Source organism: Tenacibaculum litopenaei (assembly GCF_964514025.1).
GTDB classification, from domain to species: Bacteria; Bacteroidota; Bacteroidia; order Flavobacteriales; family Flavobacteriaceae; genus Polaribacter; species Polaribacter litopenaei.
In genome coordinates this window covers 115,344-173,014 of the sequence record NZ_CAZEQT010000002.1, presented here as the reverse complement: position 1 = coordinate 173,014, position 57,671 = coordinate 115,344, and the positions used below count along the sequence as shown (strand labels likewise).

Annotated in this window: 55 protein-coding genes (2 of these 55 cut by a window edge); 37 read left to right on the top strand and 18 right to left on the bottom strand. The window is 39.9% G+C overall.

Annotated elements, in window-relative coordinates; all coding sequences use genetic code 11:
* Nucleotides 1–682, top strand: the 3' portion of a protein-coding gene (locus ACKTS5_RS03530) for an outer membrane beta-barrel protein (RefSeq protein ID WP_408042459.1). It extends 2,084 nt beyond the left edge of the window; the window shows 682 of its 2,766 coding nt (coding positions 2,085–2,766); the start codon falls outside the window, past its left edge; its stop codon occupies nucleotides 680–682.
* Between the two features lie 130 nt (nucleotides 683–812).
* Nucleotides 813–3,200: a GAF domain-containing protein gene (locus tag ACKTS5_RS03525; protein ID WP_408042458.1), complete on the top strand. Its 2,388-nt coding sequence runs from the start codon at nucleotides 813–815 to the stop codon at nucleotides 3,198–3,200.
* 16 nt (nucleotides 3,201–3,216) lie between these two features.
* On the opposite strand, the gene ACKTS5_RS03520 is transcribed toward ACKTS5_RS03525, so the two are convergent.
* On the bottom strand, nucleotides 3,217–4,434 hold the full coding sequence (locus ACKTS5_RS03520) for a Pycsar system effector family protein (protein WP_408042457.1): 1,218 nt from the start codon (nucleotides 4,432–4,434) through the stop codon (nucleotides 3,217–3,219).
* 107 nt (nucleotides 4,435–4,541) lie between these two features.
* Here ACKTS5_RS03520 and msrB point away from each other — a divergent pair, with 107 nt between their 5' ends.
* From msrB to ACKTS5_RS03460, 12 genes are all read left to right on the top strand, one after another.
* Nucleotides 4,542–4,988 carry a peptide-methionine (R)-S-oxide reductase MsrB gene (msrB, locus tag ACKTS5_RS03515; RefSeq protein ID WP_408042456.1) on the top strand — a complete coding sequence of 149 codons (447 nt, stop codon included), beginning with the start codon at nucleotides 4,542–4,544 and terminating at the stop codon, nucleotides 4,986–4,988.
* A 116-nt stretch (nucleotides 4,989–5,104) separates the two neighbouring features.
* Nucleotides 5,105–6,928 (top strand): phosphatidylinositol-specific phospholipase C domain-containing protein, encoded by a 1,824-nt coding sequence (locus ACKTS5_RS03510; protein WP_408042455.1) that lies wholly within the window; start codon nucleotides 5,105–5,107, stop codon nucleotides 6,926–6,928.
* A gap of 80 nt (nucleotides 6,929–7,008) precedes the next feature.
* Nucleotides 7,009–8,574: a protein adenylyltransferase SelO gene (locus ACKTS5_RS03505; RefSeq protein WP_408042454.1), complete on the top strand. Its 1,566-nt coding sequence runs from the start codon at nucleotides 7,009–7,011 to the stop codon at nucleotides 8,572–8,574.
* A 33-nt stretch (nucleotides 8,575–8,607) separates the two neighbouring features.
* Nucleotides 8,608–9,627 carry an XdhC family protein gene (locus ACKTS5_RS03500; RefSeq protein ID WP_408042453.1) on the top strand — a complete coding sequence of 340 codons (1,020 nt, stop codon included), beginning with the start codon at nucleotides 8,608–8,610 and terminating at the stop codon, nucleotides 9,625–9,627.
* Nucleotides 9,624–10,205 (top strand): nucleotidyltransferase family protein, encoded by a 582-nt coding sequence (locus tag ACKTS5_RS03495; RefSeq protein ID WP_408042452.1) that lies wholly within the window; start codon nucleotides 9,624–9,626, stop codon nucleotides 10,203–10,205. Before ACKTS5_RS03500 ends, ACKTS5_RS03495 begins: the two co-directional genes overlap by 4 nt.
* A gap of 105 nt (nucleotides 10,206–10,310) precedes the next feature.
* A complete protein-coding gene (locus ACKTS5_RS03490) occupies nucleotides 10,311–11,090 on the top strand; it encodes an SDR family NAD(P)-dependent oxidoreductase (RefSeq protein ID WP_408042451.1) in 780 nt (259 codons plus the stop codon).
* 90 nt (nucleotides 11,091–11,180) lie between these two features.
* Nucleotides 11,181–12,089, top strand: coding sequence for a helix-turn-helix domain-containing protein (locus tag ACKTS5_RS03485; protein ID WP_408042450.1), 909 nt, complete (start codon nucleotides 11,181–11,183; stop codon nucleotides 12,087–12,089).
* Nucleotides 12,090–12,764, top strand: coding sequence for a Rossmann-fold NAD(P)-binding domain-containing protein (locus tag ACKTS5_RS03480; protein WP_408042449.1), 675 nt, complete (start codon nucleotides 12,090–12,092; stop codon nucleotides 12,762–12,764).
* 79 nt (nucleotides 12,765–12,843) lie between these two features.
* Nucleotides 12,844–13,542, top strand: coding sequence for a DUF4377 domain-containing protein (locus tag ACKTS5_RS03475; RefSeq protein WP_408042448.1), 699 nt, complete (start codon nucleotides 12,844–12,846; stop codon nucleotides 13,540–13,542).
* Entirely contained in the window at nucleotides 13,535–14,227 is a 693-nt protein-coding gene (locus ACKTS5_RS03470; protein WP_408042447.1) for an ion channel, read from the top strand. Before ACKTS5_RS03475 ends, ACKTS5_RS03470 begins: the two co-directional genes overlap by 8 nt.
* A gap of 4 nt (nucleotides 14,228–14,231) precedes the next feature.
* Nucleotides 14,232–17,885 (top strand): metallophosphoesterase, encoded by a 3,654-nt coding sequence (locus tag ACKTS5_RS03465; protein ID WP_408042446.1) that lies wholly within the window; start codon nucleotides 14,232–14,234, stop codon nucleotides 17,883–17,885.
* Nucleotides 17,886–18,151: 266 nt separating this feature from the next.
* Nucleotides 18,152–18,517: a DUF423 domain-containing protein gene (locus ACKTS5_RS03460; RefSeq protein WP_408042445.1), complete on the top strand. Its 366-nt coding sequence runs from the start codon at nucleotides 18,152–18,154 to the stop codon at nucleotides 18,515–18,517.
* Here the strand turns inward: ACKTS5_RS03460 and ACKTS5_RS03455 are convergent.
* The 8 genes from ACKTS5_RS03455 to ACKTS5_RS03420 all read right to left on the bottom strand — a co-directional run bounded on the left by ACKTS5_RS03455 (nucleotide 18,509) and on the right by ACKTS5_RS03420 (nucleotide 25,022).
* A complete protein-coding gene (locus ACKTS5_RS03455) occupies nucleotides 18,509–19,357 on the bottom strand; it encodes a hypothetical protein (protein ID WP_408042444.1) in 849 nt (282 codons plus the stop codon). The two genes, ACKTS5_RS03460 and ACKTS5_RS03455, sit on opposite strands and share 9 nt — an antisense overlap.
* A gap of 778 nt (nucleotides 19,358–20,135) precedes the next feature.
* On the bottom strand, nucleotides 20,136–20,855 hold the full coding sequence (gene bla, locus ACKTS5_RS03450; RefSeq protein WP_408042443.1) for a subclass B1 metallo-beta-lactamase: 720 nt from the start codon (nucleotides 20,853–20,855) through the stop codon (nucleotides 20,136–20,138).
* A gap of 87 nt (nucleotides 20,856–20,942) precedes the next feature.
* Nucleotides 20,943–21,638, bottom strand: coding sequence for a hypothetical protein (locus tag ACKTS5_RS03445; protein WP_408042442.1), 696 nt, complete (start codon nucleotides 21,636–21,638; stop codon nucleotides 20,943–20,945).
* 239 nt (nucleotides 21,639–21,877) lie between these two features.
* Nucleotides 21,878–22,657, bottom strand: a complete 780-nt coding sequence (locus ACKTS5_RS03440; protein ID WP_408042441.1) for a TPM domain-containing protein — start codon at nucleotides 22,655–22,657, stop codon at nucleotides 21,878–21,880.
* Between the two features lie 3 nt (nucleotides 22,658–22,660).
* Nucleotides 22,661–23,098 (bottom strand): TPM domain-containing protein, encoded by a 438-nt coding sequence (locus ACKTS5_RS03435; protein WP_408042440.1) that lies wholly within the window; start codon nucleotides 23,096–23,098, stop codon nucleotides 22,661–22,663.
* 1 nt (nucleotide 23,099) lies between these two features.
* The gene (locus ACKTS5_RS03430) at nucleotides 23,100–23,696 is read right to left on the bottom strand and encodes a LemA family protein (RefSeq protein ID WP_408042439.1); all 597 of its coding nucleotides are present in this window, start codon (nucleotides 23,694–23,696) and stop codon (nucleotides 23,100–23,102) included.
* Nucleotides 23,697–23,714: 18 nt separating this feature from the next.
* Nucleotides 23,715–24,044 (bottom strand): MerR family transcriptional regulator, encoded by a 330-nt coding sequence (locus tag ACKTS5_RS03425; protein ID WP_408042438.1) that lies wholly within the window; start codon nucleotides 24,042–24,044, stop codon nucleotides 23,715–23,717.
* Between the two features lie 9 nt (nucleotides 24,045–24,053).
* Entirely contained in the window at nucleotides 24,054–25,022 is a 969-nt protein-coding gene (locus ACKTS5_RS03420; protein ID WP_408042437.1) for a M23 family metallopeptidase, read from the bottom strand.
* 153 nt (nucleotides 25,023–25,175) lie between these two features.
* Between ACKTS5_RS03420 and alaS the strand changes: the two genes are divergently transcribed.
* From alaS to ACKTS5_RS03400, 4 genes are read left to right on the top strand one after another with little or no spacing between them, the layout of a single operon-like run.
* Entirely contained in the window at nucleotides 25,176–27,791 is a 2,616-nt protein-coding gene (gene alaS, locus ACKTS5_RS03415; protein WP_408042436.1) for an alanine--tRNA ligase, read from the top strand.
* 53 nt (nucleotides 27,792–27,844) lie between these two features.
* On the top strand, nucleotides 27,845–28,459 hold the full coding sequence (locus ACKTS5_RS03410) for a hypothetical protein (RefSeq protein WP_408042435.1): 615 nt from the start codon (nucleotides 27,845–27,847) through the stop codon (nucleotides 28,457–28,459).
* A 5-nt stretch (nucleotides 28,460–28,464) separates the two neighbouring features.
* Nucleotides 28,465–28,938 carry a hypothetical protein gene (locus ACKTS5_RS03405; RefSeq protein WP_408042434.1) on the top strand — a complete coding sequence of 158 codons (474 nt, stop codon included), beginning with the start codon at nucleotides 28,465–28,467 and terminating at the stop codon, nucleotides 28,936–28,938.
* A 12-nt stretch (nucleotides 28,939–28,950) separates the two neighbouring features.
* A complete protein-coding gene (locus tag ACKTS5_RS03400) occupies nucleotides 28,951–29,901 on the top strand; it encodes a GSCFA domain-containing protein (protein ID WP_408042433.1) in 951 nt (316 codons plus the stop codon).
* A gap of 181 nt (nucleotides 29,902–30,082) precedes the next feature.
* On the opposite strand, the gene ACKTS5_RS03395 is transcribed toward ACKTS5_RS03400, so the two are convergent.
* The gene (locus tag ACKTS5_RS03395) at nucleotides 30,083–30,391 is read right to left on the bottom strand and encodes a rhodanese-like domain-containing protein (protein ID WP_408042432.1); all 309 of its coding nucleotides are present in this window, start codon (nucleotides 30,389–30,391) and stop codon (nucleotides 30,083–30,085) included.
* Nucleotide 30,392: 1 nt separating this feature from the next.
* A complete protein-coding gene (locus tag ACKTS5_RS03390; RefSeq protein ID WP_408042431.1) occupies nucleotides 30,393–32,150 on the bottom strand; it encodes an aromatic amino acid hydroxylase in 1,758 nt (585 codons plus the stop codon).
* 120 nt (nucleotides 32,151–32,270) lie between these two features.
* On the opposite strand from ACKTS5_RS03390, the gene ACKTS5_RS03385 reads away from it, so the two are divergent.
* From ACKTS5_RS03385 to ACKTS5_RS03350, 8 genes are all read left to right on the top strand, one after another.
* The gene (locus ACKTS5_RS03385; RefSeq protein WP_408042430.1) at nucleotides 32,271–33,050 is read left to right on the top strand and encodes a M48 family metalloprotease; all 780 of its coding nucleotides are present in this window, start codon (nucleotides 32,271–32,273) and stop codon (nucleotides 33,048–33,050) included.
* A gap of 56 nt (nucleotides 33,051–33,106) precedes the next feature.
* Nucleotides 33,107–33,388 (top strand): hypothetical protein, encoded by a 282-nt coding sequence (locus ACKTS5_RS03380; RefSeq protein WP_408042429.1) that lies wholly within the window; start codon nucleotides 33,107–33,109, stop codon nucleotides 33,386–33,388.
* Nucleotides 33,389–33,404: 16 nt separating this feature from the next.
* Nucleotides 33,405–33,665: a hypothetical protein gene (locus ACKTS5_RS03375; protein WP_408042428.1), complete on the top strand. Its 261-nt coding sequence runs from the start codon at nucleotides 33,405–33,407 to the stop codon at nucleotides 33,663–33,665.
* Nucleotides 33,666–33,808: 143 nt separating this feature from the next.
* On the top strand, nucleotides 33,809–37,858 hold the full coding sequence (locus ACKTS5_RS03370; protein ID WP_408042427.1) for a GEVED domain-containing protein: 4,050 nt from the start codon (nucleotides 33,809–33,811) through the stop codon (nucleotides 37,856–37,858).
* A 127-nt stretch (nucleotides 37,859–37,985) separates the two neighbouring features.
* Nucleotides 37,986–39,503, top strand: a complete 1,518-nt coding sequence (gpmI, locus tag ACKTS5_RS03365) for a 2,3-bisphosphoglycerate-independent phosphoglycerate mutase (RefSeq protein ID WP_408042426.1) — start codon at nucleotides 37,986–37,988, stop codon at nucleotides 39,501–39,503.
* A gap of 8 nt (nucleotides 39,504–39,511) precedes the next feature.
* Nucleotides 39,512–40,042, top strand: coding sequence for a TlpA family protein disulfide reductase (locus tag ACKTS5_RS03360; RefSeq protein WP_408042425.1), 531 nt, complete (start codon nucleotides 39,512–39,514; stop codon nucleotides 40,040–40,042).
* A 29-nt stretch (nucleotides 40,043–40,071) separates the two neighbouring features.
* Nucleotides 40,072–40,890: a type I methionyl aminopeptidase gene (gene map / locus ACKTS5_RS03355; RefSeq protein ID WP_408042424.1), complete on the top strand. Its 819-nt coding sequence runs from the start codon at nucleotides 40,072–40,074 to the stop codon at nucleotides 40,888–40,890.
* A complete protein-coding gene (locus ACKTS5_RS03350) occupies nucleotides 40,891–41,670 on the top strand; it encodes a class I SAM-dependent methyltransferase (protein ID WP_408042665.1) in 780 nt (259 codons plus the stop codon).
* On the opposite strand, the gene ACKTS5_RS03345 is transcribed toward ACKTS5_RS03350, so the two are convergent.
* A complete protein-coding gene (locus tag ACKTS5_RS03345) occupies nucleotides 41,660–42,637 on the bottom strand; it encodes an FAD:protein FMN transferase (protein WP_408042423.1) in 978 nt (325 codons plus the stop codon). The genes ACKTS5_RS03350 and ACKTS5_RS03345 overlap by 11 nt on opposite strands.
* 125 nt (nucleotides 42,638–42,762) lie before the next feature.
* Here ACKTS5_RS03345 and ACKTS5_RS03340 point away from each other — a divergent pair, with 125 nt between their 5' ends.
* The 11 genes from ACKTS5_RS03340 to ACKTS5_RS03290 all read left to right on the top strand — a co-directional run bounded on the left by ACKTS5_RS03340 (nucleotide 42,763) and on the right by ACKTS5_RS03290 (nucleotide 54,091).
* On the top strand, nucleotides 42,763–43,611 hold the full coding sequence (locus tag ACKTS5_RS03340; RefSeq protein WP_408042422.1) for an OmpA/MotB family protein: 849 nt from the start codon (nucleotides 42,763–42,765) through the stop codon (nucleotides 43,609–43,611).
* Between the two features lie 167 nt (nucleotides 43,612–43,778).
* On the top strand, nucleotides 43,779–44,234 hold the full coding sequence (rplM, locus tag ACKTS5_RS03335; RefSeq protein ID WP_408042421.1) for a 50S ribosomal protein L13: 456 nt from the start codon (nucleotides 43,779–43,781) through the stop codon (nucleotides 44,232–44,234).
* Nucleotides 44,234–44,620 (top strand): 30S ribosomal protein S9, encoded by a 387-nt coding sequence (gene rpsI, locus ACKTS5_RS03330; RefSeq protein WP_408042420.1) that lies wholly within the window; start codon nucleotides 44,234–44,236, stop codon nucleotides 44,618–44,620. The genes rplM and rpsI overlap by 1 nt, the downstream gene beginning before the upstream one ends.
* Before the next feature lie 122 nt (nucleotides 44,621–44,742).
* Complete coding sequence (gene rpsB, locus ACKTS5_RS03325) at nucleotides 44,743–45,486, top strand: 30S ribosomal protein S2 (RefSeq protein ID WP_408042419.1); 744 nt, start codon at nucleotides 44,743–44,745, stop codon at nucleotides 45,484–45,486.
* Between the two features lie 91 nt (nucleotides 45,487–45,577).
* Nucleotides 45,578–46,546: a translation elongation factor Ts gene (gene tsf, locus ACKTS5_RS03320; protein WP_408042418.1), complete on the top strand. Its 969-nt coding sequence runs from the start codon at nucleotides 45,578–45,580 to the stop codon at nucleotides 46,544–46,546.
* A 106-nt stretch (nucleotides 46,547–46,652) separates the two neighbouring features.
* Nucleotides 46,653–47,363 carry a UMP kinase gene (gene pyrH / locus ACKTS5_RS03315; protein ID WP_408042417.1) on the top strand — a complete coding sequence of 237 codons (711 nt, stop codon included), beginning with the start codon at nucleotides 46,653–46,655 and terminating at the stop codon, nucleotides 47,361–47,363.
* Nucleotides 47,364–47,415: 52 nt separating this feature from the next.
* Nucleotides 47,416–47,970, top strand: a complete 555-nt coding sequence (gene frr, locus ACKTS5_RS03310) for a ribosome recycling factor (protein WP_408042416.1) — start codon at nucleotides 47,416–47,418, stop codon at nucleotides 47,968–47,970.
* Between the two features lie 95 nt (nucleotides 47,971–48,065).
* Complete coding sequence (locus ACKTS5_RS03305) at nucleotides 48,066–50,429, top strand: efflux RND transporter permease subunit (RefSeq protein WP_408042415.1); 2,364 nt, start codon at nucleotides 48,066–48,068, stop codon at nucleotides 50,427–50,429.
* Between the two features lie 76 nt (nucleotides 50,430–50,505).
* A complete protein-coding gene (gene asnS / locus ACKTS5_RS03300; RefSeq protein WP_408042414.1) occupies nucleotides 50,506–51,939 on the top strand; it encodes an asparagine--tRNA ligase in 1,434 nt (477 codons plus the stop codon).
* A gap of 84 nt (nucleotides 51,940–52,023) precedes the next feature.
* On the top strand, nucleotides 52,024–53,487 hold the full coding sequence (rpoN, locus tag ACKTS5_RS03295; protein WP_408042413.1) for an RNA polymerase factor sigma-54: 1,464 nt from the start codon (nucleotides 52,024–52,026) through the stop codon (nucleotides 53,485–53,487).
* A gap of 4 nt (nucleotides 53,488–53,491) precedes the next feature.
* Nucleotides 53,492–54,091, top strand: a complete 600-nt coding sequence (locus ACKTS5_RS03290) for a hypothetical protein (RefSeq protein ID WP_408042412.1) — start codon at nucleotides 53,492–53,494, stop codon at nucleotides 54,089–54,091.
* Here ACKTS5_RS03290 and ACKTS5_RS03285 read toward each other — a convergent pair.
* From ACKTS5_RS03285 to ACKTS5_RS03260, 6 genes are all read right to left on the bottom strand, one after another.
* Nucleotides 54,086–54,763, bottom strand: a complete 678-nt coding sequence (locus ACKTS5_RS03285; RefSeq protein WP_408042411.1) for a porin family protein — start codon at nucleotides 54,761–54,763, stop codon at nucleotides 54,086–54,088. The genes ACKTS5_RS03290 and ACKTS5_RS03285 overlap by 6 nt on opposite strands.
* Nucleotides 54,764–54,866: 103 nt before the next feature.
* On the bottom strand, nucleotides 54,867–55,337 hold the full coding sequence (locus tag ACKTS5_RS03280) for an ExbD/TolR family protein (RefSeq protein WP_408042410.1): 471 nt from the start codon (nucleotides 55,335–55,337) through the stop codon (nucleotides 54,867–54,869).
* Between the two features lie 19 nt (nucleotides 55,338–55,356).
* Entirely contained in the window at nucleotides 55,357–55,983 is a 627-nt protein-coding gene (locus ACKTS5_RS03275; RefSeq protein WP_408042409.1) for an ExbD/TolR family protein, read from the bottom strand.
* A 6-nt stretch (nucleotides 55,984–55,989) separates the two neighbouring features.
* On the bottom strand, nucleotides 55,990–56,430 hold the full coding sequence (locus ACKTS5_RS03270; protein WP_408042408.1) for a hypothetical protein: 441 nt from the start codon (nucleotides 56,428–56,430) through the stop codon (nucleotides 55,990–55,992).
* A 9-nt stretch (nucleotides 56,431–56,439) separates the two neighbouring features.
* Nucleotides 56,440–57,156: a MotA/TolQ/ExbB proton channel family protein gene (locus tag ACKTS5_RS03265; RefSeq protein WP_408042407.1), complete on the bottom strand. Its 717-nt coding sequence runs from the start codon at nucleotides 57,154–57,156 to the stop codon at nucleotides 56,440–56,442.
* A 250-nt stretch (nucleotides 57,157–57,406) separates the two neighbouring features.
* A protein-coding gene (locus tag ACKTS5_RS03260; RefSeq protein ID WP_408042406.1) for an asparaginase crosses the window boundary here: on the bottom strand, nucleotides 57,407–57,671 show its 3' end. Its footprint extends 770 nt past the window's final position; 265 of the gene's 1,035 nt are visible here — the last part of the coding sequence; its start codon lies off the right edge, out of view — the gene reads right to left on this strand; its stop codon occupies nucleotides 57,407–57,409.

Here is a 57,671-nt window from a genome sequence, read left to right as displayed (position 1 = left end):
AGTTTCAAAAAGTACCATCGACGCGAACTTAATAAGGAGAACTACTTATGAAAATGTAGATGGTTCTTACAATATTTGGGGAGGATCGTTTTACAACAAAAAATTCAAACTCGATTCGTTAAGCGCCGTTAAGTTACGTGTGGGAGTATACTTTAACAGAAATAGAAGTATTAACTTCTTTAACGATGTAAAATACCGTTCTGTTAACAATAATGTTTCACCAAATCTAGGATTTACCTATACCTACGACAAAATCATCTCTATAGAACCGAGGTATACCATCAATATCGGGAAATCGACTTTCGATCTAGCAAACTTCAACGATCAAAATTTCGTTCGTCACAACCTGGATATTAATACCCGTACTAACTTCCCTAAAAAGTTAGAATGGAGAAACAACATACGCTACAGCTACAATCCACAAGTGGTTGGCTTTAATCAGTCAGCATGGTTTTGGAACAGTACCTTGTCGTACTCTGTCTTAAAAGACCAAGGAACAATTACCTTAAAGGCCTATGACTTGCTCAATCAAAATAACAATGTTCGCCGAACGGCGACCAGCAACTATATCGAAGATGCAGAAAGCACCGTATTACAACAATACTTTATGCTCGGATTTAGCTGGAAATTTAACAGCCTCGGTAAGAAAGGAAAAATTAGAGAATTCAATTATAATTTCTAACATCCTTAACCATATCAAAGGTCGCAGTAGTACTGCGACCTTTTTTTGTACAACCAAGTTGCAAGTAATCAAGTACATTTTCGACTATATTATAGATTTCGTAAATTTGCATTAGGGAAAACACGTACATATGAAAATTAAGAGGACACCAGATATAGAAAATATAGAACTGCCTTTACAACTCAATATCAGCTTTGAAGGAGTTTTTAAGGTAATACAAAAATACGCGAGTAAAGAACAAGCAGATCACCCCTTCCACCCAGCAGCCAAAATTATGGTCGAAGAAGTGGAACAGTACCCTGAGCTCATTACAGGGTTCTCAGACTTCTCTTTACTCAACAAACACAAAAGAGTCATCGACTTTTTACTGGATGGATTGTTTCCTGAAATGCTTACCACAAACGAAATTAAAGCCGCAACCGTACCTTTTTCGTTCACTTCGTTTAAGTTTACGGAGCGCTTTCAAAGTATTTTAGACAATGCAGGTGACAATTTCGAACTCACCGTTCGAAACTTCGAGGAAGACCTTATGTACATTCACTCGTGTACACTTATCTTGGCACTGGTTTACAACTACCCAGTAGACCTAAAAAGACCTTTTTTCTTTGATATTCCAGATGTTAACTTAGGGGTAACCAAACACTATCGCGTTGCTTTTAACGGTGACTTTATGGAAATCACACCGACGCTATTAGCTCCAAAAATAACCGAAGAAGATATTAAACTGTTACTCGACAATTTTGATAACATCGATATTTGGCGAGAGAAATTTCCACCAAACTCTTATATTTTTAAAGGATTTGGTATCATGAATTTGTTTGACGTAACCGCGGACGAAACGCTGAGTGCCATTCAAACAAACTTATTAAAAATAGACGACGGAAGCATTAATAATAAACTGCGTCATAACCTACGAGAATTCTATGCTATCAAAGACCTCACCGTTGGGTATTCGGTTTTTGACATCAGCAATAAAAACATAGCTCCGAGAGTAAAACACTCCGACAGCATTTTAATAGACCAAGGATCTTGTGTCAGCTGTAAAGATTTTTTCTGTAGCCATGTAGTTCGACACATCTTTGACGAACATCAAGACGTAGTTGTTTCTGATGTAAAAGCCTACGAAGCCGACTCAGAAGACAATCCGTTTTACCAAAAATTATTGGAAAATGAGATAGGAAGTATCCTCTTAATTCCCATAGTTACCTCGAATAAAAAAGATCTTGTACTCCTGGAAATAGCCTCTCCTAGAGCCTATGAATTAAACTCGGTAAACAAGCAAAAACTAAAAGATATCATTCCTGTATTTGAGGCAGCTGCCGAACGAAATGCGGAAGAATTCACCAATATACTGGAGGCTACCATTCAAGAACACTACACTTCCATACACCCCACTGTTAAATGGAAGTTCTACGAGGCTGCCGAAAGCTATCAGAGCGCATTGTTGCGTCAAGAAGAAGACGCCAAAATAGAACAAATCGTTTTTGAAGACGTCTACCCCTTGTACGGTCAAATTGATGTAAAAGGATCTTCTATTGCCAGAAATCAAGCGATTAAAGAAGATTTAATTACCCAACTAAACCTGGCTATCAAAGTGCTAGATGAGGCGTGTAAAGCCGAACAGCTACCGATCTACCAAGAGCTTATGTTCCGTGTAAAAGAATACTTACACGAAGTAGAGAAAGGCCTAAAAGCAGGAGATGAAGTCGGAATCTTAGACTTCTTAAAGAAAGACATTTACCCTGTATTTAATCACATTAAAGAAGTGAGTTCAGCTTTAGAGAGCTTGGTTAACGACTATACAAAAAGTTTAGACCCAGTGCTCCACGTTGTTTATGACAAACGAAAATCTTACGAAAACAGCGTTACAAAACTCAACGATCGCTTGGCTAAGTTTTTAGATAAAAAACAAGAAGAAGCCCAAGCCATGTTTCCACACTATTTTGAACGTTACAAAACGGATGGAGTTGAGTACAATATGTACATCGGAGAGACACTGACCAAACAGAAAAAGTTTGACAACCTCTATTTGTACAACCTCCGTTTATGGCAGTTACAAACCATGTGTGAATTGGAAAATTTAGCCATGAATACCCGTGGCTCTCTAAGTCATGATTTAGAAATGGCTTCCCTAATTCTCGTTCACAGCAATCCTTTGGCCATTAAGTTCAGAATGGATGAAAAACAGTTTGACGTTGACGGAGCCTATAACATACGTTACGAGATTATAAAAAAGCGCATAGACAAAGCACACATCAAAAACACCGATGAACGCCTGACGGTTCCTGGAAAAATCTCCATTGTTTACTCTCAAGATAAAGACGCTTTTGAGTACAAAAAGTACATCAAGTTTTTACAAGCTAAAAACCTATTAGGAACACTTGAAGAACTCGAATTGGAAGATTTACAAGGAGTTTCTGGCTTAAAAGCACTCCGTGTAGAAGTTATTTACGAAGGGGCTTTTGACGAAGAAAAAACCATTACTATCGACCAATTAATACACGAGTTTAAACAATAAATAACAACAGAGCTAATTACACTGCTACCGCAGCGGCAGCAGTGATGCTTTGTATGTAGAACGCTACTGCAAACGAAATCACACTCACGATAATTCCTATCATAAATACCGTATAAGTCGTTCGTAACAAGCTGTACTTCCTATTCAGTACCAATCCTAAAAAGTACAAGTCCTTTGTTAAAGAACCGTACAAGTAATCGCGGTCTTTTAGCATTTCGTCCATGGCCCATTCGAATTCTGGCAAACTCATTTTATGGAAGTTTCCAAAAAAGATCAAATTTACTTTTTTCTGTGCCACATCCTCTTTGGTAAATTTTCCTTGTGTTATATTCGGTTTGGTAGCAATAATGGACAAAATAATCGATGTCACCGTGAATACTAAAAATATAATGGAAGGAACTACCAAGTAACTATTCGATGGATTGTCTAACTTCGGAATCAAGGTTGACAAGGTCATGGAAATAATAATGGCATTGACCGATAATAAGATATTGGCCTTGGTATCGGCAATATCACTTAACGTAATATGATTGCGCAAGGCCACCCTAAACATCGTTTCGATACCGCGTTCAGGTAAATCAATCTTGTTTTTCTTAAGTGCGAGTTCTTCTTTTTTATGCTTGAACTTCAACTGTTCTTGACGCATCTTTTTGGCAGCCTTTAACAATTGTGCCAGATTTTTACCCTTTTGCTTTCCCCAATTTTTAATGGCGCTTGCCGAATAAAACTGATGACCGTCCGTTAAGAAATTGATGTTGTTATTCATCCATTCTTCATCCGTGAATTCAATATTTTTGGTCAGCTCCAATTCCTTTCGAAGCAGTTCTGTAAACTCACTGTAGTTTTTACTTCCCAAATGAGAGCAATCTGCATCTTTTAAAACCTTCTCCAAAATCGTTTCAGGAGTTCGATTCATTTGCGTTACCAATATCAAGCTGGCTACCTCATCAAAAAGATCCTCTTTTTCGCAAGTTGCTAAAAACGTTTTTAAAACCTCGGTACTCGCCTCTTCATGTCGCGAAGCGTCAACAGCATACCCAGTATCGTGAAACCAAGCAGCTACCACTAACTTTTCCAACTCCTCCGGGGCTATCTTTTCCATTTCGGCGAGTTCTTTTGATTTTTCTACTACCCGTTGCGTATGGGCAATATTGTGATAAACAAATTGCTTATCCAAACCGTTGGTTAAAAAATCAATAGCGTACTGCTCTGCTTGCTCTATAAGTTGACTCATTTGTAAGTACTTTTAAAAAGGTAAAAATAACCAAAGTTTCGCATTTCTAATAATCGTAACTTTACAATACTGTATACGACTACTAACTCCTAAACCCATTTATTAGTATGCTTACTTGGAAAAACATCATTCATTTTACGGTTAACGAAAACCCAACGCCTGATATGCGTATTGAAAAAACCGCCCAAGAGTGGAAAACCATACTCGCTCCTGCTGTATATACCATAACGCGACTCAAAGGTACCGAACGTCCCTTTAGCGGTGAACACTGCTCCTCATACGCCGCTGGGCAATACAATTGTAGCTGTTGCAATACTCCGTTGTTTGACGCAACTATCAAATACGAATCTCATTCTGGCTGGCCTAGCTTTACCCAACCAATCAAAGAAAACGCCATTAAATACATCAAAGACGAAACGCATGGAATGATTCGAGTAGAAATACTCTGCAACACCTGTGATGCCCATTTAGGACATGTATTTCCCGACGGACCTGAACCCAGCGGACTTCGCTACTGCGTAAATTCACTGTCATTAAAACTGAACGAAGAATAGTTACTACAAATTATTTTTCACTAAAAAACAGGGTTTTTCCCCTAAAACATTAACTTCTGATAAGATTTTTTACCGATTCCAATTTGTAACTTTAGTTAAACTTAAATTAACTAACCATGCAAACTATACAATTCGGATTAGCCGTTCAGTACGATAGTGGCCGCTCTAATGACGTCGACACTAACGGAAAAGTAGCGGTAGAAGTCCACAATTCACAAGCTTCTGCAAGCATGTGGTACCATATCGGACAAGTAAATGAAGCGACAATTAATTGGGGGGCCAGCCATAAATACAGCGACGGTTACCACCCTTCAATTGCAATTAACAACCACCAAACCATCGTCGAAGTACACGAAACGAGTAACGCCCTGCCTTGGAACCACAAACTGTACTACAAAGTAGGACAGGTAAATGGTACTACTATTGACTGGGGCGGAGACGACGATTACGACAGTGGAGTGCAACCTTCTGTCGCGATTAATGATTTCGGTGATGTAGTAGAAGTACACAAGTCACAGACCTACAATACCCTCTGGTACCGCGTAGGAAAAATAAACGGAAAATCTATCGAGTGGTCTGCTAGCCATGAATATGACAAGGGAGTAACTCCTTCGGTAACTATCAACAACCACGGCCAAATAATCGCAGTACACAAATCACAATCACACGACAAGCTTTGGTATCGAGTGGGTACTCTCGCAGGATCAAAAATTGAATGGGGTCCTTCCCGACAATATCAAGACGGAGCAAACCCGAGTATAGCCATTACCAATGAAGGTACGCTTGTCGAGGTTCACCAATCACAAGGACTTACAGGACTGTGGCAATTGAGTGGTGAAGTTCACGGAACAGAAATCCAGTGGAGTACTTCTTTTAATTACGACTCTGGTTCAAAACCTCGTTGCGGCATCTCTTCAGACGGGCAACTTGCCATTCAAGTTCACGAAGGAAGCATGTTTGGAATGTGGTTCTCCACCTCTCGTTTAATGAACCCTTCTAAGTTTATGGAAAATCTACTTCCCATCACTAAGGAACTACCCCTGAGAAAAATGACCTTTCCCGCTACCCATGACACCGGAATGTACACGCAAGGACTGAGCACGCTTGCCAAAACTCAAGATCAAAACCTATACGGGCAACTGAGTGGTGGCGCTCGCTATTTCGATTTACGGCCCAATGAAAATCTCGACATTTACCACGGTCCGATTACTGGTCCTTCTTTACAAAGCGTTTTAGATGACATCAAGCGTTTTTACCAGGAAGGACACAGAGAACTCGCTATTTTAAAATTCTCTCATTTCGATAATTTTGACGCCGCGATTTATGAAAAAATGAAAACTTTGATCAAATCAACCCTCGGCCCTTGGTTGTATACACAAAAACCTGCCAACAAACAACGACTTGCGGATATTACTATGGGAGAATTTCTAGCCAATTCCGGAAAAATTCTAGTCGTCGTTGACGGCAATTGGGCGCTGAATCAAAAAGAAGCTGGATTCTGGGTATACCGCGATTGGCAGTCATCAACTGCTGAAAAAGGAGACCTAACCGTATTTGACATCTATTCCAATACTGTCAGTTTTGATACCATGAAGCAAGACCAACTGAAAAAGCTCGCACTCTTTAACGGTCTGTGTTGTGCCAAACAAAAAGACAATTCGTGGCAATGTCAAACATTTTCTAAAGTGCCCTGCGATTTATTTTTACTTTCTTGGACACTGACACCTCCCACGGGAGTTTGGTTTGCAGCCAAAGAAGCAAACAGACACCTCGGTGAAGTCATGGCCGGGCAAGAACCCAACGCTCAAGGATACTTTGCCAACTTACTGTACCTCGATTATTTCGAGTTTGCACGACCCGCTTTTATAAGTGAGCTACTCATAAAGCGGTACAATCACCTCATTTCAGAAGCAAAAAAGCAAATCACAACCGCTGTTTAATAAAACAACCGCCTCTCAGGGCGGTTTCTTTTTGCTAGGAAACTTCAGTACCTTTGTAGACATAACAGCAAATGCAGCCTATGGAACTTCACTTAGACGATCGCTTTCGAACGGAAGTAACAGCCGATAAAAACATGGAAAACTCGCGTAGACAAGTACTCGATGCCTGTTTTTCATACGTTAGTCCCCAAAAAACCAGTAAGCCCAAATTACTTCACGCTGCTCCAGAAATGTTAGCCGCAATCGGATTAACGGAAGAAATGGGACGTACAAAGGAATTCCGAGACATCGTTACCGGAAATGCACTTATTCCAGACAGTCATCCCTATGCCATGTGTTACGGCGGACATCAGTTCGGAAATTGGGCCGGCCAATTAGGCGATGGACGTGCCATTAACCTCGGTGAAGTAGTGCACGAGCAACAGCGATGGGCCCTGCAATTGAAAGGAGCTGGTGAAACTCCCTACTCACGTACTGCTGATGGTTTGGCGGTACTGCGATCGTCCATAAGAGAATATTTATGCAGTGAAGCCATGCATCACCTCGGAATCCCAACAACACGAGCATTGAGTTTAAGTCTCACAGGTGACAAGGTACTCAGAGATGTCCTTTACAACGGAAATCCAGCTTATGAACCAGGAGCCATCGTATGTAGAGCCGCGGCTAGTTTTATTCGTTTTGGAAATTTTGAAATCCAAACCGCTCGTGAAAACAAGGCTTTGCTTCAACAACTAGCAGATCACAGCATTCGTCATTTCTATCCTGAAATTAAGAGCAGTGGTAAAGAAAAATACCTCGAGTTCTTCCAAGCCGTAAGAGATAAAACCATCGACATGATTGTACATTGGCAACGCGTAGGCTTTGTTCATGGCGTAATGAATACCGATAACATGTCTATACTCGGATTGACCATTGATTACGGTCCTTACGGATGGTTAGAAAACTACGATCCGTCGTGGACTCCAAATACGACCGATGCCCAACACAGACGCTATCGCTTTGGCAACCAACCCTATATTGGACTTTGGAATCTTTTTAAGCTCGCCAATGCGCTGTTTCCTCTAGTCGAAGAAGTAGCTCCACTGCAAAGCATCCTCGAAGCTTATAATCCTTTATTCGACGAAGCCTACCTAGCAATGATGAAAAATAAACTAGGGATTACCCAAGTGGCACACGAAGATGCCGAACTCATCCAACGCCTTGAGGAAACGCTCACACTAGTAGAAGTTGATATGACACTCTTTTTTAGGTTACTCGCTCGCGTAGAAAAAAAGGACACTCCTACCCGTGCGCTGAACAAACTGCAAACGGCATTTTACCAATGGAACAACCTCAATCAAGAAGCCGCCAAACATTGGAATAACTGGCTAACGCGTTATCTAAAACGCCTACAAACAGAAACTCAGAATGACGCTGAACGTTCCGCTGCAATGGACCGAGTAAACCCGAAGTACGTACTGCGAAACTACATGGCTCAAATGGCTATTGAACAAGCAAGTTCAGGGTCCTATGAATTGATTGACGAACTGTTTAGACTGTTAAAAAAGCCTTATGACGAACAACCAAGCCAAGAAAAGTGGTTTGCCAAACGTCCAGAATGGGCACGCCATAAAGTAGGCTGTTCGATGCTTTCCTGTAGTTCTTAAAATTTGTATATTGAGGTCTACTAAACCGATGAAATGACGCACGAACTCAAAGCACTTTTTGAACAAGGACTAAAAAATCAACTACGTGGAATTCAAAGTGTACTCGCAACTGTAGTGGCACTAGAAGGATCTTCCTACAGAAAACCAGGAGTTCGAATGCTTATCAATAGTGACGGAAGTATCACCGGAGCCGTAAGTGGTGGCTGTGTTGAAAAAGAAATCCAACGCAGAGCCCAGTCCGTTTTTAAAGAGCAAAAAGCAAAACTCATAACCTACGACGGAAGGTATCGCCTAGGCTGTGAAGGAATCTTGTACATCCTACTAGAGCCCTTTACGCCCTCACAAGAGGCATTACAACACTTCTTAGCTAGCGTCCAACGTCGAGAAACGTTTGAAATTCACAGTTATTTCCACCGAAAAGACAATTGTACGGGAACCTTTGGATCTGAGATACACCTCGGTGATAAGCGCTATTCTTTTTACCCGTCTTTTACAAAAACATCGGATTCCTATGAACAGTTTCAGCAAGAGTTTGCTCCACTTTTTCACTTAGTAATTATCGGGGGAGAACACGACGCTGTAAAACTGTGTAAACAAGCCCTATTGCTCGGATGGGAAGTTTCTGTTTTATGTTCCATAAAAGACCCAAAATCAGTGAAAGACTTTCCGGGAGCAACTACAGTTACCCCGATAACACCCGAACTTGCTGATTTCTCAATAGTATCCAAAAACACCGCTATTGTGCTCATGAATCACAATTTCACCTACGATTTGAGGTATTTGACCCAGTTGTATGGAACCACCCCGGCATATCTTGGAATTCTTGGAGCAGCCAAGAGAAGAGAACGCTTATTCGATGAATTATTTAACCTAATCCCCGATGTTTCTGACGAGTTTTTAGATCGGATTTTCACCCCTGCAGGGCTCCACCTAGGTGCTATTACTCCGGAAGAAATAGCTTTATCCATTGTTGCTGAGATACTATCTGTTATCAGAAACACTGAAGTGTATTCTCTTAAAAAAACTACGGGTAACATCCATACATCCTCATGAAGCTCGCCATACTCATTTTAGCAGGCGGAACTTCTTCGCGAATGGGAACTCCCAAACAATTACTTCCTTATAAAAACACACATTTATTAGGACAGGTAATCGAACAAGCTTCGGCTACCCACAATAGTGAAGTATACTGTGTTCTTGGAGCTTTTAAAGAGGAAATTAAGAAGTCTATCGACCTCAGTAAGGTGAACATCATTGAAAATACCCATTTTAACCACGGATTAAGTACGAGCATCGTCGCAGGAATACAAGTCCTACAACAATTGACCTACGATGCTGTACTCATACTCCTCGCTGATCAACCACTGATCACCACCGACGATATCAACTGCCTGCGAAGTGCCGCTATAAAAAACCCGCATGTTATAATAGCCTCTGAATACGGTAAAAAGACTGGTGTTCCCGCCTTATTCCCTAAAAACTACTTTTCAGAACTCCTGCAGTTAAAAGGAGATGCTGGAGCACGTGCACTTTTAAATAACCCCAACACCCCGCTCATCAAAATTCCTTCAAACCACTTAAAAGACATCGATACTCCCGAAGAATATCAGTCATTATTAAACAATCAGTAAAATATATACAGTAAACTGTATTCTGTATACGTCCCTGTCTTTATTTCGGTATAATTTTACCCCGTAATTAACTGATATAAAGAACAAAACAACAATACTCATCATATGAAAAATGTAGCATTAATCACTGGAGCTAGCAGTGGTATTGGCAAAGAATTTGCTCAAATCCACGCCGAAAAAGGAGGTGATATTGTACTGGTAGCTAGAAGGATAGCTAAACTTCAAGAGTTAAAAGAAACCTTAGAAATCAAATACAATACGCAAGTATACATCATTGCTATTGATTTAACAGCGCAAGAAGCTCCCACAGAAATTTACCGAAAAGTAACCGAAGCGGGTATTCAAATAGACTACCTCATCAACAATGCTGGTTTTGGTGGTCACGGTAAGTTTTACGAACGCCCCTGGGAATTAGATTTAGCAATGATCCAACTAAATATCATTGCGCTCAGCGCTCTTACACGCTTGTTTTTACCAGATTTTGTTGCCAAAAACAGTGGTAAAATACTCAATGTATCCTCTACAGCTAGCCTTATGCCTGGCCCTTTACAGGCCGTGTATTTTGCTACTAAAGCCTATGTCACTTTCTTTAGTAATGCCATTGCTGAAGAACTGCACGACACTGATGTAACGGTTACAAACTTAATGCCCGGTGCTACTGAATCAGAATTCGCTCAGACCTCAGGAATGGATAAAACAGACCTCTTTCAAAAAACAGTCAGTGCTCGATCTGTAGCCGAAGCAGGATACAAAGGCATGCTTCAAGGAAAATTAGATGTCGTATCCGGGTTGACCTTCTCACAAAACATCATGATGAAGATGATTCCGCTAACACCTAAAAAGGTTCTTCTCAAGCAAATCAGAACCATGCAGGAAGTCAAATAACAACACTTTCACTAATATTGAGTATCTTTAAATAACACGCCTCCTCTCTTTCTGCAATATAAAAAATGGAGAGGAGCACAGCTAAAAAGCATGCAACATATCATACATATCAACTCACTTAGTCAAGCCAATAAAATGTTTGGAGTACCGCCTCCCAAGCATCCTTTAGTAGCTGTGATATGGGCCAAAGATTTTCCGCATATCGACGAAATCAAGGACCTAAAATTTACCACAGACCTCTACCTAATTTCATTTAAAGACGGCATTACCGGCTCTATTGCCTACGGCCGTAACACCTATGATTTTAATGAAGGCACCATGGTTTTTACTAAGCCCCAACAAGCCATGTCATTCGAAAACAAAAACATTGAAGACGACACCAATGGTTGGGTCCTTGCCTTTCATCCTGATCTACTTCGGAAAGCCCCTCTCGGAACTGCAATCCACAACTATAACTTTTTCGATTACGAAGTGCACGAAGCTCTTCATTTATCGGACGAAGAAAAACGCACCCTAATTGACCTAGCAAAGAAAATTGAAGCTGAGATAAATCAAAATATCGACAAGCACAGCCAAAAGTTAATTATTGCAACTATTGAATTGATGCTCGATTACTGCCACCGATACTACGACCGTCAATTTTATGTGCGTACGAACTTGCATCTGGACCACGTCAGTGATTTTGAGAATCTGCTCAAAAATTACTTTCAAAGTGAAGCGCCGAGTACCAATGGTCTCCCATCGGTAAAATACTGTGGTGAGCAGCTCAACATGTCCCCTAATTACCTCAGTGATGTACTCAAAAAAGAGACAGGAATGAGCGCCAAAGATCACATTTACAACTTTGTCGTTGACCTAGCGAAAAACAAATTACTAGGTTCAAGGCTAAGTGTCAGCGAAATTGCGTACGACTTGGGATTCGAATATCCTCAACACTTCAGTAAACTATTTAAAAAACAAACGGGACACAGTCCTTTAAAATACCGTCAATTAAACTAAATGCATACATGTCTACTTTTCGGTGCCACCGGAATGATCGGAAAAGAAGTATTAAATCGGGCGCTGGCATCTCCCAAAATCACTAAAGTTATCTGTATTACAAGGACGAAGTTGCAGCAATCTCACCCTAAACTCTCAGAGGTACTGCTCGAGAACTTTAACGACCTAGCCTCCTGTGCTGTGCACTTCAAACAGGCCACTAGTATTTACTACTGTATAGGAGTATACACCGGTCAAGTACCTAAACCCGTTTTTGAAACCATCACCATCCACTACACAAAATTAGTTGCCGATCTCACACGGCAATACGCTGCAAATGCAACATTTTGCTTTCTGAGCGGAATGGGAGCCGACAGTAGTGAAACCAGCAAAACTCTCTTTGCCCGCTGTAAGGGAATTGCCGAAAACTACTTGCTTAAAACCTTACCCAATATTCTCATTTTCCGCCCGGGGTATATTTATCCAGTACACCCCAGAAAAGCACCTAATCTCTTTTACTCATTGAGCAAAAAGTGCTATCCATTGATCAAGCTATTGGGACCAAAATACAGCATCACCTCCCTACAATTAGCCACTGTGTTTTTTGAATTGGGACTGCTAAAAAAGGGACAGTTACTCCTAGAAAATACAGCGATATACAAAAGTGCTCAACAAATAGAAGCTTCTCTAGTATAGACGCCTATTTATGATGAATTTTTATTAAATTTGTACAACCCTCCGCTTTGTATTAAGACCTCTCATTTAATAAGCATTCATGAAAAAAACGATCTATCTACTAACACTACTTATGTTAAACCTCACCTGTTCGAGCTCCAAGAACATTAAAGAAGAAATTATTTGGGTAAGTAGTTCAAAGCAACCATGTGAAGGGGTAATCAAAACAAATTGCTTGCGTATCAAAAGAGGGAGTGCCTTAAATAAAAAAGCCAACTGGGAATTATTTTATGACAGTATTTACGGCTTTACCTATCAACCCAGGGTACTTTACCAATTAAAAGTCCGCGTTAAAGAGCACAAAAAACATCAAGTTCCTGCCGACGGATCGTCCAAATCTTATTATTTACAAGAAGTTTTATCGAAAACACTCGAAGATACAAGCCTGTTGGAAAACTCCTGGGAGCTGACCTATATCCAAGACAAAAAAATAAGGACCGATGGAGAACAGCACAATCCACGAATTTACTTCAACCTAAAAACCAATCGTTTTCACGGCCGTGGTGCTTGCAACCGTTTCTCTGGTAAAATTGAAAAAGTTACCAACCATCGTTTTGAATTAAATCAAAATATTGTCAGAACAGAAATGTACTGTCCAGACATTCAACTCGAAGATGCTTTTTTTAAGATACTCCCTGACACCCGTTACTACGAAATTGCAGGGACTACCTTGGTGTTCAAAAACAAAGACGGCGAACAACTCGTTCAATTCACGATGATTAATCAAAACTATGAATAACTGGTATACCAAACTTTACGACCACCGCTTTGAATTGTTTCTGGGTATACAACTGTGTACCTTGTTTGGATCTTTGGTAATTCCCATCACTTTTTTCGATAGCATTGTACTGCCCATACTCTATTCCATCAGCACAGGATTAGGGGTCATAATCGTTTCTAAGAACAAAAAGATCATGTGGTTTTGTATTGGTCTTTTTTCCCTTTCTCTATTGCTATTTGGTGGGGATCAGGTAAGTCCTGACAGTTGGTCCAACGAATATCTTTTAGCGCGAATTAGCGTTTACTTTATCATTAATATTTTCGTAACGCTCAGCATAATAAAACAAGTTTGGCATGAACAAAAAGTTGATCGCAAGGTCATTTTAGGCTTGATATCAGGCTATATTGCCCTTGGGTTTCTCGGATTCTTTTTATTTATATCCATTGACCTAACTCATGAGAACGCCTTTACAGGTCTCTTAATTGACAACGGTGAAAACTTTAAATTTCACGCCGATAGTTTACTGTATTATTCCTTTATAACACTGCTCACCATCGGCTATGGCGAAATAATTCCGGCGATACCTGTTGCCCAAAAAGCCGCGATATTAGTGGGCTTAATCGGACAAATCTATTTAACGATTGTCACGGCAATTATCGTTTCTAAATACATCAATCACTCAGTATTCAAATCTGACAACTAACAACATGAAAAAAAAATACCTTCTCATTACTCTCGCCGCTTTTTTATCAGCCTGTGCTACTTACAAAGCACAGTACGCCGATAAGAAAGCTCCTACAACAGTTTCGATAACCAAAGAAATTGACCATACCTTTTTCCTTATTGGAGACGCGGGAAATGCGCAGTTAGGAGCTTCACTCACCAGCTTGGATTACTTTAAGGAAGACCTCGCAACTGCCTCTAAAAACAGTACCGCCTTATTTCTCGGTGACAATATCTACCCCGTAGGTATGCCTCCGAAAAAAAGCCCTGAAAGAGCCCTGGCCGAACACCGATTACAAATACAAATCGACGCACTCACAAATTTTAAAGGAGCTCCCATCTTTATTCCCGGTAATCACGACTGGTACGAGGGCATAAAAGGACTTAAACGTCAAGAGAAAATGGTTGAGAAAGCACTTGGTAAAAACACTTTTTTACCTGAAAACGGTTGTGGTTTGGACAAAATTGACATCAACGAAAACCTCACCTTAATCCTCATAGACAGCAAGTGGTTTATCACAGACTGGAACAACCACCCCACCATCAATGAAAACTGTGATATCAAAACAAGAGAGCGTTTTATCGACGAACTTTGGGGACTCTTCAAAAAGAATCGCTACAAAAACGTGGTGGTCGCCATGCACCACCCTTTGTACAGCAATGGTCCTCACGGAGGAAGCTTCTCTGTGAAAGACCATATGAAACCCGCTCCAGTACTAGGTACTTTTAAAAACATGCTCCGATCTCATGTGGGTATACAAACCGACAATTTTAATATAAACTATCAAAATTTCATACAGCAAATAGAGCTGATTGCAGATGATTTCAAAAACAATATCGTTTTTGTCAGTGGGCATGAACACAATTTACAATACTTAGAAAATGATGGATTTAAACAAGTAGTCAGCGGGTCTGGTTCCAAACAATCTCCAGCCTTGGCAGGATATGGAGCTCCCTTTACCTACGGTAATCACGGATATGCCAAATTACTATTTTACAAAGACGGTTCCGCTGCTATTGAATACTATGCAGCCAATACTACCGATCAAAACAAACTCTTGTATAGTCGCGAAATAATAGCTCCTAAAAAACGTCCACAAACTCCCGACTTTTCCGAATACGAAGCTCATAAAGCCTTTGTAACTACTTCAATTTACAACCCAGAAGATACGGAAGTCAGTGGTGCTCATAAATTTATGTGGGGCGATTTACACCGAGAAAAATACGGTAAGCCCGTACAGGTACCTGTATTAGAACTCGATAAAGTTCACGGAGGGCTAAAGCCAATCCGCCGTGGAGGAGGAAATCAAACAAACTCATTAAGACTGGAAAATCCAGAAGGTAAACAATACGTACTGCGTTCCATGTTCAAAGACGGAAGTCGAATTATGGGAGGTATTTTAAAAGGTACTTTTTTAATAGATGTCGTTCAAGACATTTTTACCATGTCACATCCTTACGCAGCCTTTGTGATTCCAGATATGGCTGAAGCAGTAAATATTTACCATACCAACCCTACCTTGTATTACATGCCTAAACAACCGGCTCTAGGTCAATACAACGACATTTTTGGAGGAGAATTATACCTGCTCGAAGAGCGCCCTGCTGGTAACCGTGAAGATGTAAACAGCTTCGGAAACTCTAAAAAGATCATCAGTACTTTTGATGTACTAGAAAAAATCAGAAAAAATGGAAAACACTCTGTCGATCAACAATGGGCCATCCGATCGCGTTTGTTTGACATGGTTATTGGAGATTGGGATCGACATGAAGATCAATGGCGCTGGGCTTCCTTTAAAACCGAGGCAGGAAAAACCTATTACCGCCCAATTCCTCGTGACAGAGATCAACCCTTTTCAAAATTTGACGGAGTTATCATCCCGGTATTTAAGCAGTTTACTCCGCTGGTAAAAAACATGCAGAGCTTTGATTACGATATCAGAGATATGAAGTGGTACAATAACTATCCGCGATTTTTCGATGCTGAATTTTTAAACGAGCTAACACTCAATGATTGGCTCAACGAAGCCGAGTACATTCAAACTCACCTCAGTGATGCCGTAATCGAAACGGCAATAAAAAAGCTACCTGAAGCCATTTTTGCCATTGATGGAGAAGAAACCATACAAAAAATCAAAGCCCGTAGAGATAAACTCAAAGCTATTGCAAAACGCTATTACGAAAAACAAGCCAAAATAGTTTACATCGTCGGTACTGATAAAAAGGATAACTTCGTAATAAACAGAAAAAACGACCGTCAAACCGAAGTATGGGTAGTGCGTAAAAACGATACGATATACCACCGAACTTTTGACAGAAAGGAAACTCGTGAATTACAACTCTACGGATTAAATGGTGACGATCAATTTACGATTACCGGTAAGGTAAACAACGGTATCCTCCTCCGATTAATCGGTGGGCAAGATCACGATGTGTATACCGATCGTTCTGCTGTAGCTGGTTGGTCTCGTAAGACCAAAATCTACGATTATAAATCGAAAAAAAACACGGTAACACCCTCGAGTGAAACTGCCGATTTACGTTCGGACAACTACTACCGCAATACCTACAACCATCGGGATATAGAAAACAATACAACGGTAGTACTTCCGAACCTCGGGAGCAACCCCGACGACGGATTCTTTTTTGGCGCAACGGTACTGCATACCAGACAAGGATTTAAAAAACGTCCTTTTGCCAGTGAACATGAATTATCTGCAAACTACTACTCAGGGATCAACGGTTTCGATGTCAATTACCGTGGAGAGTTTACTGAATTCATAGGGAATTGGAGCTTATTACTCGCCGCCAAGGCTACCAGTGACAACTATGCTATTAATTTCTTTGGTTGGGGAAATACCAGCACTTTTCAGCAAGACCTCGACCTCGACTATTATCGTGTAAAACACAGTGAACTCAACTTCAACTTAGGACTCCTCAGAAGATTTAGAGGTGGAAACACCCTCGAAGTACGTTCGTCTATCGAAGGAATTCGCGTACAAAACACCCGAGGCAGAAACATTTACAACTACGCACAAAGCCCCATCAATATTTTTGAAACTAACTATTTTGTAGGTGGTGAAGTCAATGCAGGACACCAACGCGTTGACGATCCGAGCTTCCCTACCAAAGGGATGAATTTTGAACTCTCTGTGGGGGCAAAAACAAAGATTGATGATATCAGCAGGCGATTCGGATACCTCAAAACCTCTCTGGCCATCTATCAAAATCTAGTTCAGAACAGATCGTTAGTATTTGCTTCGGAAGTAGGAACTCATATTAATTTTGGAAATCGATTTGAGTTTTATCAGGCGGCTACTCTTGGGGGCGACCGCAATCTTAGAGGTTTTAACAGACAGCGATTTACAGGAACCGAAAGCTTTTACCACAGTAGTGATTTACGTTTGCGATTTGGAGAAATTAAAACCTCTTTCCTTCCTCTAGAAGCCGGGGTGACTGCCGGATTCGATTACGGAAAAGTATGGAGCCCTAGAGCGATCAACAATGGACTATGGCATACCAGTTACGGAGGCTCACTTTGGATAAGTGGTATCGATATGTTTACCTTAAATCTCTCTTACTTTAAAGGAAACAGTGAAGAAGATCGACTCTCGTTTAGTGTCGGATTCTCATTTTAAACCAAAACAAAAGGCAGGAGTTTTACTTCAGCCTTTTGTTTTATCTTACCAAACCTCTAGTATTCATTTACTTTCTGTACGTACTTCTCAGGTCAAATACAGCGTTAACCCATACCTCCCACGAATGATAACATCACAAACTGGTAAATCGAGCCATGCATTCAAAAACGAGGTTGGTTGCCTACTCACAATTAACTATTGTAGCCAGAAAAATCTGTAAAAAAGAATGTATTTTTGACTACAGATAAATTAAATCATCACAAATAATGCAACTTGCCCTACTTTCCGGTGCTATTTTTGGCTTATTAGCAGTTATTCTAGGAGCCTTCGGTGCTCATGCCTTAAAAAAAACTCTCAACGACGAACAACTCAAATCCTTTGAAACTGGCGTTAAGTATCAAATGTACCACGCTATAGTACTTTTAGTCATAGGTAGTTCATCACTTACTATTCAAAAAAGTATCGCTTGGCTGTTTATTATTGGTACCTGTTTGTTCTCTTTTAGTATTTACGGACTTGTTCTCTCGGACAGCAAGGGTAAAAAAATGAAATTTTTAGGTCCTATAACTCCCTTGGGAGGCCTCCTCTTGGTGGCTGGATGGGCACTTTTAGCCTATCGTTTTTTATCGTAGTGGCAAGCTAAACTCATACAAATTTCCTCCTTGCCCATGTGCGTATTCATCGGTGATATACAAGGTTGTATTGTCTTTAAACGCGATTCCTTCCTTTTGTGAATTGTGCTCAAAGGCATAACTATGTACTGTTCCTTCAAAAAAGTGATCTCCGCTAAAGTCACTAAATACGAGGACTTCCGTATGAGTTAATAAGGCCACCTTGGTACCGTCAGGAGAAATCGCTGCGCCAGTTATCCAACAAGATAGTTTTTTATTGCAATGCTCGTAGGTTCCTAATAGCTCGGCCTCGTGAGAGCCTGCTGTTGCTGGAATTCGATATAGCTTGGTATTTCCGTAGTTTCCTTTGACTCTACTTTTTGTAAAGAGGTACAAATACCCGTCTTTATAGATGAGGGCCTCAGCATCGAAAAAACGCTTTTTCTTTTTAGGCGGAAACTTCTTCTGATCGGGATAGTGAAAACGTATGGTTTCGTAGGTACTTCCTATCAGCTCTTGGGCGGTATTTACTTTGTAAATTACCAAATTAGTGCGATCATTCCTATTGTTCCCCATATCTCCTACATATAAGGTATCACCGTCAGAACACAGATCTTCCCAATCTCTGTTGGCAAAGGGAAGTGCTATCTCACGCAATAATGCTCCGTTTGAATCTATCAAATATAAGACAGCATCATTACCACTGTCATTATGCATCCATAACTCTCCTTCATTTGGCCCCAAGGCAACGCCAGAAACTTCTTCCAAACGCTTTGGCAAATTCCCTTTCAACTTTAACTGCCCGTAATGTGAACAACTCAAACTCAATCCGAGTACGGTTAGGAACATCAGTTTTTTCATGATTCAAAATTTTACTAAAAATAAGGAAACTTCAAGTAGTAGCAAATCGCAGCGTACCTAGTAGGTTTTTCCGTGAAGAAAAAACGCACAAATCAATTGCCTAGTATTTAAAGAAGTGTTAAAGTCAATAAAGGCTGCTTTCGGATTACTGTCCTCCTGTTATAAAAACTGTGTAGTATAACAGGAGTAGTTATTAATATTAGTAATCCGCAACAGCAGCTTCCCCTACTGCTATTGCTATACCTAAGATAATCAAATATTTAAACACACCGAATAAATCCATCAAAAAAATTCACCAGATATTTTTTCATTTTTAAGCGGTACTTTTCCATATTTTTTTCTATTTTGCACCTGCTATGAAAGTACAATTGCTATACTTTCACTTTACTTATTGAATTTAGATGTGCTGAAAAGCTTCGGCTTTTACAATACGCGTTAAACTTGCGCTTACAAGTTTTTTTACTACTAGAAATAAATTAGTTTTTTTATTTTATGTAGGTTTGGTTAGCTGCCCTGAATACAACCTATTCAGGGCTTTTTTTTCACAAAAAGAAACCACGGAAAATCCGTGGTTATAGTAGTTAGTTTCCAATAAGCTTGCATTAGTCATCAAATGAGTAATGTACTTTCGTACCAAGTTCGGTTAGTTAAGGTATTTGATTCCTCTTTTGCTCATTAGAACAACTCTAAGTTACAGATAAAATCCGCTACTTTCATTTTTTTTCCCTAACCTCCTCAAAATACAGTATGAGCGCAGTATATCACGCATGAATTACGACTATTTGAACAAGGTAATGGTATAGTCCAATAGCTCTTTTCCTCCCGTAGCTCCATGTCCTGGAATTACTGTTTTCACAGTTGGGTAAGCCTCAGCTACTTTTTGTACAGTACCTGACCAAGCCGCTTCATTGGCATCTTCCAAATTACCTTTTTTCGCCCCAGCAGCCTTCACTAGGCACCCTCCAAACAACACCTCGTCACCTGGCACTGACACAACAATATTGTCTATTGTGTGTCCGGCTCCAAAATAACGACACTCCACTTCTCGTCCTCCAATAATCATCTCAAAGGTACCCGGAACGGCACGGACAGCTACATCTTTGTCCTTCAAAAGCTCTTGAGTTTTTTCATAGGCTAGCACCGGTATCCTTTTGTTTATAAAGGCTTGCGCGCCACCAATGCAATCTACGTGAAAATGAGTTGGTACCATCGCCTGAATCTTTGCTTCTTTCTCATTTTCGATCCAGTTAATCAACTCTTCAGCCACTGCTTGTTCGGAAGGGCTATCACATACCAAAGCCTTTCCTTCAGAGAGCACTAATAAACCGTTACAAGGGACTTTACCCCATTGCTCCGTATTTAAAAAGCTCGTATGGACATAACTGTGAGGCCCCACCTTTTTAATACTCAAATTATCCGATTTGTACACTGTTTCTTCATTCGTATTGCAAGCAAGAACGGCGAGCACCATCAGCAATACACACATCATTTTTCTCATAAAATTCATTTTTTATTCTAATAACTTCTCAATAGAGATTAGCAGCTATAACAGTTACCAATACCAATCCCCTACGCAGTAATTCCTTTATTTTTCAATTTTCTCATTTCCGAGATAGTATACCTTCTTTAGTACGGTTTCTGAAAACTTCCCGGACTCAGAAATACGCAAACGCGTCCAAATACTATCTATTTCACTGTTATTCGTAGTTTCATCTAAATCATCATCGTAGTCCGACACCTCCAACAAATCTAATTCTCGATCGTTTATCCACCTTCCTTGCTTACTACCAACCCAACCCCCATCTCCTCCAGTATAAGCCAATACTGCAATGTCAATAACTGAAAAAGGTTCCTTATTCAAAGTAATTGCGTACAGCGTTTGACAACAGTACTCATTAGTGTTAACTAGTGTTAGAACGTCGAATATAGGGAGGCTTTTGTAGCCTTTAAACCAAAAAAATCTAGGATAACTGCCATCTAAAACTTCCGGAAAACCAACACTGACCTTTTGTTTGTCTAAATACTTCCTAACAAATGCTGGTTCAATAGGGTTCCCCATCGTATCTACATTACTGGTGACAGCTATTACCGATATCGGAATTGCGCGTGACTTAACATAGGCAAAATCAAAATGTACGGGATTAGGAGGTAGGCTATCCAAAGCTGCCTTTTTAGGAACAACGACTAACGCAGTATCCGGTTCCTTATGTTGGGGAGGTGCCACTTTTGATTGACAACCAACAAACACTCCTAACATCAAAAAAATTCCTGTAAATTTCATAGTAGTTTTTCTTCAAAAATAAGAAAAGCCACCGATATTGGTAGCTTCTCCTTGGCAACAATAAAAGATAACGCCTACAGCGTTATAACTCTCTTTATTTATAGATTTTATATACGGTAATGCTAAAATAAAAACTGAGCTATTTTTGCTAATAACCAGTTTCGATTACGAGTTTCACATTGCATATTTACGGTGCCAACATTGCCTGAGTGTTACTAGAGCTTTAACAAAAAGTGAGCTTACCAACTTCCAGAAGCTCCACCTCCGCCGAAGCCTCCTCCACCGAAGCCTCCACTAAATCCACCGCCGCCAAAATCACTACCACCGAAGCCTCCTGAGCTTCCACGTCCCATGTTACTGAGAATAATCATATCAAAAATACTACCACCGGTATCGCGATAACGCCCTCCTCTTCCGCCACCACCTCGTGACGCCAGGAAGAAAAACACGATCACTATCAAAACAAAAACCAGCCATCCGTAGCCACCGCCTTTTTTGTTGTTTGCTGGACTTGCTTTGTATTCTCCTTTGAGTACTTTTTCAATAGCATCTACACCGCGAACAACTCCAGCATAATAACTTCCTTTTTTAAATTCTGGGACTATTTCGCGTTCAATAATACGTTTCGACATAAAATCGGTCAACAAATGCTCCACTCCATACCCTGTGGCAATGGTCATTTTTCGATCATTAACAGCGAGTAAGATAAAAACTCCGTTATCCTTATCTTTTTGTCCAATTCCCCATTTATGCGCCCAATTTGTTGCTAAGTAATTAATATTTTCACCTTGAGTAGAGGCGATACTCGCAACGGAAATTTGCGTAGAAGTAACTTGTTCATAGGAGCCTAATTTCTCGATTAGCAACTGTCTTTCTACAGAAGAAAAAACCTTTGCTTCATCGTAAACATATTTATTTTTACCCGTTGGTTTCTCTGGGATTTTAAAGGATTGTCCCATGAGCGATGTCGCTCCTAGCATCCAAAAACAACCTATTAAAATACCTATCCATTTTTTCATAGACTACCCTTTTGAGATTTCGTTCGACAATTCATCTACATCACCTTCCTGCCAAGGAAAATGGGCTTTCAATTCCTCTCCTGCTTTCAAAATACCATCGATTATTCCTTGGGTAAACTTGCCTTGCTTAAACTTAGCGAGCATGGCATTTCGCGTACTTTCCCAAAAATCTACCGGAACCACTTCGTCAATACCTCGATCTCCGTATATAACAAAAGTTTTATCAACTACTGCCACGTAAATCAAAACGCCATTGCGCTGTTCCGTAGCATACATTTTAAGGCCTTGAAATACTTCCAAGGCCCTATCGTAATGTACTTTATCAGTATGTGCTTCGAGGTGCACGCGTATTTCTCCTGAAGTATGCTTTTCAGCGGTGCGGATGGCAGCGACAATTTCCTGTTCCTCCGCTGCGCTTAAAAAATCTTCAACTTGTGACATCTTAGAACTTAAAATTTACATCTCGAGCTTTCTCCGAACCTTTATCGGCCTTATAGCGATCCATTTCTTTGAAATCTGTAAAACCAACCCAAAAACTTCCTGGAAATTTTTTAAGGTGTTTGTTAAACAAATTTACATCGTCATTGTAGCGGTCTCTCGCCACACTAATTCTATTTTCAGTACCTTCTAATTGACTTTGTAACTCTAAAAAATTACGATTGGCTTTTAGGTCAGGGTAGCGTTCTACAGACACCATCAACTTTGACAAGGCTCCTGATAGCCCTTGTTGTGCTTGTTGAAACTTAGCTAAGTTTGCTGCTGATAAATCGCCTGTATTCAAGGTAACTGCTGTTGCTTTTGCACGTGCATTAATCACGTCGGTCAGGGTAGACTTCTCAAAATCTGCTGCTCCTTGTACCGTCTTTACTAAATTCCCAATCAAGTCATTGCGTCGTTGATAGGCACTTTCAACTTTTGACCATTTTGTTTTGGCATTTTCTTCGTACTCAACAGCTGTGTTTTTAAAGCTGATAAACAGACTAAAAAAGAACAGGACGATTCCAATTAACACCGCCACAACTAACAATACTTTCTTCATTATTTTTTAATTTATTTGTTATAATTGATTTTTGATTTTCAACAGCTCTGCCTTTACTGACTCTAATCTCGTAATTATTTCTTGATTACTTACGAGCTCATGGGCATTTTTTTTGAGTTTTTGCTTTGCGCCATCCAAGGTAAAGCCACGTTCTTTTACCAGGTTGTATATCAATTTAAAATTTTCGATATCTTCTTTGGTAAACAAACGATTTCCTTTCGCATTTTTTTTGGGCTTTATCACCTTAAACTCTTTCTCCCAAAAACGAATAAGAGAAGCATTGACACCAAAGGCATCAGCTACTTCTCCTATTTTATAATATCTCTTTTCTGGTAAATTTACATGCATAGATTTTCCTTAATCATACGATTGTCCTTTTTGCTGTGAAGCTTTTTGCATAGCGAGGAACTCCTCTGGGGTCAAATCGCCGTAATAATAATAAATAGGATTTACTGGACGTCCGTTTTTATGCACCTCATAATGCAAGTGAGGAGCTGCAGACCTTCCTGTATTTCCGACGTAGCCAATTAAATCTCCACGTTTTACTTTCTGTCCTTTCTTTGCTACGATTTTACTCATATGAGCGTAAATCGTTTTATAACCATACCCGTGTTCTATGTACACTACTTTTCCAAAGGTAGAACTGCGGTGTGCTTTGACTACCTTTCCATTCCCAGATGCGAAAATAGGCGTCCCTGTAGGCGCGGTAAAGTCCATCCCATTGTGCATACGCCAACTCTTTAGGATAGGGTGCAAACGCATTCCAAATCCAGAAGCCATGCGTTTCAAATCTTCATTTTTCACAGGTTGAATGGCTGGTATGGATGCCAACATCTTTTCTTTGGCTTTTGCCAAGTTTACAATTTCATCAAGCGATTCTGACTGCACTGCTATTTGTTTCGCTAAAACATCCAACTGCTTAGTTGCATCGGTAATGATGGTACTGTTTTGAAAACCTTCTAAGTGCTTGTAGCGATTTACACCGCCAAAACCGGCTTTACGTTGCTCTTCCGCTATCGGGGCCGCCTCGAAATAGGTACGGTAAATATTGTTGTCGCGATCTTGTAACTCCGACAAGCGTTCTGAACTTTCATCCAAGCGTTTCGAAAGGAGTTCATAGTTTAATTTCAAATTTTCCAGCTCTCGTTTCTGAGCGCGTTCTCCTGGAGTTAATAGAAATTGACTAAAACCTATAAAGCCCAGAAATGCAACAAGTAAACTACCCGTAATCCAGAGAAAAGCACGTTTGTATTTTTCACTGGTTTTACTCTCAATTTTCCTATAGGAAAGCGTCTCAGGATCGTAATAATATTTTACTTTCGCCATAATGCTAAATATACTATTTTTGTGCTCTTTAAATGAGCAACTTCATTTAAGGGTTACAAATAATAACTCACAAATTTACAAAATGTTTGAAAACTTCCTTGTACTAAGGAACTTTTAGGCAAAAATTAACAAACTATAAGATACTGGAGTGGTATGAAATCTCAAGAAATTAGAGCTAAATTTTTAGATTTTTTTAAATCAAAGCAACACGAAATAGTGCCGTCAGCACCGATGGTACTTAAAAATGACCCTACCTTAATGTTCACCAATTCAGGTATGGCCCCGTTCAAAGAGTTCTTCTTAGGAAATGCCGCCCCAAAGAGTACACGTATTTCGGATTCTCAAAAGTGCTTGCGCGTTTCTGGTAAGCACAACGATTTGGAAGAAGTAGGATACGACACCTATCACCACACCATGTTTGAAATGTTAGGAAACTGGAGTTTTGGTGATTACTTTAAAAAAGAAGCGATTGCTTGGGCTTGGGAATTATTGACCGAAGTTTACAAGATAGACAAAGACATATTATACGTAACCGTTTTTGAAGGCGATGAAAAAGACGGTACCAAAATGGATCAGGAGGCTTATGATTTTTGGAAAGAAATCATCCCTGAAGATCGCATTTTAATGGGGAACAAAAAAGATAACTTCTGGGAAATGGGAGAACAAGGTCCTTGTGGTCCTTGCTCTGAAATCCACGTAGATATCCGTTCTGCAGAAGAAAAAGCTAAAGTAGATGGTAAATCATTGGTAAACGAAGACCACCCACAAGTAGTGGAAATCTGGAACTTGGTATTCATGCAGTACAACCGTAAGGCTAATGGATCACTGGTGGAATTACCTTCAAAGCACATCGATACTGGAATGGGGTTTGAGCGCCTTTGTATGGTATTACAAGGAGTGCAGTCTAACTACGATACAGATTGTTTTACACCGCTAATCCGCGAGATTGAAACCATTACCGGAGTACGCTACGGAAAAGACGAACAAGTAGACATCGCTATTCGCGTTATTGCTGACCACGTTAGAGCCGTTGGTTTTGCCATTGCAGACGGACAATTACCGAGTAACAATGGTGCTGGATATGTAATCAGACGAATTTTGCGTAGAGCTATTCGTTACGGATTTACTTTCTTAAACCAAAAAGAAGCCTTTATTTACAAACTCGCAGATACCTTGGCACACCAAATGGGAGATGCCTTTCCTGAAATCCGCAAGCAAGAATCATTGGTACACAATGTAATCAAGGAAGAAGAGCAGTCTTTTTTACGTACCCTTGACCAAGGTCTATTGCTATTAGATCGCGTTATTGAAAGTACCGAAGGAAAAGTAGTATCTGGTAAGAAAGCCTTTGAGCTTTACGATACTTTTGGTTTTCCTTTAGATTTGACCCAGCTCATCGCTCGTGAAAAGGGATACGAAATTAACGAAGAAGAGTTTGCAGCAGGTATGCAAGCGCAAAAAGATAGATCGAGAGCAGCTTCATCAAGTGAAACTGGTGATTGGATACTGGTAAAACAAGACGAAGTTGAAGAATTTGTAGGATACGATACCTTGACTGCGAACGTAAAACTTACGCGCTATCGAAAGGTGAGCTCTAAAAAGGAAGGAGATCAATATCAACTAGTATTCAATTTAACACCATTTTACCCTGAAGGTGGTGGTCAGGTAGGTGATAAAGGAGCTATAGAAGCGCCAAACGGTGATGTTATTTATATTACCAACACCAAAAAGGAAAACAATGTGATTATTCACTTCACTAAAACCTTACCTACTGATTTAACTGCGACATTTAAAGCTGTCGTAAATGATGAGTTCAGGCGTTTATCGGCGAGCAACCACTCGGCAACACACTTGTTACACCAAGCTTTGAGAGCCATTTTAGGAGATCACGTTGAGCAAAAAGGATCATTGGTAAACCCTAACTATTTGCGTTTTGATTTCTCACATTTCTCAAAAGTAACCAGTGATCAAATCGAAGAAATTGAAGAGTTTGTCAACGCGAGAATCCGCGAAAACTTACCTTTAGAGGAAAAGCGCAATATCCCAATGGACCAAGCAGTTCAAGAGGGGGCTATTGCCTTGTTTGGCGAAAAATACGGCGATAGTGTTCGCACCATTCGTTTCGGTCAATCTATGGAATTATGTGGAGGTACCCACGTTCAAAATACTGGTGATATTTGGTATTTTAAAATTAAATCAGAAGCCGCTGTAGCCGCAGGAATTCGCCGTATCGAAGCGATTACCAATATGGCGGTAGGTGATTATTTCGAAGACATCGAGCGCAATTATAATGCCGTAAAACAACTTTTAAAAAATCCAAAAGACCTCAGCAAATCGGTAACGAGCTTACAAGAAGAGAATGCTCAATTGAAGAAGCAAATTGAGCAATTACTAAAAGATAAAGCCAAGAGTTTAAAAGGAGATTTAAAAAATCAAATTAAAGAAGTTAATGGCGTTCAGTTTTTAGCTACTAAAGTAGATCTAGACCCAGGAAGCATCAAGAACCTCATGTTTGAACTCGGTGGTGAATTTGACAAGCTATTTATCTTATTCGCTACTGCGCCAAGCGCTGAAAAGGCAATGCTCACTTGTTATATTTCCAAAGACCTTGCCAACGAAAGAGGTTACGACGCTGGTAAAGTTGTTCGAGAACTAGGAAAATACATCCACGGAGGTGGTGGTGGACAAAACTTCTTTGCTACTGCAGGAGGTAAAAATCCAGGAGGAATTCCAAAAGTATTGGAAAAAGCCGTTGACTACCTCGTCTAAAAAATTAAAAAGCCTCTGAAAAATTCAGAGGTTTTTTTTATTTTGGTCACGTTATGAAAAACTCCTACAAAAAAATTCTATTCAACACGATCTTTGGTATTTTCATCCTATACCATATTGCCAAGTTCTTTTTTGATAGCGATGGCAAAGCATTCCTGTTTTCTCTTCCTAGGTACTTTTACGAGGTAGTATATGGCCTACTCCTCCTATACAACCTGTATTCGCTGTACTTAAAACCCAAACCCTCTGAAAAAAAAGAAGTAGTATTTAAATTGGAAACCGTCCGTGATCGTGATATGGCCCAAAGCAGCAAAGCTTTTAACATACTCCTACTTCCTATAATTGGTTTCGTCATCTATATTGATCCATCGTACAGAATTATCGGCTTGATATTTGTTTGTTTTTGCTTAAAAGAAATCCATCAAAGTCTACAGGTAAAAAAATCAGGAATACTCAGGGTATCCGATACCACCTTACAGTACTCAGATGGTCATAGCACGCAACATATTCCAATCGATACAGAGAGTAGTGTAAAAATTTACCCGAATATGATAGTAGTCAGTACCCCTACAAAGAAATACCAGCTTCTTTTTTTACATATCTCAGAAGAGGACAGGAGCTTATTAAAAAACTGGCTTGTTACACACCTCCCTTTTGAACAAATCTGACCGCGATGAAGTTGCTTTACAACACCAGTTACAAAACTGCCACAATAACGAGAGGAACTCAGCTCCTATGGTCATCAGAGTTAATCAGACCTTGGTTCAAACCTGCTAACTTTCGCATTAGCGATGCTGCAGAGGAAACTGTGTTTAACTTTCGCAGAAAACACAGTTTTTTTTCCTATGTTTTCGACATTTCTTTTACCGACACTAGTAATCGCATACAAGCAATTCAATACCACGACAGTAACTCAAAAATGCTTATCAACGACAAGCTAACACTCTCAGTGAAAAACAAATCGTGGTTTAGCCGAACACGCATCTTCTACGCCAATCAACGGGCCGTAGGCACCTTCCTTATAAAAGGAAATATCTTCTCTTCAAAAAAAACGATTGAAGTTAGCCTTAGCAACCCTGACCTATTAGATTATTGCTTAATTTTACTGCTCATTCAACGCAATATTAGATTACTCAAATCAGACTAAGTCACTAGCCTTATGAACCTCATCACTGAAGTACCAGTAGCACCACAAAAATTTCACCGTATCAACTACCACTCTAAAATACTTCTTTTGGGCTCTTGTTTTTCGGAAAATATCGGTAACAAACTGCAGTATTTTCAATTTTATACCCATCAAAATCCACTGGGCATCGCCTTTCATCCCAAAGCGATAGAAACACTGGTTCAGAAAGCTATCAATCGAGAACTTTACCATGAAGACGACTTGTTTTATCACCTTGAGCGCTGGCATAATTTCGATGCGCACTCCTCGTTAAGTTCAGCAGATAGTGAAAGCTTATTAGCTAATTTAAATACAGGAATCCACAACGGAAATGAACAATTACGCAACGCCAGCCACCTTATCATAACACTAGGGACAGCATGGGTTTACCGTCATATTGCTTCGGACAAACACGTTGCGAACTGCCATAAAGTACCTCAAAAAAAATTTTTAAAGGAGCTCTTAACCAGTGACGATACTTATGAATCGCTAGCAGCCATTCAGGCTTTGGTAAAAGCCTACAATCCGAATATTCAAATCATCCTAACAGTATCTCCGGTACGTCATATCAAAGATGGTATGGTCGAAAACCAACGCAGTAAAGCTCATTTACTGCATGCAGTACATCAACTTTGCGACGAATATGCCCATTGTCATTACTTTCCTTCTTATGAGATTCAAATGGACGAACTGCGTGACTATCGCTTTTATCAACGTGATATGGTACACCCTAACGAGTTGGCCATTGATTATATCTGGGAAAAATTTGCGAACGCATGGATCGATGCTACTACTGCCAGCGTCCGCGAACGCGTTGCTACCGTCAGAAAAGGAATGGCACATAGACCTTTTAATCCTAATGGGCAAGAACATCAGAAATTTCTAGCGAGTTTGGCACGTAAAAGAGAACAACTGCAAAAAGAATACCCTCACATGCAGTTCTAAAATACTAGTATCTCACGAAAATTAAACTTATAAGACACCTTTAGTTACATGATGTAACAGGCCCAAGATAGGTATGAACAAGAAATGACTTTGCTACGAACTTAGCTCAATTTCTAATCACAGCGCAAAAAAAAAGAACTATCCGCGGATAGTTCCTTCTAATATTTTGTCAGTTCACAGACTATAAATACTGATCTACATTTTGCCAAGGACCACCGTTGATGATATCTACACCATGTCCTGCTAAAAACTGAGTTGCTTGACCACTGCGTCCTCCACTTCTACATACTGCAATTACCGGCTTTTCCCAAGCCTTGATTTCCTCTACATTTTGAGGAATGGTATCTAACACGATGTGCTTTGCACCGTCAGAATGACCGTCATTCCACTCCGCTAAAGTTCTTACATCAAGTACTACAGCACCTTTTTCTAAATAGTCTTTGATTTCGTTGCTCATATTGTTCTTTCTAAATAAATTAAATAATCCCATATTATACTTGTTGGACATTACTCAACAAATGTAACCCGTTTTCCAATAAGGTTTTGTAGCTTTTGTTACTTTTCAAGTCCTCCAAGTAATTGCGAATTGGGGTTGCTATGCTAAACCCTTCGCTTTGTGCTACTTCGTAAAGTTCTAATGGAAGTAACCAATCTTCTTGATACTTGTTAACGACTTCCTCAAAAATTTGACCTATGCGCTCTTCGTCAATGGTTCCCGAACTGCGCATTACTCGCAGCTCATCGTACAAAGCATAAAGTGCCCTATCACTTTCCGAGTAGCTTATTTTATGTGTTTTTGTTTCTGACACCTTTCCTACATCACCGAACGAATTAACATCTGCCGGACCTGCATAAGCAGAAACGATATCTACCCCAACGGCCATGTCGTAAATTCCCCAGTCTGGATGAAACAACAAGGTATCTCCATGGGTCACTGTACAATTCTTAAACGAAACTAACAGTATATGACCTCTTAAATCACGAGTTCCAGTGATGACTTCTCCAGAAACTTTTACTCCTCCTTCGAACTCCAAATCGACCTTTTTACCTTCGTAGATACCGTAGGCTTCAAGATCTCTCGGACTCATATTCTCTATCGGGATATTTATTCCCTTCAATTTTCCTACAGGGCTACCATATCCTTCCGCATGATATGTAACACCGTGGCTAATCAATTCTTTATCGCGGTTTGCCAATGCCGTAGGACCGGTAGTTTGAATGTATATCGGTTTGTTATTTTCGTCGGAAATTACATTGGTAAATACCCCTGAAATTTGTATTCCTGTACTCAATTCAACGGTTCCTAAGTTGTTCGAATCTATCAATTTCTCAACTCCCTTAAGTCCTCCTGTTCGGAGTGCCATTTTATTGGCAAACTGTTCTAAAACGAGGCTTAAGTGGGCAAAATCAGGTGTTACAAATAACTGCGGTTGTGGTTTGGTAATGTCAAAGCTCACCTCTGAAGCCTCCAAAGTATAGGGTAACTTTGTTACTTCGGGTTGCATACACCACTTGCTCTCTCCTATCGACGACAGCAAACCAGCTCCGTATATTTTAGGGTCGTCTAAACTCCCGATTAAACCGTACTCTACTGTCCACCAATGCAAGTTTCTAATTTTGGCCATTTCTGACATTTCCCCTAAATTATCTTGCAACCACTCTACTTTTTCTTGCGCTTCTGCTATCGCTTTCTCGGAAGAATTTGGATCTTCTTTCAGAATCGAAAGTAAACGGATGGCTTCGTACATTTCGTAGTCTTTGGATGAGGAGATCGCTTTTGCGCCTATCTCTCCAAATCGTCTTAAATATTCTGCGTATTCCGGGTTAGCAATGATGGGGGCATGCCCGGCTGCTTCGTGAATAATATCTGGTGCTGGCGTATATGCGATATGATCAATCGTACGCATATCTGATGCAATTACGAGTACGTTATAGGCCTGGAATTCCATAAAAGCATTCGGAGGAATAAATCCATCAACAGACACTGCTGCCCATCCGATATCTTTTAAAATTCTATTCATTCCGTCCATATGCGGTATTGACTCTACAGAAATTCCTGTTTTTTCAAGCCCCTTAACATAGGTATGATGCGCCACTCTACTCAGATAATCAACATTCATTCGCATCACATAACGCCACACTGCCTGGTTTTGAGCCGTGTATTCATCATATGGCTGTTTTACAATAAACTTGTGTAAATGCTTTGGCAACTTCTTGGTTACCTCATTAAATTCAAAGTTAACTCCCATACCCTAGTGTATTTATTGGGTAAAGTTACACCTTTTATAGGTCACAAAAAATTCATTCTCGTTAAATTATATATCGTACCTTTAGCAGTACACAAAAAATCAAATCAAAACCCAACAACCATGAGAAAAGGTGGATTTAAAGTTCGCTTAATCCTAGGCGTCGTCATCGTTGCCTTTGCCTACCTCCGTAAATGCAGTCAACAAACGGAAAATCCCTATACAGGAAAAACGCAATCCATTAGCTTAACTCCCGCACAGGAAATAGCTATCGGTCTGCAACAAAAACCCAGTATGGCACAACAACACGGCGGTTTCCATTCCAATGCCCAATACCAACAATACGTTACCCATATAGGGCAACAGCTCGTCAACAATACCGTGGCTAAAAACTCGGGGTATCAATTCGAGTTTCACCTCTTACGCGATGATAGAACCATCAATGCCTTTGCTTTACCAGGAGGACAAATTTTTATTACCTATGCGCTTTTTTCTAAGCTCACCGACAGCAATGGACAAATCAACCCCGACATGGTCGCCGGAGTATTAGGACACGAAATCGGCCATGTATTAGGAAAGCACTCCAATGAACGTATTACAGAAGCAAACTTTTGGCAACTTTTAAGCATGGGAGCCTCTGTCGGTGCAGACCTCGGAGAACTCGCTAATAGCATAGGCCAACAAACCCTTTTAAAAAATGGACGCGGTGACGAATTGGAAAGCGACGAATTAGGAGTCCGACTCATGCTCGATGCAGGATACAATCCGAAATACCTAATCAACGTCATGAAAATTCTAAAACAAGCTGCAGGCCCCAATAGAATACCTGAATTTCAGAGTACGCATCCGGATCCTGAAAATCGAATTGCAAAAATCAAAGCAGCTATCAAAAAATACCAGTAAATAGTATTCCCCATTGTATTCAGTGGGGATTTTTGTTATTTTTGAAGAAAAAAGTTATGAGTTTCGGATTTGGACCAGCTACAGATATGCACAAAAAAGTGCAGAGCTTGCGGCGATCGCGTACGAGCACCCTAGAGAAGATAAAAACAATTCCTCACACAAACCCGTCCCGTTCCGAAGGTTGCAACGATACTCCTACGGCACCGAGAACTGCCACACCTGAAACATTGGATTGCATTCGAGAGCGTCTTCAAAGGGAACAGCAACGTGACCTTCTCTTAAAAGTAGCTGCTTTTGTAGGACTGCTGTTACTTGTATTTTATTTCTTATTCACCTAACCTAAAACGATTGCTTATGAGCTTTGGAGGATCGGTATCTGCTATGATTACCTCTATCAAAAACAACCAAAGAAAACCTAAACCAACCTTTAAAAAATCGGTTTCAACACTGCGTTCTTCGGCGCCCTTAAAGTTTAAAAAGAAAGCTAGCCCACAACAATTACATACCATACGAAAACAACTACAAAAGGAAAACAAAAGAGAACTAGTCTTAGGTTTTGTTGCCTGTAGCTGCTTTGTACTACTTATTTGTTACCTCATCAACACCATTCATTAAACAATACCACACAACTATGTTAATAAGTTGACAAATACTCAATTTTTAAGTTAAAATTATACCATTAGTGGGTTGTATTCGCAAAAAAGTGACTTAAATCGCCCAATAACTTTGCCAGAAACTAATGTATTAACTTAAAAATTATGCTAAACACAAAACCCTTCTCACGTGTTAAAAAGCTACTGTTAATTAGCTCTTTAACACTGTCGTGTTTTTACACACAAGCACAAGACACTGGCTGTGGTACGGACCATGCCATGGACAATTTATTCAAAATGAATAAACGAGCTAAGCAAGAACTCCAGCAATTGCGAAAACAGGTGCACAAACACCTCCATCAACGCAATACTGCTGCAAAATCGTTTACTATTCCAGTGGTATTTCACGTATTTGGTAAAACTTACAATGGCGGAAGCACAGTAACACAGGCCATCATTGAAGAAGCCCTTCGCAAAACGAATGAAGACTTTCAAGGACTCAATCCGGACTACACCACTATTGATGCTCCCTTTGACAAAATCAAACAGCCTCTGAACATTTCGTTCAAATTGGCAAAAATCGATCCGAATGGAAATCCAACTACGGGAATTGTATACCACAACGAAGCTTCTGGTATGGGAAATTACAGCTCGGCCGAGGTAAAACGAGTAGCTTGGGACAATTACAAATACTGTAATGTTTACATCACACGTGACCTTTATGGCGATGGTGACTTTTACAATTCAGGTGTTGCTTGGTACCCCAACAAAGCCATGTCCGACCAAAATCTAGCCCGTGTGGTTTACAACGGTAGTTACCTCGGCAGTAACACCAACGAAAACTTCCGTTCGGTACTCACCCATGAGTTTGGTCATTATTTAGACCTACCCCACACCTTTAACGGTGGCGTATGTACCAACGACCCCAATGCTGGTGATGGTGTTGCTGATACTCCCTCGCATAAAAAAAATTCCGGAGGAACGCAATGTCGCGTTATCAAGAACTGCTTAAATCAGGAAATCAATAACGAAAACTTTATGGATTATACCGATTGCTACAAAATGTTCACTCAAGGCCAGGTAGCACGGATGATTAATGCTTTAGAAAATTCTCCTACTAGAAATACGCTCTGGACTGCTAGCAATCTAGCAGCGACAGGATTGACCGGCGATTTAGGACCGAGAATTACAGCTTCTTCGAGTAGCCTTACTGAACGTTACCTAAATGACGGAGTCATTGAACAAACGCTTACCCTCAACTGCCACGACTGTACCTTTACAAAAGGGTCTGGAACCTTGAATAATGGCACTGATTTTACAGTGAGTAATGTACCTCAAGGATTGAACGCGAGGATCACTTTAAACAGTACTACAAGTGCGACCTTTCAACTTACAGGTACTGCCGCTGCTCACAAGGCAAGTGATTCAAAAGCCATCGCTATAGCTTTTAAAAACTCAAGTATCACGGGAGGTACTAGTCAACTGTACAAAGATCGTATCGATAATATTTCATTGGAATTTAAAGACCCCTATACCGAATACTGTAATGTGAATATACGCTATAAAACCTATACCCATATTACAGATGTAACCTTTAACAACAATAGCAACCCTACAGGATACAACGGAATTTCTGACTACACAAATGCTGTAAAGCACAAGGTTAAAAGACAGCAATCTTATCCTATTAGTATCACGACAAACAAAGGAGCAGGTGGTGCCAACGACAATCTGAGAATTCAGGTTTGGCTAGATGCCAATGCCAACTTTATTTTTGAAGACAATGAACTCGTGATTAGCCACAGCTACAAAAACTCACAAACGGATGCCCAAGGAAACTACACTTATAACGGAACTATAAGTATCCCTGCAAACACGCCACTAAAAGCTACGGCCTTCCGAGTTTTGGCCCACTATGTGCAACGAAACGAAGGAGACACTGCCTGTTCAACTGTTGACAGCGGCGAATCAGAAGATTACGGACTGCAAGTGATCGATAAAAACACGCCTTTCGAAGTAGACTTTTTTGGTCATCCTACTACCGTAAACTTCTCCGAACCCGTAAACTTTAGTGATTTCTCGAATGCCGCTAACAACGACGAACTTCAATCGTGGTCATGGTCTTTTGAAGGAGCCACCCCAGCCGTCTCGACAGCAAAAAACCCCAAAGGAATTCTTTTCCCAGAAGCGGGTAGCTACGACGTTTCATTAATTGTAACCACCAAAAACGGACAACGCAAAACCGTAACTAAAAAAGACTATATAACCTCGAGGCTACAGTATTGTGCCACCAATCCGAAATACGGAACCTATTTCAGCGTTAACAAAGTTCAAATCAACACCATCGACCACCAACCTGGTCTGAGTAATTATTACAACTACTACCATACTGTCAGTACAGAACTCACCACTGGATCTTCGTACAACCTTACGCTAAAAGCGGAAAAAGGAAATGGTGGTGATAGTGATATCAACAGAGTTCGCGTATGGGCCGATTGGAATTTTGACGGTCAATTTAGCAGTGATGAACTCATCGTTAGTAAGGAAGTAAAATCGTCTGATTACAACAGCGCCAAAGAATATCAATTTACCCAAGCCATAACCGTACCTGAAAATGCTGCGGTAGGTAAACGCATCGGATTGAGAGTTACGGGGCACTTCGTAGATGGCAATGGAGGAGAAACGGCCTGCGGAAGTTACGACAGTGGAAACACAGCAGACTACGGCTTGCTCATCAAAAAAGGAATCACCACTCCTGCCCCAACAGTAGTGAGCATTGCCAATGCAACTGAAACGGAAGGAAACACGTTAACACACCTCGTGCGTTTAAGTGCTAAAACAACGACTACTACAACGGTTCCGTTTACGATTAATAACCAAACGGCCCTTCAAGGGCAAGACTTCGAAACACCAACTTTTAACAAAGGGGTTTCACTTTCACAAAACACTCTTAGTATTCCAGCAGGTGTCAGTGAATTCAGCATTTTTGTAGCCGCAATTGATGACCGCGATGTTGAAAATACTGAAACCTATACTATCCAATCGGGAAGTAGCACTGCCACAGGAACTATCAAGGATAACGACACCAGTGTCCCTAGCACCTACTGTACGGCGCAAAATACCCGTAACGATTCTTACATCACAAAAGTGACTATCGGAACAGCGGTACAAGCCAGTGAAGGAAGTGCCTATACGAGCTATGCCAACAAGAGCATCGCACTAAACGCCGACGAAAGCTTCGTTTTTGCCATGAAAACAACATACGATCACTGGAGCTACAATGCAATGGGAGCCTGGGTAGATTGGAACAACGACGGAACCTTTTCTGACGATGAAAAAATATACCACGCCTATAAAGCAGGTCCTTACCAAGCTCAAATTGACATTCCGTCAACGGCAGTAAAGAATCAGAACTTGCGCCTACGCGTGCGTTACAGCTATGGTAGTGAATCAAAAATCACTCCTTGTGGTACTGACAGCTACTTTGGTGAAGTGGAAGACTACAGCATCAAACTCAATGAAACTAGCACTGTGGACTACTGTGAAGCCAGCACCACTCGAAACGACTCATACATCACCAATGTTCGTTATGGAGCTGTTAACAATACGAGTACCCACACCCCTTACAATGACTACAGTCACTTGAGTGCTACCTTCTCAAAAAATAGTGCCTTTACCGTTCAAGTACAACTTTCTAATGGTCATTGGAGCTACAATAATGTGGCTATCTGGATTGACTGGAACAATAACGGCAACTTTGAACTTGAAGAAGAAGTATACCGCGCTTACCAAGCAGGTCCTTATTCAGCGAGTATCACCCCTCCAACAACAGCGGTTAGCGACAAAAAACTACGCATGCGCATTCGCTATGCCTACGGAAGTAACGAAGCAGCAAGTGCCTGTGGCGAAGACAGCTATTTTGGAGAGGTCGAAGATTACAGCATTCAACTGCGAGAAGATACCGATGCTACAGGTATCGATCTGCAAGTGTACCCAAACCCAACAACTGAGTTCTTAACGCTAAAAAGTACGGTAAACTCAGCAATTGTATTGCGCATTAGCACTCTACAAAATCGCGTTGTAAAAACTAAGACAGTGCAACCTACAGCAGGAAAAACTAGTATTTCTGTCGCAGAGCTCCCTAACGGAATCTACCTGCTTACAGGTACTCAAAACGGGCAAACGTTCACAAAAAAAATTGTGATCTCAAAATAAAAACTAGGTTCTCATTAGTCTCAGAAAACTGAGTATTTCTAAAAACTGGAAAGTTATTGCTTTCCAGTTTTTTTATTCTCTTAATCCAAGAAAATCTTTTGTACTTTTACCCTATAATTTGAAAGCGATGAACAAAAAAGTAATACTCATGATACTCGATGGTTGGGGAATTACCCAAGACCCAAAAGTATCTGCTATCTACAATGCAAAAACTCCTTTTATCAACAGTTTATACGATAAATTCCCGCATGCTGAACTCCGAACGGACGGAGAGCACGTAGGCCTACCGGAAGGCCAAATGGGGAACTCCGAAGTAGGACATATGAACTTAGGGGCCGGACGAATTGTTTATCAAAATCTCGCAAAAATCAACAAAGCTGTCGAAGACGGAAGCTTAGCCCAGGAGCAAGCATTGCTCGCTGCTTTCGAATACGCCAAAACTAACGGAAAAAACATTCACTTTGCAGGACTGGTTTCCAACGGAGGAATACACTCGCATATCAATCACCTAAAAGCTTTATTAAGTGCTGCTGCGGACCAAGGATTGGACAATGTATACCTACACGCTTTTACCGACGGACGCGACTGTGATCCTAAATCGGGTAAATTCTTTATTGAAGACATCCAAAAGCACATGCAAGCAACTACCGGAACCTTGGCTAGTATTACCGGACGTTACTACGCCATGGACCGAGATAAGCGTTGGGAACGCATTCAATTGGCGTACGAGGCGATGTGTGCTGGAAAAGGAACGAAGAGTACCCATGCACTCGACAGTATCGCCCAAAGCTACGAAGCCGGGATAACAGATGAGTTTATCAAACCGATTGTCATGGTTGACCAGCAAGAACAGCCTGTAGCAACTATTAAAGAAGACGATGTCGTGATTTTCTTTAACTTCAGAACCGACAGAGGTAGACAACTCACTGAGGCTTTGAGCCAGAAGGATTTCAGTGACTTCCAAATGAAAAAATTACCGTTGTACTACGTTACCCTTACCAATTACGACGACAATTTTGAGCAAATCCACGTGGTCTATGACAATAAAAACATTGTTAACACCTTAGGAGAAGTTTTAGAAGCTGCTGACAAAAAACAAATACGCATCGCTGAAACCGAGAAATACCCGCATGTCACCTTCTTTTTCTCAGGAGGTAGAGAATCGCAATTCAACGGAGAAAAACGACTATTATGTCCGTCACCAAAGGTAGCTACGTACGATTTAAAACCGGAAATGAGCGCCTACGAAATAAGAGATGCCATCGTTCCTGAGTTACACAATAAAGAAGTAGACTTTGTGTGCTTAAACTTCGCGAATGGAGACATGGTTGGACATACAGGAGTTTTTGAAGCTGCGGTGAAAGCTTGTGAAGCTGTAGATCACTGCGTGAACGACGTGGTTACCGCTGCCCTTGACAACGACTACACTACTATTTTAATCGCCGATCACGGAAATTGTGAAACGATGATTAACCCAGATGGTAGTCCACACACGGCACATACTACGAATCCGGTACCGATGATTTTAATCGACAAAGAATTAAAAAGCATCGACAATGGAATTCTCGGTGATATCGCTCCTACCGTACTCAAATTAATGGGAGTAGCACAACCCAAAGAAATGACGCAACATTCACTAATATAAGCAAACTCATGAAAAACACCTTTTATCTCCTCGGAGTTCTTTTACTCTTAAGCTGTGGAAGTGTACAAAAGTTCCCAGCCGCTAAAAACGAAAAAGGAAACCTCGTCGGAATCGCTACCAAAAAAGACTTCCAACAAGAACCTTACGGCAGTGAATGGTTTAACGACTTTTACTCCTACTACGACATTGATGCTGCAACCGCCAAAGCTTTAGAATCAAAACTAAAGGGCATCCGTATCAAAGGTTTTATGGGAACCTGGTGCGACGATAGCAAACGAGAAATCCCTAACTTTTACAAATTGTTAGACGCGGCGAACTTTGACTATAAAAACCTTGAACTCGTTACCGTAAACAAATCGAAGAAAGCCAATGGCTTAGAAAAAGGATATGACCTAGAACGCGTACCGACCTTTATTTTCTACAAAGACGGAAAAGAACTCGGGCGTTTTGTAGAACACCCTGTTGATGGTTCGACGATAGAAGCCGATATTTTAAAAATAATTTCTGGAGCTCCCTATAAGCATCCATATCAAAAATAAACGTAAATTTGCGCCTCAATATTTTTAGCATGATCAAACCAAAAACGAGAGAAGAAATTGAAATTATGCGCGAAAGCGCCTTAGTAGTATCGAGAACTTTAGGAATGCTTGCCAAAGAAGTAAAGCCAGGAGTTACTACGTTACAACTTGATAAACTTGCTGAAGAATTTATTCGCGAACAAGGAGCTATCCCTGGGTTCTTGGGTCTTTACGACTTTCCGAACTCACTTTGTATGAGTCCTAATTCGCAGGTAGTACACGGTATTCCTAACAAAACACCACTTGTTGAGGGAGACATTATTTCTATTGACTGTGGAGCCCTAAAAAATGACTTCTACGGAGATCATGCCTATACGTTTCCCGTAGGTGAAATTGCACCGGAAACCCAAAAACTTCTCGATGTGACCAAAGAGAGTTTGTACGTGGGAATCCGTGAATTCAAAGCTGGAAATCGCGTTGGAGATGTAGGTTTTGCTATTCAAAACTTTACCGAAAAACACGGCTACGGCGTCGTTCGTGAATTGGTAGGACACGGATTGGGAAGAAAAATGCACGAAGATCCTGAAATGCCTAATTACGGTCGTAGAGGACGAGGTAAAAAATTCGTGGAAGGAATGGTAGTTGCTATAGAACCCATGACCAACCTCGGAACGCACCGCATCAAACAACACCGTGATGGTTGGACCATTACTACGCTAGACAATAAGCCAAGCGCTCATTTTGAGCACAATATTGCCATCGTTGACGGAAAGCCAGAATTACTGTCTACCTTCCAATACATTTACGAAGCTTTAGGTATTGAGAGCAACGAAGAAGACGAGTTCAGACAACAACCTTTAGTACTGTAAATCGTGTCTATTTTTAAAGCCGTATTAAATACGATTCCCAGACCGATACTCATCAAAGCGAGCTATTGGGTACGCCCAGTGATTGCTTGGTGGCTAAAGGGAACAACTTATACCGATCCTATTGACGGAAGATCCTTTAAAAAGTTTCTTCCGTACGGATACGGAACCCAGCGCCCTAATGCGCTTTCTCCTTCTACCCTGTCGTTAGAGCGTCATCGCCTGCTTTGGCTCTACCTCAAAAACGACACGCATATTTTTGAAAACACCAAACATTTAAAGGTATTACACGTAGCACCTGAGCAGTGTTTTTTAGATATTTTCAGAAAACAAGCACACTGGAAATACACAACCACAGATTTAGAATCTCCAATCGCAGACGTCAAAGCAGACATTTGTGACTTGCCCTTCAAAGACGGCGAATTTGACCTGGTCTTTTGCAACCACGTTCTCGAACACATCCCTGATGACACCAAGGCCATGCACGAACTCTATCGCGTGCTCAAACCAGGAGGAATGGGAATTTTCCAAGTTCCGCAAGAAATGGATAGAGCGCACACCTTTGAAGATGACAGCATTACAGACCCTGTAGAGCGTGCAAAAATTTTTGGTCAGTACGACCACGTTCGCGTATACGGAAGGGATTATTTTGACAAATTGCGCAGTATAGGCTTTGAAGTAACCGAAATAGACTACACAAAAAAAATCGCCCCAGAATTAGTGGAGCGATATGCTTTAATGCGCGGAGAAATTTTACCGGTTTGTACCAAACCTAGTTTGTAAACTCCTGTAAATTATTATCGGCATCGTTGTACAACAACACCACTTTTAAATCGGGACGCTTCTTTAAAAACTCCTTAGTTCGCTTCATACCCATGGCCAAAAAGGCTGTTGCATAGGCATCCACATCGGCACAGTCACCTGGAGCGCGAACAGAGACACTCAACAAATTACTCTCCTGAGCCAATCCAGTTTTTGGATTGATGGTATGGACGATTTTCTCTCCCTTTTCATTGACCTTAAACTTTCGATAATTACCAGAAGTTGCCATAGACTCGTTCACCAGAGGGATAATTTTTTGAACTGATCGCGTACCGTCTTCATTGGGTTGCTCAATGGCTACTTTCCAAGGAGTTCCCAACTTTGTTCCACGAGCGCGAATTTCTCCTCCTATTTCCACCAAATAATCGTGAATACCCTTGCCTTCAAAAAATCGTCCGATGATATCCAAACCATAGCCTTTGGCAAACGCATTGACATTAAACTCGATATTATCATTATCGCGATACACTCTTTTATTAGCTAATCGAACCTTGTCAAATCCAACTCCAGTCATTAAACTCTTAATTTCCTCAGGGCTTAAACTCTTGCGTTCTTTACCAGAACCAAAACCATAGGCATCTATTAGGCGTCCAATAGTCGGATCAAAATATCCATCGGTTTCCTCATAAATACGCTTGGCCTTCGCAAATACCTCCTCGAAATAGGCATCGACTACCACGGTACTGTCCCCGCGGTTCACACGTGATATATCAGAAGTTGGCAAATAGGTTGACAACGAATTATTAATGGCCTCGAACAGGCTATCAATAGCTATTTGATGCGACTCACTATCGGCGTATTTGATGTGGTAAGTAGTACCGAACACCTGTCCTTCCAAAGCGGTTAATACGGGCTTCTTTTCAGGCGTACACCCTAAAATCAACCCTGCAAACAACAACAAGGTTGCATATAAAAAACGATTCATCATAACGAAAAAATTTTGCTTCAAAGTTACAGTATTCAAACATCATAAAAGATTGTTAATTCTGTTTTTTATTGCTGCATTTTTATACATTTGCCTTAGTTTTCTATCAGAATAAATTTTTTTTAACCATGAAAAAAGCATTTTTATTATTTGCAGTGACCTTATTAATGGCGTCATGTGCTTCTACCAAGGAGCTCGATGCGTTAAAGGCTGAACATCAAAAAACAAAGGAAGAATTAGTAGCTACTAAAACGAACTTAACCAAGTGTTTAGTTGAAAAAGAGCGCTATGAAGAAAAATCTGCTTTGTTACAAACTACCGTAGACGATTTGCGCAAAGACAAAAAGCAGACGTTAAAGCAAGTAGGTGACTTAACAGTTTTGACTCAAGGTGCTAACGACAACATTAAAGAAACCTTATCACAGTTAAGCAAAAAAGACAAGTACATCAACAAAATTAGAGCAGCCGCTTCTAAAAAAGACTCGTTGAACTTAGTAGTTGCCTTCCACTTAAAGAAAGAACTACAACAAGGTATTGACGACGAAGACATTGAAGTAAACGTTGAAAAGACAGTAGTATTCATCTCAATTTCTGACAAATTATTATTCAAGAGCGGTAGCTATACTATCAACAGCAAAGCCTCTAAGGTATTAGAGAAAGTAGCGACTGTTGTAAACGGGCAACCAGAGATGGACGTTATGATTGAAGGACACACGGATGACACTCCTACTAGCAAGAACTCTAGTTTAAAAGACAACTGGGACTTAAGTGTGAAGCGTTCAACAGCTATTGTACGCGAATTACAAAACAAGTACAAAGTTGCGCCTAGCCGTTTAATTGCAGCGGGTAGAAGTAGTTTCGTTCCTTTAGTAAAAAATGATACTCCAGCGAACAGAGCGAAAAACAGACGTACAAAAATTATCATCCTTCCACGTTTAAATCAATTCTTTGATTTATTAGATCAAAAAGTGGAATAAGGATAACAATACAGACAAATAAAAAGGGAATTACGGTGGTAATTCCCTTTTTTCGTAAATAAACTAACGTTCTATTTGTCAATAAAATAAATAATTGTAATTTTGCAGTCCTTTTTAAAGGAAAAAACATATTTAATAATCATTTGACAAAAACTAATCGTGTAATTATGAACACATTAAGTTACAAAACAGTATCAGCTAACAAAGCTACAGTAAACAAGGAGTGGGTTTTAGTGGATGCGGACGGACAAACTTTGGGTCGTTTAGCTTCTAAAGTTGCAAAACTTATTAGAGGTAAGTACAAGCCAAATTTCACTCCTCACGTAGATTGTGGAGACAACGTTGTAATCATCAACGCTGAAAAAATCAATTTAACTGGTAAAAAGTGGACTGATAAGTCATACATCCGTCACACGGGTTACCCAGGAGGACAAAGATCGCTTACTGCTACAGAAATGTTCGAAAAAGATCCTACGAGATTAATCGAGAAAGCAGTAAAAGGAATGTTACCTAAGAACAAATTAGGTAGCGCGTTATTCAGAAATTTATATGTTTACGCAGGTACTGAGCACAACCAATCAGCTCAAAACCCAAAAGCTATTAACCTTAACGATCTTAAATAATGGAAACTGTACACAAAATAGGTAGAAGAAAGACAGCTGTTGCTCGTGTTTATGTTTCACAAGGAAGTGGAAACATCACTATCAACAAGAGAGAGTTTAAAAACTATTTCACTACACCAACTTTACAATACAAAGTTCAACAACCTTTAATGTTAACTGAAAACTTAGAGGCGTATGACATCAAAGTAAACGTTTACGGAGGTGGTGTTACTGGACAAGCTGAGGCAATTCGTTTAGCTATTACCAGAGCATTAGTTGCAATCAACGAAGAAAACAAAGCAGTCTTAAAGCCAGAAGGATTATTGACTCGTGACCCAAGAATGGTTGAGCGTAAGAAATTTGGTCAGAAGAAAGCACGTAAGAAATTCCAGTTCTCTAAGCGTTAATCGTTTATCGGAACTGTTATTTTTAAAATTTACAATTTTATTAAACAGTTTAGTATCTAAATATTTCAGACGTATTTACCTACTGAAATATTGCGAAAACAGAACGTAAACACATTATTACAATGGCAAACATTCAAGAATTATTAGAAAATGGTGTTCACTTTGGACACTTGACTAGAAAGTGGAACCCAAACATGGCTCCATACATCTATACAGAGCGCAATGGTGTTCACATCATCGATTTGTATAAAACTTCAGCTAAGATTGACGAGGCTTCTCAAGCTTTACAAAAAATAGCGAACTCTGGACGTAAGATTTTATTCGTTGCGACTAAGAAGCAAGCTAAAGACATCGTAGCTGAACAAGCGAAAGCTGTAAACATGCCTTATATTACTGAGCGTTGGCCAGGTGGTATGTTAACAAACTTCGTTACTATCAGAAAAGCCGTTAAGAAAATGACTTCTATTGATAGAATGAAGCAAGATGGATCATTTGACGCTTTATCGAAAAGAGAAAAGTTACAGATTAACCGTCAACGTGAGAAATTAGAAAAGAACTTAGGTTCAATTGCTGATATGACTCGTTTACCAGGAGCTTTATTCGTAATTGACGTTAAGAAAGAACACATTGCTGTTGCAGAGGCTCAAAAATTAAACATCCCAATTTTTGCGATGGTTGATACGAACTCTGACCCAAGACCTATCGATTTCGTAATCCCAGCGAACGACGATGCTTCTAAGTCTATCGACAAAGTATTATCGTATGTTACTGCGTCTATTTCGGAAGGTTTAGCTGAAAGAAAAGCTGACAAAGAAAAAGCGAAAGCTGAAAAGGAAGCTACTGAAGCACCAGCAAAAGAAGCATAATAATTTTAATTTAAAGGTTTCATCACATTGGAGCCTTTAAATTTTTATACCTTGTACAACAAAATATTTACCACTAAAAATAACGATAGAAATGTCAGTAAAAATTAGCGCTGCAGACGTAAAAAAATTAAGAGAAACTACCGGAGCCGGTATGATGGATTGTAAAAAAGCATTAGTAGAGGCTGAAGGTGATTTCGATAAAGCAATTGAGATTTTACGTAAAAAAGGACAAAAAATCGCTGCTAAAAGAGCAGATCGTGAGTCAAGTGAAGGTGTAGCTATTACTAAAATCAGCGAGGATAACACTTTCGGTGTTGCCATCGTATTAGCTTGTGAAACAGATTTCGTTGCTAAAAACGATTCTTACAAGCAATTAGCTGCTGAGTTTGTTGACGTGGCTTTCAACTGCAAAACAAAAGAAGAGTTTTTAGCTGCTGATTTTGGAGGTATGACTGTTGCTGAGAAATTAATCGAGCAAACTGGAGTTATCGGTGAAAAAATCGATATCACTTCTTTCGAAAGAATTGAAGCTCCTTACGTAGGTGCTTACACGCACGTAGGTAAGATTGCTGCTATGGTTGGATTAACTTCTTCTGTTGACAACGCTGATGTTTTAACTAAAGACTTAGCGATGCAAGCAGCTTCTATGGGTGCAACTACGTTATCTTACAAAGATTTCGACCCTGCTTATGTAGCTTCTGAAACTGAAGCTAGAATTGCTGCTATCATCAAAGATAACGAAGAATTAGGTCGTTTAGGGAAAACCTTAAAGAACGTTCCTCAATTCGTTTCAAGATTACAGTTAACTGACGAAGCTTTAGCGCAAGCTGAAGAGGCTGCTAAAGAACAGTTAAAGTCAGAAGGTAAACCAGAGCAAATCTGGGACAAAATCTTACCAGGAAAAATGGAAAGATTCGTTTCTGATAACACTACTTTAGATCAAGAGCAAGCTTTATTGGATCAAAAATTCATTAAAGACGAAAAGAAAACTGTTGCTGAGTACGTTAAATCATACGGTGAAGTAGAAGTACAAAACTTCGTAAGAGTTACTTTAGGGTAATTCTACTCTATAAAGTATAAAAACCATCCTTTTCAGGATGGTTTTTTTATGCCCCCAAAAAAGAATGAAAAAATTTCATTAATTTTGCGCAACTTTCAATAAAATTATGCAATACAAAAGAATTCTTTTAAAATTGAGCGGTGAAGCCTTAATGGGAGAACGTCAATACGGAATTGACCCTAAAAGACTTAAAGAATACGCTGAAGAAATAAAACAAGTCGTAGACAAAGGTATTGAGGTAGCAATTGTTATCGGTGGAGGGAATATTTTCCGCGGTGTCGCAGGTGCTAGTAACGGAATGGATCGCGTTCAAGGTGATCACATGGGAATGTTGGCAACCTGTATTAACGGACTTGCCTTGCAAAGTGCCCTCGAAGATGCCGGAATTCAAACGCGTTTGCAAACCGCTATCGAAATCAAAGAAATTGCTGAGCCTTATATTAAACGACGCGCCAACAGACATTTAGAAAAAGGACGTGTAGTTATTTTTGGTGCTGGAACTGGAAATCCGTATTTTACTACAGATACCGCTGCAGTACTTCGCGCCATCGAAATCAATGCAGATGCCATTTTAAAAGGGACTCGCGTGGACGGAATTTATACTGCCGATCCTGAAAAAGACAAAGACGCTGTAAAATTCAATAACATCACCTTTAAAGACGTTATCGAAAAAGGCCTCAAAGTTATGGATATGACCGCCTTTACCTTGAGTGAAGAAAACAAGTTACCGATTATCGTATTTGATATGAATACCCAAGGAAACTTATTAAAATTAGTTTCTGGAGAACCTATTGGTACCGTTGTTGATAATAATTAAAATGATAATACGATGCCTCTTATCCCAATAGAGGCCTCTAAATAGATTAAAAATGAACGAAGAGATTGATTTTATTTTAGATTCAGCCAAAGAGGCCATGAATAAAGCCATTGAGCATTTAGAAAAAGAGTTACGCAGTATTCGTGCAGGAAAAGCATCACCAGCCATGTTAGCCAATGTACAAGTTGACTACTACGGATCTGCTACTCCTTTAGGGCAAGTTGCAAACGTCAATACTCCTGACGCTCGTACGATCGCTATCCAACCTTGGGAAAAAAACATGCTCCAAGAAATTGAAAAGGCTATCATGATTGCCAATTTAGGATTTAACCCCATGAACAATGGTGAAAATATCATCATCAACGTTCCGCCTTTAACTGAAGAGCGCCGTAAAGATTTAGCGAAACAGGCTAAGGCTGAAGCGGAACACGCTAAAGTTGGTGTTCGAAACGCTCGTAAAGAGGCGAATAACGACATTAAAAAAACAGATGCTTCTGACGATATGAAGAAAAACGCAGAAGGAGATATTCAGACTTTAACGGATCAATACGTAAAGACTATTGACGAGAAATTCGCCGTTAAAGAAAAGGAAATTATGACTGTATAATTACGGAAAACATAACTTATTAAGAGTGTTTTTAAACACTCTTTTTTTTTGCTTTAATTGGTTGCATTTACCTAACTTTGCTAAAATTTTTTTGAATGACGTTTTGGACTAAGATCGCAGGATTCATTTTGCGAAATCGATACTTTGTTTTACTTCTAATTGCTGTGATCACTGGACTTTTAGTCACCCAAACTAAATATATGAGGTTTTCGTATACGGAAGCCAACCTCCTACCAACAGACCACGAAGCCAACGTGGAGTACAACAAGTTTTTGGAAATCTTTGGTGAAGAGGGGAACCTCATTATCCTCGGGGTGAAAGACAGTACCATTTTTACACCTGAGAAATTTAATGCGTGGAACCAATTAACCAAGTCATTTGAAAAAGTAGATCAAGTTGATTTTACCGTTTCAATCGCCGATGTTAAACAACTGAAAGCCGATCGTAAAAACCGTAAATTCATCGTAGAACCGCTCTTTAGTAAACCACCTAAAACACCCGAAGAAGTCGCTGCCATCAAAGAACAACTCTTTGAAAAACTTCCGTTCTACGAAAATCTTTTGTACAATGAAAAAGGCGTATTGCAAACCGCAATCTACCTCAAAAAAGATATTATCAACACTCCTGCTCGTGCCGATTTTATTACGGAAATTCTAAAACCGAGCATCGAAGCCTTTAATAAAAGAGAAGGTATTCAGGTACGTGTTTCAGGAATGCCCTATATCAGAACCCTAAATTCGTTGAATATCACGAAAGAAATGGGAATCTTCGTTTTTGGGGCTCTCTTGATTACAGCACTTATCTTTTTCTTCTTTTTCCGTTCGTTTAGAGCTACCTTTATTACGCTTCTCGTAGTTGCCATTGGCGTTACTTGGGCCTTCGGATTTATCGGGTGGTTCCGCTACGAAATCACAGTATTATCAGCACTTATTCCGCCGTTAATCATCGTAATCGGAGTTCCTAATGCCGTATTCTTAATCAACAAATACCAGCAAGAAGTAAAGAAACACGGAAATCAAGCAAAATCGTTGCAGCGCGTTATTTCTAAAATCGGTAATGCCACCTTGATGACCAACATCACTACGGCCTCTGGTTTTGCCACGTTTGTATTTGTCAAAAGTCAGTTGCTGCGCGAATTCGGAATTTTAGCCTCCGTAAACATCATCAGCATCTTTATTTTAGCGCTTTTAATTATCCCTATCATCTACAGTTTTATGCCGCTTCCTGAAAAGAAGCACCTAAACCACCTAGAAAAAAGGTGGATGGAAGACGTAGTAAACTGGATGGAACGCACCGTAAAAGGACACCGTATTAGTATTTATATCACAACCGTTATCGTAATTATTTTAAGTATGATTGGGTTGTATCAAATCCGCGTTTCTGGAAGTTTGATTGAAGACATGCCTCGCGGTAAACAATTTTATAAAGACATCAAGTTTTTCGAACACGAGTTTGGAGGGATCATGCCCTTAGAGATTTTAATCGACACCAAACGCGAAAAAGGAGTGATGAAACTGTCTACTCTCAAAAAGATTGAAAAACTCAACGAAACCATAGAAACCTTCCCTGAATTGTCAAAGCCAATAGCGGTGACTAATTTAGTAAAGTATTCTAAGCAGGCTTTTTACAACGGAAACCCCAAGTACTATCAATTGCCTACGAGTCAGGAAAAGACCTATATTCTAGCCTATACCAAGAACTCAAAAAGCAATGCGGACATGCTAAAAAACTTTGTCGATGCTACCGGACGTTACGCTCGTATTACGACCTTTATGAAGGACATAGGAACGGACAAGATGGACATTATCCAAGAGCGTCTGCAGGCGGTTATTAAGCGACAGTTTCCGGATAGCAAATTCAAAGTTTCACTTACCGGTAAGGCGTTGGTATTCTTAAAGGGAACCAACTACCTGATCAAGAACCTCGTGATTTCACTATCCTTAGCAATCGTACTGATTTCTATTTTCATGGCGTGGATGTTCCGTTCACCTCAAATGATTTTGATTTCACTGATCCCAAACATGCTTCCACTGCTTATTACAGCGGGACTCATGGGCTTCTTTGACATCCCTATCAAACCATCGACCATCCTCGTGTTCAGTATAGCCTTCGGAATATCTGTGGACGACACCATACACTTCTTGGCAAAATACCGACAAGAACTGCTGGCAAACAACTGGAAAATTAAACCCGCAGTGTATGCAGCTTTACGCGAAACTGGAGTGAGTATGTTTTACACATCTATCGTACTCTTCTTTGGCTTTTTAGTATTTACAGTATCTAGTTTTGGTGGTACCATCGCTCTAGGAGGATTGGTTTCAGTGACCTTGTTACTCGCTATGGTTTCTAACCTATTGTTGTTGCCATCGCTATTGCTATCGTTCGAAAAGAAGATTGCCAATAAAAAAGTACTCAAGGAAACGAACTTCAAAATTTTACCACCTAAAGAAGACAAATAAACTTATACCCTGTTCGTTGCTCAATTTGTAGCAAAAAAGTATCTTTGCTTGTTTTTATACAAGAATTTAAGAAATAATGAACAGAAGTAACGTAAAAGAACTATTACAATCGGATAAGTTTTTACAGGAAGTACATGTAAAAGGATGGGTGAGAACCTTTAGAAGCAATCGTTTTATTGCTCTAAATGACGGTTCGACTATTAATAATATCCAATGTGTTGTAGATTTTGAGAATACTGACGAAGCATTGCTTAAAAGAATTACTACCGGTGCTGCCGTAAGCATCACGGGTACGTTAGAAGAAAGTCAGGGTAAGGGTCAGAAAGTAGAGATTAATGTTAGCAATCTTGAAATTCTCGGTGACTCAAATCCAGAGGAGTATCCTATTCAACCTAAAAAGCACAGTTTTGAGTTTTTACGTGAAAATGCTCACCTTCGCGTTCGTACCAACACTTTTAGTGCAGTAATGCGCGTGCGTTCGGCACTGTCGTTTGCGGTACACCAATATTTCCAACAAAACGGATTCTTCTACGTTAACACCCCAATTATTACGGGTTCTGATGCTGAAGGAGCTGGTGAAATGTTCAAGGTTAGCCAATTTGAAACAAATAAGGCGCCTTTAAACGAAGAAGGTAAAGTAGATTACAGTCAAGATTTCTTCGGAAAAGAAACCAACTTGACGGTATCAGGACAATTAGAAGCAGAAACCTATGCTATGGCATTGGGGAAAGTTTATACCTTTGGACCTACCTTTAGAGCAGAAAATTCAAACACAACCCGTCATTTAGCGGAGTTTTGGATGATTGAGCCAGAGGTAGCTTTCAACGACTTAGACGCCAACATGGACTTGTCAGAAGACTTTATCAAATACGTATTGCAATACGTACTCGATAACTGTAAAGAAGACTTGGCCTTCTTGGATACGCGTTTAACTCAAGAAGAAAAATCGAAACCACAGGCACAACGCAGTGAAATGTCATTGTTAGAAAAACTACATTTTGTTGTTGACAATAACTTTAAGCGCGTGTCGTATACAGAGGCGATTGATATCTTAAAGAATTCAAAGCCGAACAAAAAGAAGAAATTCCAATTCCCAATTGAAGAATGGGGAGCGGATTTACAATCAGAGCACGAGCGTTATTTAGTAGAAAAGCACTTTAAGTGTCCTGTAATCTTATTTGATTATCCAGCGAGTATTAAGGCTTTCTACATGCGTTTAAACGAAGATGGTAAAACAGTACGTGCCATGGATGTATTGTTCCCTGGTATTGGAGAAATGGTAGGAGGATCGCAACGAGAAGAGCGTTTAGACGTGCTCAAAGAGAAAATGGCGGCCTTAGAGATTGAAGAAGAAGAATTGTGGTGGTACCTCGATACTCGTAAATTCGGAACTGCAGTACATTCAGGATTCGGTTTAGGGTTTGAGCGTTTGGTATTGTTCACTACCGGAATGGGGAACATTAGAGATGTGATTCCTTTTCCGAGAACTCCTCAAAATGCAGAGTTCTAAAAAAATCATAAAACTTACTAGTTACAATCGTCATTCCTTTCGGAATGGCGATTTTATTTTTTGCGAATTCATATATTTGTAACTATGTTAAAACAGAGTTTACAGCACAAATTACTTCAAAAACTATCGCCTCAACAAATTCAGTTGATGAAATTGATACAATTACCTACCCAGGCCTTTGAAGAGCGCCTAAAGCAGGAAATTGAAGAAAATCCTGCCCTGGATACGGGAAAAGAGGAAAGCGATAGTTTTGACGACCAGTTCGACAATGAGGTTGACTACGATGATACTGGCAATGAAAAAATTGACACTCAAGACATCAACATAGACGAGTACTTAAGTGATGATGAGTACCCGAGTTATAAAACCCAAGCCAATAACTACTCTTCTGACGACGAGGAAAAACAAGTTCCTTATGCGGCAGGGATGAGCTTTCATCAGTCGTTGAAAGCCCAATTAAACACTTACCGTTTAAACGAACAAGAACGTGCCATTGCTGAATTTTTAGTTGGGAGTATCGACGATAGCGGATATATCCGCCGCGAACTTATCGACATCGTTGACGACCTCGCATTTACGCAAAATATTTTCACAGAAGAACAAGAAGTCGCGCGAATTTTAACCGAAGTAGTTCAAAAACTCGACCCTATTGGCGTAGGTGCTTTAAATTTAAAAGACTGTTTAGTTATCCAGCTCAAGGCAAAAAGTCAAGAAGCTAGCAGGGAGCTCGCAATAAAAATCTTGGAGGACGCCTTTGACCATTTTGTAAAAAAGCACTACAAGAAATTACAAGAAAAATTCAACATCACAGAAGAAGAGCTTCGCGATGTGATCAGTGAGATCGCCAAACTCAATCCAAAGCCAGGGAGTTCTTATGCTGGAAACAACAAGATAGCCGAGCAAATAGTACCTGACTTTACCATTCGCATCATCGAAGGAAACTTAGAACTGACCTTAAATGCCAGAAATGCTCCTGAGCTGCACGTTTCCAGAGCGTACAACGACATGCTGAAAGGCTATCAAGACACCAAGGAAAAGAGCAAGGCACAGAAAGATGCCGTGATGTTTATCAAACAAAAACTCGACGCAGCGAAGTGGTTTATCGACGCTATTAAACAGCGACAACAAACGTTGCTAATCACCATGAACGCCATTATGCAATACCAAGAGGAATACTTTTTATCTGGTGATGAGCGCAAGCTAAAACCGATGATTTTAAAAGATATTGCCGATACCATCAGTATGGACGTTTCTACCGTGTCGAGGGTGGCCAACAGTAAATACGTGACAACTCCTTATGGAACCAAACTGATCAAGGAATTTTTCTCTGAATCGATGAAGAATGATCAAGGTGAAGACGTGTCGACAAGAGAAATCAAGAAAATACTAGAAACGGTGATTGCCGAAGAGGATAAGCGCAAACCTCTAACGGACGAGAAACTTTCTAAAATACTCAAGGAAAAGGGCTATCCTATTGCCCGCAGAACGGTTGCCAAATACCGAGAGCAATTAGACATCCCCGTTGCGCGTTTACGAAAAGAAATATAACGCTATGCGCTGGCCCAAACTCCTCTCCGCCCTATTGCACCCAATTGTAATGCCTACAATTGGAATTTTACTGTACTTTATACTCTCACCAATGAGTATGAACAAAGACCAGCAATTCACTGTATTGGGCATCGTATTTATCGCAACCTACATCATTCCGTTACTCCTGTTATTCTTTTTGAAATCAGTAGGATTGATTAAGAGTTTTGAGGTATTTAGTATCAAAGAGAGGAAGATTCCGCTATTTTTTATGATTACCTTGCTGTATTTTCTGGGCCGACTGTTTAGTCAATTAGCCATAGTACGCGATTTAAGCTATCTTTTTTACGGAATCGTACTTGCACTCATCATTACCTACTTTTTGTTCTATACCGGCTTAAAATCAAGTTTACACTTGATGTCTATGGGAGGTGCTACCGCATACTTTTTAGTATTTCAGCTCATACACCAAGTAAGCACCTTGGCAGTAGTAGCGGTATTTGTAATCCTTTCCGGATTTTTAGCTGCTGCCCGACTGCATTTAAAAGCACATACTACTCGCGAGGTATACATCGGGTTCTTTTTAGGCTTCAGCTGTCAGTTTCTTGTCTACTTTGGTTTATAATAAATAAAAACTCAAGCCCAATTTAAGAATCCTAGTTTCTAAGGGCTCACCTGTGGTGAGACTCGTATTTTTAAAGAGTGGTGTCAGGCCGTAGTACGCATAGAAATTAAACGTACCATACCCTGCTGACAACTGCAAACCATAACGCAATTTATTAAAATTAGGAACGGCGTTAAACTTTACGGGGCTCCCATCCAAATCATAGGTAAAATTATGACCAAAAGTGTAACTGATGGTCAACCCCGCATACACTCTCCAAAACGTATACTTATTGGCCTCCGAAGTTCTAAATCGCAGCTGTATCGGGATGTCAACACTGTGTAATCGGAGTTTATTATTGGTTACTTTATCGGTTTTCTTCTGAAAAACGAAACCTGAATTGGTCTGGACTGGCATCAAATCGTGATTAAACGAATCGTAGGCGTAGCCGGCTCCTATCCCCACTCCTAGTTGTCCGTTGTTCAACAGGGGAATATCGCGTATATACCCACCGGATAGTCCGTACGAAAAACTACTCATAGCCAAGGGATCTGGCTGATTTTGCAGCACGTTATAACTCACATTCAAGTACAATTGATCTTCCCAATAACGATCTCCGACACGGAGTGAATCTTTTTGAGCAAGCAAGGTACTCGCCACTAAAAAGAAACAAAAAGACATCCATTTTTTCATAAAAACAAAGTTACACTAGTACAACGTTTTCCGCTTAAAAAATTGCACAAAAAAAAGTGCCTTCGAAAACGAAGGCACTTTTTTGTATACTGTCAAAGCAGTTTTATTTAGGAATGTTGCTTCCTTTATGCGTAGACAAGCTCAATTTAAGAGCGTTTACATCTCTCAACTTCTCTCTAATATCTGCCAAAGTACCTACACTAGATTCTTTGTCAGCTTTGATCGAAGTGGTCATAAAAGGAACATCTTCCTCTGCTTGGTTACCTCTTTCATTTAAGATAAAAGCAGGAACGTCTTCTGGAGTTCCGATTTTATCATTTAACTGAATTCTGTTGTATCCGTCACCGTATTTGCTATCCTTAGCCTTTCCAACATAGATTGTACTTACTAAACTTTTACGCTCTAACTTCTTCACTTCTGAAGCTTGAGGTAAACGAGGGTTTTCGATCGCTAAATCGGTTTCTCTCATTGTAGTAGTTACCATGAAGAAGAATAATAACATGAAAACGATATCCGGTAAAGATGCCGTCGATAACGCTGGCAATCCTTTTTTCTTCTTTTTAAACTTAGACATACTCCTTGTTTTAACGTTATTATTTTACACTTGTTGGCTCAGAATCGGTAACAACTTGTGGATACCTATCTTTGATATACTTTACTTTCGCTTTTAAATCAAGATCCTTATTGGCACTATCTTTAAATGCTTTTTCAAGTTCTGTGTAGCTTCTTCCGTATTTCTCCTGTGCTAATCTATTACGCAATTCCGTATAAGCACTTAACAATACGTCCTGAACAGCTACATACGTTCCGAACTCAGTACCTCTATCACTCTCCACAGCAATAATTGCTTTGTTAGGGTGATCTGATGATTCTGGGTTTCTTTCCCCTTTACAGTAATCACATGGTAATGATTCTCCTACTCCACCGATTGGGTTACCTTTACCTCCACCGTTGTCAATAAACTTGATAGCGGCAGCTTTAAGGTCTTTCAATTCCATTACATCTCCCTCAACAAACAACTGGTTGTTTCGGTTGATACTTACTTGGAATATGTTTTTCTCTTTTACAATTGGTGGTTTTACATCTGTTTTTTCAGCTAACTTTTTAGGGATACCTGAATCCACGTCCATTGTAGTAGTTACAAGGAAAAAGATAAGGAGCAAGAAGGCAATATCTGCCATCGAACCTGCATTAATTTCTGGGTTTTCTCTTCTTGCCATATCTGCTTACGATTTAACTAGTCCTTTCAATAAATCCCATACAAAGAAAAACCCTGCAACAGCACCTAAAACGATACTATAGGTAATTCCTGTACCTACCCACTTAGAAACGTCTCCTTGTGGAGTTAAAACATTTCCATCAGCTCCTAAAACTTGAGTATCTGATGATAAAATATAAGAAATCACAAAGATTACTCCTAGGGCTACTAAACCTAATAAAGTCTTCTTTAAAGCAGCTGGATTTTTAAGCATTCCCCAAAGAGAAGCCAACACTGCTACTAGTACTACTATTATAAAAAGATAAAAAGAATACGATACTAACATCGATACGGCGCTATCTAATGCAGCTACCTCCTCTTTATCAATTGAAGATACGTTGATATACATCGCAACTCCAGTAATAGAAAGTATGGCTACCAGTACGGTTAAAATTTTATTAATATTCATATTCTATTCTTATTTTTTGTACTTAGCTAATAAATCGATTAAAGAGATTGAAGCATCTTCCATGTTGTTTACGATGCTATCTACTTTAGAGATGATATAGTTGTAGAAAATCTGTAAGATAATCGCAGCGATAAGACCGAATACAGTTGTTAAAAGTGCAATCTTAATACCACCTGCTACTACCGCTGGAGAGATATCATTCGATACTGCAATTCTATCGAAGGCCTCGATCATACCAATTACAGTTCCCATAAATCCTAACATCGGTGCTAATGCGATAAATAAAGATAACCAAGAAACGTTTTTCTCTAATAATCCCATTTGAACTCCTCCGTATCCAACTACAGCTTTTTCAGCAGCTTCTAATCCTTCATCAGCTCTTTCTAATCCTTGGTAAAAGATAGAAGCAACAGGACCTTTTGTGTTTCTACAAACTTCCTTAGCAGCCTCTACACCACCTGAACTCAATGCCTCGTCTACGTTAGCAACTAATTTCTTAGTGTTTGTAGTAGCCATGTTTAAGTATATAATTCTTTCGATAGCGATAGCTAATCCTAAGATTAATGCTACTAATACTACCCCCATAAACTTAGGATCCCCCTCGATGAAACGTTGCTTTAACTCCTGGTGAAAAGTCTTTTCCGCTGCATCTTGAGCGTAAGTTGATTGAATAGCTCCTAAGAACATAAATCCTGCTACAGTTAGGATATTTACTACTTTTTTCATTTTGTTATAATTAATTTTAAATAGTTAACGGGTTAAAAATACAAATTTTACTATGATTTTAATAAAAAAACAATAAGAAGTGCAGGTTTTACCCGCAGTTATTGCAGATTTTTATTTTCAGAGTGGCAAGTAACAAAAAAATGTTGGTTCTTAAAAAAAAATTAACGGTTTTATATATCAACATTAACAGTTCCCCTTTATTTTTTGATATTCAAACAGTTATTTTAAATTAATTAACAATTTCATTCCCTTAATTACTCATCTCACCACGCAATGCTTGCTCGAAATATCGCTTAAATTCCGATTTTGTCAGGTTTTCACCTAGTAAATACATCATTTTTGCTACTGCAGTCTCGGTTGTGATGTCCTTACCGTTGATAACTCCGAGGTTTCTCAAGGCTGCACTCGTTTCGTAATGCCCTAGTATAACACTTCCTCCTTCACACTGGGTAATATCTACTACGTAAATCCCCTGCTCTTGAAACTCTTTAAGAATCTCCAAAAACCAAGGTTCT

Excerpts from the sequence above, each read along its gene's own strand:
- rpoN (WP_408042413.1), top strand. The coding sequence starts at position 52,024 with ATGTTAAAACAGAGTTTACAGCACAAATTACTTCAAAAACTATCGCCT.
- ACKTS5_RS03385 (WP_408042430.1), top strand. The coding sequence starts at position 32,271 with ATGAGAAAAGGTGGATTTAAAGTTCGCTTAATCCTAGGCGTCGTCATC.
- ACKTS5_RS03270 (WP_408042408.1), bottom strand. The coding sequence starts at position 56,430 with ATGAATATTAATAAAATTTTAACCGTACTGGTAGCCATACTTTCTATT.
- ACKTS5_RS03525 (WP_408042458.1), top strand. The coding sequence starts at position 813 with ATGAAAATTAAGAGGACACCAGATATAGAAAATATAGAACTGCCTTTA.
- ACKTS5_RS03455 (WP_408042444.1), bottom strand. The coding sequence starts at position 19,357 with ATGAAAAAACTGATGTTCCTAACCGTACTCGGATTGAGTTTGAGTTGT.
- ACKTS5_RS03460 (WP_408042445.1), top strand. The coding sequence starts at position 18,152 with ATGCAACTTGCCCTACTTTCCGGTGCTATTTTTGGCTTATTAGCAGTT.
- ACKTS5_RS03395 (WP_408042432.1), bottom strand. The coding sequence starts at position 30,391 with ATGGGATTATTTAATTTATTTAGAAAGAACAATATGAGCAACGAAATC.
- ACKTS5_RS03440 (WP_408042441.1), bottom strand. The coding sequence starts at position 22,657 with ATGAAAAAATGGATAGGTATTTTAATAGGTTGTTTTTGGATGCTAGGA.
- asnS (WP_408042414.1), top strand. The coding sequence starts at position 50,506 with ATGAACAGAAGTAACGTAAAAGAACTATTACAATCGGATAAGTTTTTA.
- ACKTS5_RS03360 (WP_408042425.1), top strand. The coding sequence starts at position 39,512 with ATGAAAAACACCTTTTATCTCCTCGGAGTTCTTTTACTCTTAAGCTGT.
- ACKTS5_RS03430 (WP_408042439.1), bottom strand. The coding sequence starts at position 23,696 with ATGAAGAAAGTATTGTTAGTTGTGGCGGTGTTAATTGGAATCGTCCTG.
- map (WP_408042424.1), top strand. The coding sequence starts at position 40,072 with ATGATCAAACCAAAAACGAGAGAAGAAATTGAAATTATGCGCGAAAGC.
- ACKTS5_RS03400 (WP_408042433.1), top strand. The coding sequence starts at position 28,951 with ATGAACCTCATCACTGAAGTACCAGTAGCACCACAAAAATTTCACCGT.
- ACKTS5_RS03485 (WP_408042450.1), top strand. The coding sequence starts at position 11,181 with ATGCAACATATCATACATATCAACTCACTTAGTCAAGCCAATAAAATG.
- ACKTS5_RS03280 (WP_408042410.1), bottom strand. The coding sequence starts at position 55,337 with ATGTCTAAGTTTAAAAAGAAGAAAAAAGGATTGCCAGCGTTATCGACG.
- ACKTS5_RS03410 (WP_408042435.1), top strand. The coding sequence starts at position 27,845 with ATGAAAAACTCCTACAAAAAAATTCTATTCAACACGATCTTTGGTATT.
- ACKTS5_RS03275 (WP_408042409.1), bottom strand. The coding sequence starts at position 55,983 with ATGGCAAGAAGAGAAAACCCAGAAATTAATGCAGGTTCGATGGCAGAT.
- alaS (WP_408042436.1), top strand. The coding sequence starts at position 25,176 with ATGAAATCTCAAGAAATTAGAGCTAAATTTTTAGATTTTTTTAAATCA.
- ACKTS5_RS03480 (WP_408042449.1), top strand. The coding sequence starts at position 12,090 with ATGCATACATGTCTACTTTTCGGTGCCACCGGAATGATCGGAAAAGAA.
- ACKTS5_RS03505 (WP_408042454.1), top strand. The coding sequence starts at position 7,009 with ATGGAACTTCACTTAGACGATCGCTTTCGAACGGAAGTAACAGCCGAT.
- ACKTS5_RS03345 (WP_408042423.1), bottom strand. The coding sequence starts at position 42,637 with ATGATGAATCGTTTTTTATATGCAACCTTGTTGTTGTTTGCAGGGTTG.
- ACKTS5_RS03435 (WP_408042440.1), bottom strand. The coding sequence starts at position 23,098 with ATGTCACAAGTTGAAGATTTTTTAAGCGCAGCGGAGGAACAGGAAATT.
- pyrH (WP_408042417.1), top strand. The coding sequence starts at position 46,653 with ATGCAATACAAAAGAATTCTTTTAAAATTGAGCGGTGAAGCCTTAATG.
- ACKTS5_RS03375 (WP_408042428.1), top strand. The coding sequence starts at position 33,405 with ATGAGCTTTGGAGGATCGGTATCTGCTATGATTACCTCTATCAAAAAC.
- ACKTS5_RS03390 (WP_408042431.1), bottom strand. The coding sequence starts at position 32,150 with ATGGGAGTTAACTTTGAATTTAATGAGGTAACCAAGAAGTTGCCAAAG.
- tsf (WP_408042418.1), top strand. The coding sequence starts at position 45,578 with ATGTCAGTAAAAATTAGCGCTGCAGACGTAAAAAAATTAAGAGAAACT.
- bla (WP_408042443.1), bottom strand. The coding sequence starts at position 20,855 with ATGAGAAAAATGATGTGTGTATTGCTGATGGTGCTCGCCGTTCTTGCT.
- ACKTS5_RS03290 (WP_408042412.1), top strand. The coding sequence starts at position 53,492 with ATGCGCTGGCCCAAACTCCTCTCCGCCCTATTGCACCCAATTGTAATG.
- ACKTS5_RS03495 (WP_408042452.1), top strand. The coding sequence starts at position 9,624 with ATGAAGCTCGCCATACTCATTTTAGCAGGCGGAACTTCTTCGCGAATG.
- frr (WP_408042416.1), top strand. The coding sequence starts at position 47,416 with ATGAACGAAGAGATTGATTTTATTTTAGATTCAGCCAAAGAGGCCATG.
- ACKTS5_RS03265 (WP_408042407.1), bottom strand. The coding sequence starts at position 57,156 with ATGAAAAAAGTAGTAAATATCCTAACTGTAGCAGGATTTATGTTCTTA.
- ACKTS5_RS03340 (WP_408042422.1), top strand. The coding sequence starts at position 42,763 with ATGAAAAAAGCATTTTTATTATTTGCAGTGACCTTATTAATGGCGTCA.
- ACKTS5_RS03425 (WP_408042438.1), bottom strand. The coding sequence starts at position 24,044 with ATGCATGTAAATTTACCAGAAAAGAGATATTATAAAATAGGAGAAGTA.
- ACKTS5_RS03305 (WP_408042415.1), top strand. The coding sequence starts at position 48,066 with ATGACGTTTTGGACTAAGATCGCAGGATTCATTTTGCGAAATCGATAC.
- rplM (WP_408042421.1), top strand. The coding sequence starts at position 43,779 with ATGAACACATTAAGTTACAAAACAGTATCAGCTAACAAAGCTACAGTA.
- ACKTS5_RS03475 (WP_408042448.1), top strand. The coding sequence starts at position 12,844 with ATGAAAAAAACGATCTATCTACTAACACTACTTATGTTAAACCTCACC.
- ACKTS5_RS03285 (WP_408042411.1), bottom strand. The coding sequence starts at position 54,763 with ATGAAAAAATGGATGTCTTTTTGTTTCTTTTTAGTGGCGAGTACCTTG.
- ACKTS5_RS03520 (WP_408042457.1), bottom strand. The coding sequence starts at position 4,434 with ATGAGTCAACTTATAGAGCAAGCAGAGCAGTACGCTATTGATTTTTTA.
- ACKTS5_RS03510 (WP_408042455.1), top strand. The coding sequence starts at position 5,105 with ATGCAAACTATACAATTCGGATTAGCCGTTCAGTACGATAGTGGCCGC.
- ACKTS5_RS03500 (WP_408042453.1), top strand. The coding sequence starts at position 8,608 with ATGACGCACGAACTCAAAGCACTTTTTGAACAAGGACTAAAAAATCAA.
- msrB (WP_408042456.1), top strand. The coding sequence starts at position 4,542 with ATGCTTACTTGGAAAAACATCATTCATTTTACGGTTAACGAAAACCCA.
- gpmI (WP_408042426.1), top strand. The coding sequence starts at position 37,986 with ATGAACAAAAAAGTAATACTCATGATACTCGATGGTTGGGGAATTACC.
- rpsI (WP_408042420.1), top strand. The coding sequence starts at position 44,234 with ATGGAAACTGTACACAAAATAGGTAGAAGAAAGACAGCTGTTGCTCGT.
- ACKTS5_RS03445 (WP_408042442.1), bottom strand. The coding sequence starts at position 21,638 with ATGAAATTTACAGGAATTTTTTTGATGTTAGGAGTGTTTGTTGGTTGT.
- ACKTS5_RS03420 (WP_408042437.1), bottom strand. The coding sequence starts at position 25,022 with ATGGCGAAAGTAAAATATTATTACGATCCTGAGACGCTTTCCTATAGG.
- ACKTS5_RS03380 (WP_408042429.1), top strand. The coding sequence starts at position 33,107 with ATGAGTTTCGGATTTGGACCAGCTACAGATATGCACAAAAAAGTGCAG.
- ACKTS5_RS03465 (WP_408042446.1), top strand. The coding sequence starts at position 14,232 with ATGAAAAAAAAATACCTTCTCATTACTCTCGCCGCTTTTTTATCAGCC.
- ACKTS5_RS03490 (WP_408042451.1), top strand. The coding sequence starts at position 10,311 with ATGAAAAATGTAGCATTAATCACTGGAGCTAGCAGTGGTATTGGCAAA.
- rpsB (WP_408042419.1), top strand. The coding sequence starts at position 44,743 with ATGGCAAACATTCAAGAATTATTAGAAAATGGTGTTCACTTTGGACAC.
- ACKTS5_RS03470 (WP_408042447.1), top strand. The coding sequence starts at position 13,535 with ATGAATAACTGGTATACCAAACTTTACGACCACCGCTTTGAATTGTTT.
- ACKTS5_RS03370 (WP_408042427.1), top strand. The coding sequence starts at position 33,809 with ATGCTAAACACAAAACCCTTCTCACGTGTTAAAAAGCTACTGTTAATT.
- ACKTS5_RS03405 (WP_408042434.1), top strand. The coding sequence starts at position 28,465 with ATGAAGTTGCTTTACAACACCAGTTACAAAACTGCCACAATAACGAGA.